This is a genomic window from Streptomyces sp. NPDC058000 (assembly GCF_042886435.1).
GTDB lineage: Bacteria > Actinomycetota > Actinomycetes > Streptomycetales > Streptomycetaceae > Streptomyces.
This window is the reverse complement of sequence record NZ_JBHVQS010000012.1, coordinates 1-55,169: the sequence shown is the minus strand read 5'-3', so window position 1 is coordinate 55,169 and position 55,169 is coordinate 1. Positions and strand designations below refer to the sequence as shown.

The 55,169-nt window shown below is 74.2% G+C and carries 50 protein-coding genes, 3 tRNA genes and 1 pseudogene; 26 read left to right on the top strand and 28 right to left on the bottom strand.

The genetic code is table 11. From position 1 onward, the window contains the following. Positions 1-2 precede the first annotated feature (2 nt). The 3 genes and pseudogenes from ACFVT2_RS15375 to ACFVT2_RS15365 all read right to left on the bottom strand — a co-directional run. Positions 3-905, bottom strand: a pseudogene (locus ACFVT2_RS15375) (chitinase); the annotation flags it as partial. A 292-nt stretch (positions 906-1,197) separates the two neighbouring features. Next, complete coding sequence (locus ACFVT2_RS15370) at positions 1,198-2,682, bottom strand: sensor histidine kinase (protein ID WP_390017212.1); 1,485 nt, start codon at positions 2,680-2,682, stop codon at positions 1,198-1,200. 34 nt (positions 2,683-2,716) lie between these two features. Next, positions 2,717-3,409, bottom strand: a complete 693-nt coding sequence (locus ACFVT2_RS15365; protein WP_390017210.1) for a response regulator transcription factor — start codon at positions 3,407-3,409, stop codon at positions 2,717-2,719. Between the two features lie 118 nt (positions 3,410-3,527). Between ACFVT2_RS15365 and ACFVT2_RS15360 the strand changes: the two genes are divergently transcribed. Then, entirely contained in the window at positions 3,528-4,085 is a 558-nt protein-coding gene (locus ACFVT2_RS15360) for a hypothetical protein (protein WP_390017207.1), read from the top strand. Between the two features lie 36 nt (positions 4,086-4,121). On the opposite strand, the gene ACFVT2_RS15355 is transcribed toward ACFVT2_RS15360, so the two are convergent. Then, complete coding sequence (locus ACFVT2_RS15355) at positions 4,122-4,982, bottom strand: spermidine synthase (protein WP_390017204.1); 861 nt, start codon at positions 4,980-4,982, stop codon at positions 4,122-4,124. A gap of 158 nt (positions 4,983-5,140) precedes the next feature. Next, on the bottom strand, positions 5,141-5,449 hold the full coding sequence (locus ACFVT2_RS15350; RefSeq protein ID WP_390017202.1) for a chaplin: 309 nt from the start codon (positions 5,447-5,449) through the stop codon (positions 5,141-5,143). Between the two features lie 219 nt (positions 5,450-5,668). Here ACFVT2_RS15350 and ACFVT2_RS15345 point away from each other — a divergent pair, with 219 nt between their 5' ends. The 4 genes from ACFVT2_RS15345 (at position 5,669) to ACFVT2_RS15330 (ending at position 10,740) form a co-directional block, all read left to right on the top strand. Further along, positions 5,669-6,682 (top strand): hypothetical protein, encoded by a 1,014-nt coding sequence (locus ACFVT2_RS15345; protein WP_390017200.1) that lies wholly within the window; start codon positions 5,669-5,671, stop codon positions 6,680-6,682. A gap of 62 nt (positions 6,683-6,744) precedes the next feature. After that, on the top strand, positions 6,745-7,917 hold the full coding sequence (locus ACFVT2_RS15340) for a glycosyltransferase family 4 protein (protein WP_390017198.1): 1,173 nt from the start codon (positions 6,745-6,747) through the stop codon (positions 7,915-7,917). Then, complete coding sequence (locus ACFVT2_RS15335) at positions 7,914-9,365, top strand: sugar transferase (RefSeq protein ID WP_390017196.1); 1,452 nt, start codon at positions 7,914-7,916, stop codon at positions 9,363-9,365. Before ACFVT2_RS15340 ends, ACFVT2_RS15335 begins: the two co-directional genes overlap by 4 nt. 133 nt (positions 9,366-9,498) lie before the next feature. Then, positions 9,499-10,740, top strand: coding sequence for a glycosyltransferase (locus ACFVT2_RS15330; protein ID WP_390017194.1), 1,242 nt, complete (start codon positions 9,499-9,501; stop codon positions 10,738-10,740). 122 nt (positions 10,741-10,862) lie between these two features. Here ACFVT2_RS15330 and ACFVT2_RS15325 read toward each other — a convergent pair whose 3' ends face one another. Then, positions 10,863-11,345: a hypothetical protein gene (locus ACFVT2_RS15325; protein WP_390017191.1), complete on the bottom strand. Its 483-nt coding sequence runs from the start codon at positions 11,343-11,345 to the stop codon at positions 10,863-10,865. Between the two features lie 216 nt (positions 11,346-11,561). On the opposite strand from ACFVT2_RS15325, the gene ACFVT2_RS15320 reads away from it, so the two are divergent. Then, on the top strand, positions 11,562-13,004 hold the full coding sequence (locus ACFVT2_RS15320) for a tetratricopeptide repeat protein (RefSeq protein WP_390017189.1): 1,443 nt from the start codon (positions 11,562-11,564) through the stop codon (positions 13,002-13,004). Positions 13,005-13,040: 36 nt separating this feature from the next. Here ACFVT2_RS15320 and ACFVT2_RS15315 read toward each other — a convergent pair whose 3' ends face one another. Then, a complete protein-coding gene (locus ACFVT2_RS15315; protein ID WP_390017187.1) occupies positions 13,041-13,640 on the bottom strand; it encodes a histidine phosphatase family protein in 600 nt (199 codons plus the stop codon). Between the two features lie 185 nt (positions 13,641-13,825). Here ACFVT2_RS15315 and ACFVT2_RS15310 point away from each other — a divergent pair, with 185 nt between their 5' ends. The 6 genes from ACFVT2_RS15310 (at position 13,826) to ACFVT2_RS15285 (ending at position 19,712) form a co-directional block, all read left to right on the top strand. Further along, a complete protein-coding gene (locus ACFVT2_RS15310) occupies positions 13,826-15,088 on the top strand; it encodes a hypothetical protein (protein WP_390017185.1) in 1,263 nt (420 codons plus the stop codon). Further along, a complete protein-coding gene (locus ACFVT2_RS15305; RefSeq protein WP_390017182.1) occupies positions 15,079-16,626 on the top strand; it encodes a hypothetical protein in 1,548 nt (515 codons plus the stop codon). The genes ACFVT2_RS15310 and ACFVT2_RS15305 overlap by 10 nt, the downstream gene beginning before the upstream one ends. Positions 16,627-16,675: 49 nt before the next feature. Further along, positions 16,676-18,034: an AAA domain-containing protein gene (locus ACFVT2_RS15300; protein ID WP_390017179.1), complete on the top strand. Its 1,359-nt coding sequence runs from the start codon at positions 16,676-16,678 to the stop codon at positions 18,032-18,034. 140 nt (positions 18,035-18,174) lie between these two features. Next, positions 18,175-18,558, top strand: a complete 384-nt coding sequence (locus ACFVT2_RS15295; protein WP_390017176.1) for a hypothetical protein — start codon at positions 18,175-18,177, stop codon at positions 18,556-18,558. A 250-nt stretch (positions 18,559-18,808) separates the two neighbouring features. Continuing rightward, on the top strand, positions 18,809-19,582 hold the full coding sequence (locus ACFVT2_RS15290; protein WP_390017174.1) for a bifunctional DNA primase/polymerase: 774 nt from the start codon (positions 18,809-18,811) through the stop codon (positions 19,580-19,582). 56 nt (positions 19,583-19,638) lie between these two features. Beyond that, positions 19,639-19,712, top strand: a tRNA-Lys gene (locus tag ACFVT2_RS15285). Between the two features lie 109 nt (positions 19,713-19,821). On the opposite strand, the gene ACFVT2_RS15280 is transcribed toward ACFVT2_RS15285, so the two are convergent. Further along, positions 19,822-21,027, bottom strand: a complete 1,206-nt coding sequence (locus ACFVT2_RS15280; RefSeq protein WP_390017171.1) for a M6 family metalloprotease domain-containing protein — start codon at positions 21,025-21,027, stop codon at positions 19,822-19,824. 402 nt (positions 21,028-21,429) lie between these two features. Between ACFVT2_RS15280 and ACFVT2_RS15275 the strand changes: the two genes are divergently transcribed. Then, a complete protein-coding gene (locus ACFVT2_RS15275) occupies positions 21,430-23,256 on the top strand; it encodes a putative bifunctional diguanylate cyclase/phosphodiesterase (protein ID WP_390017168.1) in 1,827 nt (608 codons plus the stop codon). A 27-nt stretch (positions 23,257-23,283) separates the two neighbouring features. Here ACFVT2_RS15275 and ACFVT2_RS15270 read toward each other — a convergent pair whose 3' ends face one another. The 3 genes from ACFVT2_RS15270 to ACFVT2_RS15260 all read right to left on the bottom strand — a co-directional run bounded on the left by ACFVT2_RS15270 (position 23,284) and on the right by ACFVT2_RS15260 (position 26,338). Further along, positions 23,284-24,414 carry an LLM class flavin-dependent oxidoreductase gene (locus tag ACFVT2_RS15270; protein WP_390017165.1) on the bottom strand — a complete coding sequence of 377 codons (1,131 nt, stop codon included), beginning with the start codon at positions 24,412-24,414 and terminating at the stop codon, positions 23,284-23,286. A gap of 234 nt (positions 24,415-24,648) precedes the next feature. Then, positions 24,649-25,374, bottom strand: coding sequence for a decarboxylase (locus ACFVT2_RS15265; protein ID WP_390017162.1), 726 nt, complete (start codon positions 25,372-25,374; stop codon positions 24,649-24,651). Positions 25,375-25,429: 55 nt separating this feature from the next. Beyond that, a complete protein-coding gene (locus ACFVT2_RS15260; RefSeq protein ID WP_390017159.1) occupies positions 25,430-26,338 on the bottom strand; it encodes a decarboxylase in 909 nt (302 codons plus the stop codon). A 208-nt stretch (positions 26,339-26,546) separates the two neighbouring features. Here ACFVT2_RS15260 and ACFVT2_RS15255 point away from each other — a divergent pair, with 208 nt between their 5' ends. Together ACFVT2_RS15255 and ACFVT2_RS15250 are read left to right on the top strand one after the other, a co-directional pair. Next, entirely contained in the window at positions 26,547-27,521 is a 975-nt protein-coding gene (locus ACFVT2_RS15255) for a D-2-hydroxyacid dehydrogenase (RefSeq protein ID WP_390017156.1), read from the top strand. A gap of 84 nt (positions 27,522-27,605) precedes the next feature. Continuing rightward, positions 27,606-29,030, top strand: a complete 1,425-nt coding sequence (locus tag ACFVT2_RS15250; protein WP_390017153.1) for an amidase — start codon at positions 27,606-27,608, stop codon at positions 29,028-29,030. 132 nt (positions 29,031-29,162) lie between these two features. Here the strand turns inward: ACFVT2_RS15250 and ACFVT2_RS15245 are convergent, their stop codons facing one another. Further along, positions 29,163-29,663, bottom strand: a complete 501-nt coding sequence (locus tag ACFVT2_RS15245) for a DUF3830 family protein (RefSeq protein ID WP_390017150.1) — start codon at positions 29,661-29,663, stop codon at positions 29,163-29,165. A 263-nt stretch (positions 29,664-29,926) separates the two neighbouring features. On the opposite strand from ACFVT2_RS15245, the gene ehuB reads away from it, so the two are divergent. From ehuB to ACFVT2_RS15215, 6 genes are all read left to right on the top strand, one after another. Next, positions 29,927-30,751 (top strand): ectoine/hydroxyectoine ABC transporter substrate-binding protein EhuB, encoded by an 825-nt coding sequence (gene ehuB / locus ACFVT2_RS15240; protein ID WP_390017147.1) that lies wholly within the window; start codon positions 29,927-29,929, stop codon positions 30,749-30,751. Then, a complete protein-coding gene (gene ehuC / locus ACFVT2_RS15235) occupies positions 30,748-31,494 on the top strand; it encodes an ectoine/hydroxyectoine ABC transporter permease subunit EhuC (protein ID WP_390017144.1) in 747 nt (248 codons plus the stop codon). Before ehuB ends, ehuC begins: the two co-directional genes overlap by 4 nt. After that, on the top strand, positions 31,491-32,141 hold the full coding sequence (gene ehuD, locus ACFVT2_RS15230) for an ectoine/hydroxyectoine ABC transporter permease subunit EhuD (protein ID WP_390017141.1): 651 nt from the start codon (positions 31,491-31,493) through the stop codon (positions 32,139-32,141). Before ehuC ends, ehuD begins: the two co-directional genes overlap by 4 nt. Beyond that, positions 32,131-32,958, top strand: a complete 828-nt coding sequence (gene ehuA, locus ACFVT2_RS15225) for an ectoine/hydroxyectoine ABC transporter ATP-binding protein EhuA (protein ID WP_390017138.1) — start codon at positions 32,131-32,133, stop codon at positions 32,956-32,958. The genes ehuD and ehuA overlap by 11 nt, the downstream gene beginning before the upstream one ends. 572 nt (positions 32,959-33,530) lie before the next feature. Beyond that, complete coding sequence (locus ACFVT2_RS15220; RefSeq protein ID WP_390017135.1) at positions 33,531-34,289, top strand: IclR family transcriptional regulator; 759 nt, start codon at positions 33,531-33,533, stop codon at positions 34,287-34,289. A 161-nt stretch (positions 34,290-34,450) separates the two neighbouring features. Then, a tRNA-Lys gene (locus tag ACFVT2_RS15215) sits at positions 34,451-34,524 on the top strand. A gap of 110 nt (positions 34,525-34,634) precedes the next feature. Here ACFVT2_RS15215 and ACFVT2_RS15210 read toward each other — a convergent pair. Both ACFVT2_RS15210 and ACFVT2_RS15205 read right to left on the bottom strand, forming a co-directional pair. Further along, positions 34,635-36,578, bottom strand: a complete 1,944-nt coding sequence (locus ACFVT2_RS15210) for an AMP-binding protein (protein ID WP_390017132.1) — start codon at positions 36,576-36,578, stop codon at positions 34,635-34,637. Between the two features lie 177 nt (positions 36,579-36,755). Beyond that, positions 36,756-37,169, bottom strand: coding sequence for a transposase family protein (locus tag ACFVT2_RS15205; protein WP_390017129.1), 414 nt, complete (start codon positions 37,167-37,169; stop codon positions 36,756-36,758). Here ACFVT2_RS15205 and ACFVT2_RS15200 point away from each other — a divergent pair. Then, the gene (locus ACFVT2_RS15200; RefSeq protein ID WP_390017126.1) at positions 37,160-37,819 is read left to right on the top strand and encodes an MSMEG_1061 family FMN-dependent PPOX-type flavoprotein; all 660 of its coding nucleotides are present in this window, start codon (positions 37,160-37,162) and stop codon (positions 37,817-37,819) included. The genes ACFVT2_RS15205 and ACFVT2_RS15200 overlap by 10 nt on opposite strands. Positions 37,820-38,137: 318 nt before the next feature. On the opposite strand, the gene ACFVT2_RS15195 is transcribed toward ACFVT2_RS15200, so the two are convergent. Continuing rightward, entirely contained in the window at positions 38,138-38,731 is a 594-nt protein-coding gene (locus tag ACFVT2_RS15195) for a lytic polysaccharide monooxygenase (protein WP_390017123.1), read from the bottom strand. Positions 38,732-39,057: 326 nt separating this feature from the next. Between ACFVT2_RS15195 and ACFVT2_RS15190 the strand changes: the two genes are divergently transcribed. Then, the gene (locus ACFVT2_RS15190; RefSeq protein WP_390017121.1) at positions 39,058-39,585 is read left to right on the top strand and encodes a DinB family protein; all 528 of its coding nucleotides are present in this window, start codon (positions 39,058-39,060) and stop codon (positions 39,583-39,585) included. Between the two features lie 307 nt (positions 39,586-39,892). Here the strand turns inward: ACFVT2_RS15190 and ACFVT2_RS15185 are convergent, their stop codons facing one another. Both ACFVT2_RS15185 and ACFVT2_RS15180 read right to left on the bottom strand, forming a co-directional pair. After that, the gene (locus ACFVT2_RS15185; RefSeq protein ID WP_390017118.1) at positions 39,893-41,224 is read right to left on the bottom strand and encodes a hypothetical protein; all 1,332 of its coding nucleotides are present in this window, start codon (positions 41,222-41,224) and stop codon (positions 39,893-39,895) included. Further along, complete coding sequence (locus ACFVT2_RS15180; RefSeq protein ID WP_390017115.1) at positions 41,224-41,643, bottom strand: SsgA family sporulation/cell division regulator; 420 nt, start codon at positions 41,641-41,643, stop codon at positions 41,224-41,226. The genes ACFVT2_RS15185 and ACFVT2_RS15180 overlap by 1 nt, the downstream gene beginning before the upstream one ends. 607 nt (positions 41,644-42,250) lie before the next feature. On the opposite strand from ACFVT2_RS15180, the gene ACFVT2_RS15175 reads away from it, so the two are divergent. Then, a tRNA-Lys gene (locus ACFVT2_RS15175) sits at positions 42,251-42,324 on the top strand. Between the two features lie 34 nt (positions 42,325-42,358). On the opposite strand, the gene ACFVT2_RS15170 is transcribed toward ACFVT2_RS15175, so the two are convergent. The 10 genes from ACFVT2_RS15170 to ACFVT2_RS15125 form a co-directional block, all read right to left on the bottom strand. After that, on the bottom strand, positions 42,359-42,844 hold the full coding sequence (locus ACFVT2_RS15170; RefSeq protein ID WP_390017112.1) for a hypothetical protein: 486 nt from the start codon (positions 42,842-42,844) through the stop codon (positions 42,359-42,361). Beyond that, on the bottom strand, positions 42,828-43,244 hold the full coding sequence (locus tag ACFVT2_RS15165) for a hypothetical protein (RefSeq protein ID WP_390017110.1): 417 nt from the start codon (positions 43,242-43,244) through the stop codon (positions 42,828-42,830). The genes ACFVT2_RS15170 and ACFVT2_RS15165 overlap by 17 nt, the downstream gene beginning before the upstream one ends. 191 nt (positions 43,245-43,435) lie before the next feature. After that, positions 43,436-44,215 (bottom strand): HAD-IIA family hydrolase, encoded by a 780-nt coding sequence (locus ACFVT2_RS15160; RefSeq protein ID WP_390017107.1) that lies wholly within the window; start codon positions 44,213-44,215, stop codon positions 43,436-43,438. A gap of 125 nt (positions 44,216-44,340) precedes the next feature. Then, entirely contained in the window at positions 44,341-45,405 is a 1,065-nt protein-coding gene (locus ACFVT2_RS15155; protein WP_390017104.1) for a 2-aminoethylphosphonate ABC transporter substrate-binding protein, read from the bottom strand. Between the two features lie 58 nt (positions 45,406-45,463). After that, positions 45,464-46,261 (bottom strand): ABC transporter permease, encoded by a 798-nt coding sequence (locus ACFVT2_RS15150; protein ID WP_390017102.1) that lies wholly within the window; start codon positions 46,259-46,261, stop codon positions 45,464-45,466. Further along, on the bottom strand, positions 46,248-47,312 hold the full coding sequence (locus tag ACFVT2_RS15145; protein WP_390017099.1) for a 2-aminoethylphosphonate ABC transporter permease subunit: 1,065 nt from the start codon (positions 47,310-47,312) through the stop codon (positions 46,248-46,250). Before ACFVT2_RS15145 ends, ACFVT2_RS15150 begins: the two co-directional genes overlap by 14 nt. Beyond that, the gene (locus ACFVT2_RS15140; protein WP_390017097.1) at positions 47,305-48,504 is read right to left on the bottom strand and encodes an ABC transporter ATP-binding protein; all 1,200 of its coding nucleotides are present in this window, start codon (positions 48,502-48,504) and stop codon (positions 47,305-47,307) included. The genes ACFVT2_RS15145 and ACFVT2_RS15140 overlap by 8 nt, the downstream gene beginning before the upstream one ends. Before the next feature lies 1 nt (position 48,505). After that, complete coding sequence (locus ACFVT2_RS15135; RefSeq protein ID WP_390017095.1) at positions 48,506-49,264, bottom strand: phosphonatase-like hydrolase; 759 nt, start codon at positions 49,262-49,264, stop codon at positions 48,506-48,508. Further along, positions 49,258-50,379: a TIGR03364 family FAD-dependent oxidoreductase gene (locus ACFVT2_RS15130; protein ID WP_390017093.1), complete on the bottom strand. Its 1,122-nt coding sequence runs from the start codon at positions 50,377-50,379 to the stop codon at positions 49,258-49,260. Before ACFVT2_RS15130 ends, ACFVT2_RS15135 begins: the two co-directional genes overlap by 7 nt. A 139-nt stretch (positions 50,380-50,518) precedes the next feature. After that, on the bottom strand, positions 50,519-51,289 hold the full coding sequence (locus ACFVT2_RS15125; protein WP_390017469.1) for a GntR family transcriptional regulator: 771 nt from the start codon (positions 51,287-51,289) through the stop codon (positions 50,519-50,521). A gap of 303 nt (positions 51,290-51,592) precedes the next feature. On the opposite strand from ACFVT2_RS15125, the gene ACFVT2_RS15120 reads away from it, so the two are divergent. Continuing rightward, positions 51,593-52,378, top strand: a complete 786-nt coding sequence (locus tag ACFVT2_RS15120) for a DUF4232 domain-containing protein (protein WP_390017090.1) — start codon at positions 51,593-51,595, stop codon at positions 52,376-52,378. Positions 52,379-52,509: 131 nt separating this feature from the next. Here the strand turns inward: ACFVT2_RS15120 and ACFVT2_RS15115 are convergent, their stop codons facing one another. Beyond that, positions 52,510-53,673, bottom strand: coding sequence for an ROK family protein (locus ACFVT2_RS15115; protein WP_390017467.1), 1,164 nt, complete (start codon positions 53,671-53,673; stop codon positions 52,510-52,512). Between the two features lie 191 nt (positions 53,674-53,864). Here ACFVT2_RS15115 and ACFVT2_RS15110 point away from each other — a divergent pair, with 191 nt between their 5' ends. Continuing rightward, positions 53,865-55,037, top strand: coding sequence for a Gfo/Idh/MocA family oxidoreductase (locus ACFVT2_RS15110; RefSeq protein ID WP_390017087.1), 1,173 nt, complete (start codon positions 53,865-53,867; stop codon positions 55,035-55,037). Positions 55,038-55,169: the final 132 nt, after the last annotated feature.

Sequence of the window (55,169 nt, the reverse complement as noted above, 5' to 3'; positions counted from 1 at the left end):
GGTCAGCCGGTGTAGGCGCCGAACGCCTTGGTGAAGGCCAGCGGGGCCTGGTCGATGGAACTGCACGTCGGCTCGGCGGAGTTGGACGATCCACCGGGGCAGGGCTGGTCGCGGGTGGCGGACCACATGGACAGCCAGGCCAGGTGCTTGCTCTGGGCGAACTTCACCAGGGTGGTGGCGTCGGCGGGCTTGAAGACCTCGCCCTGGACGTCGTTGACGCCGATCATCGAGGTGACCGCCACGGTCTTCCAGGCGTCCGCGTCGCTACGGCCGAGGGCCTTCTTGACCTGGGCCTGGGTGGCGGTGGCGGCCTGGGTGGCGTAGGTGCCCATGGCGCCGTTGTAGGAGGAGCCGTAGTCCATCGCCATGATGTTGACGGCGGAGACCTGCACGCCGTTCTGCCGGGCGTTGCTCAGCAGGTTGACGCCGTCCGGGGTGAGGCCCTCGGGCATCACCGGCAGGGTGAAGGAGACGTCGAGGCCCGGGTGCTGCTTCTGGAGTTGGGCGATGGCCTGGGCGCGGCGGGTGTTGGCGGCCGCGTCGGGCAGCGCGCCGCCCTCGATGTCGAAGTCCACCTTGGTGAGCTTGAACTGGTCGATGGCCTTGCCGTAGGCGGCGGCCAGTTCGGACGCGGAGGAGCACGCGGCGGCCAGTTCGGTGCCGTTGGCGCCGCCGAAGGAGACCCGGACGTCGCCGCCGGCCTTGCGCAGCGCCGGTATCTGCTTGGCCACCGCGTCGCTCCCGAGGTCGCCGGAGCCGCCCCACTTGGGGACGCAGCCGCCGCCGGAGGTGAGGAAGGCGAGGGTGAAGTGCTTCACCCCGGTCTTCTGCGCGGTGCCGGTCAGGTCGTAGGCGGGGGTGAGGGAGGTGTCGACGTACGGGGTGAAGCCGGCCTTGGCGGCGGTGGGGGCGGCCTGCGGGGCCTTGGTGGCCATCGCTGAGCCGGCGACGGCGAACCCGCCGCCGACCGCCAGCGCGCCGGCCGCCGCCGCGCCGATCAGCTTGCTCGTCCGGCTCATCCGGCGCCGGTGTGCCGAGGAACTCATCTCGTGCCTGCCTGTCGTCACATGGGGGGGGGGAGTGCACCCGTGGGGGAAGGTGCGCCCCGCACGCTAGTGGCAGCGAAACGGACAAATGCCGGGTTCGGTACGGCGGTTGGCGGAATTATGGCCGCCTTAAGGAAGCGGAAGGGGGCGGTTAAGAGCCCGCGCCCCGGCCCGGGGACCGGCCGCCCGGCGCGGCGCCGCGGACGGCCCGCCGGCCCCGGGTGCCGAACACCCGACCGCCGATGCGGCGACGCAGCCGGTGGCCGCGCCGGGCGCCGGGGTGGGCGCGCCGCCCGTCCAGGGCCAGCCAGACCCGGACCTCGGTGCCGCCCAGTACGGAACGGCCGATCCGGACGTCACCGCCGGTGGACTCCGCCAGCCGGCGGACGATGTCCAGGCCGAGGCCGGTCGAACCTCCCCCGGCTACCGCCGGGTGGTGCCCCCTGCCCCCACCCGACCAGCCGCGACGCAGCGCGGCGGCCGGGTCGGCGATGCCCGGCCCGGCGTCCGAGACCAGCACGATCACCGCGTCGTCGGCGTTGTGCACGTCGACGGCGAAGGCGGTGCCCTCGGGGGTGTGGCGGAAGACGTTGCCGAGCATGGCGTCCAGGGCCGCGGCGAGGTCGGGGCGGGCGACCGGCACCCGCACCGGGCGGTCCGCGCCGGCGACCCGTACGGTGCGGCCCTCGTCCTCGGCCAGCGCCGACCAGAAGTCCATCCGGTCGTGGATCACTTCGGCCGCGTCGCAGCCGGCGACCGAGGCGGCGGCCTGTGCGGTGTGTTCCCGCTGGGCGCGGGCGGTGCGGATGACCTGGTCGACCTCGCGTTCCAGTTGCTCGACGGCGGCCCGGGTCTGCTCGGCGGCCGGACCGTCGCCGAGCGAGGCGGCGTTGAGCCGGAGCACGGTCAGCGGGGTACGCAGCCGGTGCGAGAGGTCGGCGGCCAGCTCGCGTTCGTTGGCGAGGAGCTGGACGACCTGGTCGGCCATGGCGTTGAAGGCGCTGGCCGCCGAGCGCAGTTCCTTGGGGCCGTCCTCCCGCACCCGGACGCCGAGGTCGCCCCGGCCCAGGTCGTGGGCGGCGGCGGACAGCCGCTCGGCGGGGCGCACCATCCGGGTGCCGAGCCGGTCGGCGACCGCGACCGAGCCGATGACCAGTGCCAGGCCGACGCCGGCCAGCACCGCCCAGGAGGTGGCCACCCCGTTGGTGAGCGCGTCATCGGGGACGTACACCTCGACGACCGCGATCCCGGAGGCGACCGCGGTGGGCTGGAGCAACGACGTGCCGCCGGGGACCTGGGCGATGGAGGCCCGGCCGAGCCGGACCGCGGCGGCGACGTCGGCGGGGGCGGCCCGGCGGGCGCCGATCTCGGCCGGGCCGCCGTCCTTGCCGCCCTCCGGGACGTGGATGCCGATCCGGCCGCCGGGGCCGGTTTCGGCGCTGGCCAGGGCCCGTTCCAGTTGGGTGGGGTCGGTGGTGATGGCGAGGACCGGGCCGAGGGCGGCGGCCTGCCGCTCGGCATTGGAGTAGGCGCGGTCGGAGGCCATCTCCTTGACCACCAGCCCCAGCGGTACCGCGAACGCGACCACGACCATCGTGGTGACCGCCAGGGCCACCTTGACCAGGGCCCACCTCACGGCGTCTCCCCGGCCGCCGCTCCGCGCGGGGCGCTCACCGTGGCGGCTCCAGCTTCACGCCGACGCCGCGCAGGGTGTGCAGGTACCGGGGCCGGGCCGCGGTCTCGCCCAGTTTGCGGCGCAGCCAGGACAGGTGGACGTCGATGGTCTGGTCGTCCCCGTAGGACTGCTGCCAGACCTCGGCGAGGAGTTCCCTGCGGGGCACGACCACGCCGGGGCGCTGGGCGAGGAAGGCCAGCAGGTCGAACTCGCGGCGGGTGAGGTCGAGCGCGGTGCCGTCGAGCGCGGCCCGGCGGCGCAGCGGGTCGATGGACAGCCCGCCGACCAGGATCACTCGTGAGGGCGGTTCTGCGCCGGGTGCCGCGCCCCGGGCCCGGCGCAACACGGCCGCCATCCGGGCCGAGAGGTGCTCGACCGAGAACGGTTTGGTGAGGTAGTCGTCCGCGCCGTCGTTCAGCAACCGGACGATCTCGGCCTCGTCGTCCCGCGCGGTCGCGATGATCACCGGGACGTCGGTGATGCCGCGCAGCATCTTCAGCGCCTCGCCGCCGTCCAGGTCGGGCAGACCGAGGTCGAGGACGACCAGGTCGAAGCCGACCTGAGCCACCTCGCGCAGCGCTTCCAGGGCGGTCCCGACGCTGCGCACCGCGTGGCCGGCCTCGGTCAGATGCCGGATGAGCGCGGAACGTACGAACTGGTCGTCCTCGACCACGAGCACTCGTGCCATGGGCGGCACCGTACGCCATACGGACGAGTTTCCTTACGCGCGGTTGACAACCGGACGGCCCGGCGGCCGGCGCCGGACGGGCTGCGACCGCTGCGGCGGGTGGGGCAAGATGAGCCAGATGCAACGAGGTCTGGTTCATGCGGCGGCCTGGACGCTGGCGACCGGCGCCGCGGTCACCCTGTCGTGGTTCGGCGTGCACACCGTGCTCTCCGGCACGGTCTACGACGCACCGCGGGCGCTGCCCCTGTCCGACCAGGTGGCCGCCTCGGCCCTGCCGCAGGTCTCCTCCACCCACCGGCCGAAACCGTCCGCCTCGGCCTCCGCGAGCCCGTCCTCCTCCCCCGCCGACGACCGGCCGGCGCGGACCACCGCCCCGTCCCGCACCGCCGGCGACCTCGCGCCGGCCGCCTCGGCCAGCCCGGGCGGCAGCACGTCACCGGCCACCGGCGGCCGGGTCCGCAGCTTCGCCACGTCCGGCGGCCGGGTGGTGCTCTCCCTGGGCTCCGACTCCGCCGAACTGGTGTCGGCGACCCCCAACGCGGGCTGGGAGATGCAGGTGTGGAGGCAGGACCAGTGGCTCCGGGTCGACTTCACCGGCGGTGGCGCGCACACCTCGGTGATCTGTACCTGGAACGGCCACCCGCCGACCGTGGAGACCAGCAACCACGCGACGTAGCAAGGGAGTTGACGTTGGCCGGGCCGTGGGCGCCCTTCAGGTGAAGACGCCGGCGGGCGGGGCCGGTGAGGCGACCGCGGTGGCGTCGGTGACCGGGGCGGCGCCGCCGGTGAAGTCCAGGAGCGCCCGGCCGTGTTCGACCCGGCCGGCGTGCGGGTCACCGGCCGCCCGCCGGGTCAGTTCGGCGACCGGCAGGGCCCGGTCGGCGGCGAGCAGCACGGCGTTGCCGAACCGCTTGCCGCGCAGCACGGCCGGCTCGGCGGTCAGCGCCAACTCGGGGAAGACGGTGTGGACGGTGGCGATCTGGCCGCGCAGGAACGCCAGCGGCGGCCCGTCGGCGAGGTTGGCCGCGTAGCAGCCGCCGGGCCGCAGCGCCCGGCGCACCTCCGCCACGAATTCGACGCTGGTCAGATGCGCGGGCGTGCGGGCCCCGGCGAAGACGTCGGCGATGACCAGGTCCGCCCAGCCGTCCGGGATCCGGGCCAGCCCGGCGCGGGCGTCCGCACCGCGGACCCGGATCCGCCAGGTGTTCTCCAACGGCAGCTGGTCGCGGACGAGTTGGACCAGCGGGGTGTCGATCTCCACGACCTGCTGGGTGGACCGCGGCCGGGTCGCGGCGACGTACCGCGCCAGGGTCAGGGCGCCGCCGCCGAGGTGGACGACGCGCAGCGGCGCGCCGGGCGGGGCCACCAGGTCGACGATGTGGCCGAGCCGCCGCTGGTAGGAGAACTCCAGGTACGACGGGTCGTCGAGGTCGACGTGGGACTGCGGGGCGCCGTCGATCAGCAGCGTCCAGCCGCGCGGTCGGTCCCGGTCGGGGCGCAGTTCCGCGACGCCGCCGCCGACCGTCCCGGTCACGGGTTCCGGGCCGCCGCGCCCGCGTCTGCTTCTCGCCATGCCTCCAGTATGGCGTGCCGCCGCGGGACGGTATCCGCTGGTCAGGGCCGGTGCGAGAAAGGAGGCGGCGGACCGCCCAGCGGCTTGGGGCCGTGGGCAGTCCGCCTGGTGTGCCGTGATCCGAGCCGGTCCGCATGTCCCTGGGGACCGGCGTGGGGTCACTTGTTGAGGCAGAAGTTCCCGAATGCCGGGTTCAGCAGCGCGAACAGGTTGACGCTGTTGCCGCACACGTTGATCGGGATGTTGATCGGCACCTGGATGACGTTGCCGCTGAGGACACCCGGCGAGTGCGCGGCGAAGCCGACCGCCTTGGCACCGGTCCGACCGTGGTGCCGGCCCTCGTCGAAACGACCGTGATGGCCCTTGCGGCCGTGGTGCCCGCCGTCGGCGGAGGCGAGACCCGCGCCACCCAGTACCAGCGTCGAGGTGACCGCAGCCACCGCCGCGGTCTTGGCGAACCGCTTCATTCCGTTCTCCTCTCAGTTTACGAATGGGGCATCGGACACAACGAACAATATGGACTGGGGATGCGGGTGCTACCACTTAAGCGGATTCATTAGCCTGTCTGGCTGGTATTCGTCTGATCGGAAACCAGGAAGACACCGCGGCGCGCCTGCCACGATTTCCGGCATGATTTCTGCCAGAGTGCTCTCCTGTTTGACTGATTTGCAGCCGGAGAGGACGTCATGCCGAAGTCGATGGACCGCACCGGGCGCGGCGCCGTATGCGCGCTCGCGGCCCTGGCTTTGTCGGCCACGCTGACTTCGGCAGTAGCCGCCCCGGCCCCCCGGGATTCCTCCCGAATTCCGTTCGCCGAGCGCTTCCACGTCACCGGGCGCGGCGGCCTCGCACGGGTCGCCCATTCCTTGGTGACCTGCCGTCCGGCGGCGCGCCGGGCGGCCCCGACCGACCCGTCCTGCCCCGCGCCCCGCCGGACCGGCCGCGCCCGGCTGCGGCTGCCGGCCGGGTCCCGGGTGCGCTACGCCCGGCTGTACTGGGGCGGTGACCTGCGGTCCGGAGGGCCCGCGGCGGCCCGGGACGCCGGGCAGGTGCTGCTCGCCGGGCCCCGCGGCCGGTACGAGGAGGTGCGCGCGGACAGCCCGATCGGGCGCCGTACCACCGCCCGGACCGACGACTATCAGGCGTCCGCGGACGTCACCGCGGTGGTGCGGCGCGGCGGGCCGGGTGCGTACGCGGTGGCCCGGCCGGCCCCCGAGCGCGGGCGGGCGCGGGGCGACTGGGTGATGGTCGTCGCCTACGAGAACCCCAAGGAGCCACTGCGGCGGATGGCGCTGTGGGACGGCTTCGAGCCGCTGGGCGGGCACCGCCGGGCGTTCGCGGTGCACCTGACCGGGCTGCGCATTCCGGCGCGGGCGCACGGGCGGGCCGGGATCGTGGCCTACCACGGAACGCACGAAAAGCAGCACACAATCTCTGCCCGGGCCGGTCGGATTACCCCGGTCGCGCTTCACGATTCCACCGATCAGACGAACGGAGCGGTGCACTCGACCGGCCCGAATTCTGATCGGCAAACGCGCCGGGCACCCGTTTACCGCACCACTCGTGGTTTTGATTCCGAGGTCTTCGACCTGACGCCGGCGCTCCGGTCCGGAGGCGATCGGCTGGCATTCCGCTTCACCACCCGAAAGGCGGGATTTCTGCTCGGCGCGCTCTTCGTCCAGGCCGATCTGCGGCACTGAACGGCGGGCACCGGCAATTCTCGCGGAGTTCTGACAGCTCGGTAATCAGGGGAGCAGTGCGCGTGCTGCCACAAGACCTGCCGTCCCAGGACCGCCTCACGGTCCTCCATGTGTCCCAGCCGGTCGACGGCGGGATCGCCCGGGTCGTCGCCGACCTGGTGCGGTCCCAGGTGGCGGCCGGACTACGGGTGGTGGTGGCCGCGCCGCCCGGCGGCACCCTGCACGTCGAGGCCGCCGTCGCGGGCGCCGAAGTGGTGCTCTGGTCCGCCCGCGGCGCCCTCGGGACGACGCTGTCCGGGCGCCGGCGACTGACCCGGCTGGTCCGGCGCGCCGGCCCCCACCTCGTGCACGCCCACGGGCCCCGGGCCGGGTACACCGCCCGGATGGCCCTGCGCGGCCGGATCCCGACCGTCCACCAGCCGCACTGCTGGCCGTTCGAGGCGGTCGGCGGGTTGGCGGCGCGGATCTGGGAGCGGTACGCGGCGCGTTGGACGGACCGGGTGCTGTGCGTGAGCGAGGCGCAGCGGCGGCGCGGGGCGACCGCGGGGGTGACGGGCCGGTGGGTGGTGATCCCCAACGGCGTGGACCTGCGGCGGTTCTCGCCCACCGACGACGACGCCCGGGCCGCGGCGCGCGAGGCCCTGCCCGCGCTGCGCGGCACGGTGCCGGCCGGGGCGCCGCTGGTGGTGTGCGTGGCCCGGTTGTGTCCGCAGAAGGGCCAGTCGACGCTGTTGCGGGCCTGGCCCGAGGTGGCCGCGGCGGTCCCGGGCGCCCGCCTGGTGCTGGTCGGGGACGGGCCGGACCGGGCGGCGCTGCGGCGGGCCGCACCGCCCGGGGTGCTCTTCGCCGGCGCCGCCGACAGCGCCGCCCCCTGGTACCGGGCGGCGGACCTGGTGGTGGTGCCGTCGCGGTGGGAGGGGATGGCGCTGGTCCCCCTGGAGGCGATGGCCTGCGGCCGGCCGGTGGTGCTCAGCGACGTCGGCGGGGCCCGGGAGTGCCTGCCGGCCGACGCCGCCGACGACTGCCTGGTGCCGCCGGGCGACCCGGCCGCGCTGGCCCGGACCGTCACCGCCCTGCTGGCCGACCCCGACCGGCGGACGGCACTCGGCGCACGGCTGGCGGACCACGTACGGATGGCCCATGACGTGCAGCGGACGGCGGGTGCGGTGCTGAACCTCTACCGGGAACTGCTCGCCGTACCGCCCGTCCTGACCGCGGCGCGGGCCGGGCGATGACCGCCGAGCGCGCGGACGCTCCCGCGGTCGACGCCGAGAGGTGCGCCCGGCCGCCGGCCGGGATGCTGCCCCAGCCCGCCGTCCCGGTCCGGCCGCCCCGCCGCCCCGCGCCCGACCCGGCGTCACCGGCCCGGTCCGGCCGGACCGTGCCGCGGCGGGCCGTCCCCGCCCTGCTGGCGACGGCCGACGCGCTGGCCACCGCCGGCGCGGTCCTCCTCGTAGGAGCGGACCCGGCGCTGCTCGCCGGTCTGGTGCCGGTCGTGCTGCTGCTCAACTCCCGGGCCGGGCTCTACCGTCCGGGCCCCGCCCCGGCCGCGCTGGACGAGCTGGCGCCGCTGCTGGGCCGGGCCGCCGCCGGCTGGTGCGCGGCGGCCGCGGCGCTGGCCGCGCTGCGCCCCGGGCTCGCGCTGGGCCCGGTCGCGCTCCCGGCCGCGGTGGCCGCGCAGGCGGCGCTGGCCGGCGCCGGCCGGGCCGTGGTGTACCGGGTCCGGCGCGCCGCCGCCCGGCGCCGCCCGCGGTCGGCGCTGCTGGTCGGCCCGGAGTCGGCCGCCCGGCAACTGGCCGCGGCGCTGCTGGCGCACCCGGAGTACGGGCTGCGCCCGGTGGGCGTGGTGGCGACCGGGCCGATCGGGCCCGAGGGCGCCCCGGCCGGCGCGGGCCCCGCGCTGCTCCGCTCCTCGGAGGCGGTCACCCGCGCGGTCATCCGGCACACCGTCCGCGACGCGGTGTTCCTGCTGCCGCCGGAGAGCGACCCGTACGCCGCGGCGCTGCTCCGCCGGTTCCTCGGGCAGGGCGCGGCCGTCTGGCTGGCCGGGGCCGCCGCGGGGCACGACGGGCGGCCGGCGGGGTCGGGCACCGGCCACCTGTGGGGGTTCGCCTGCCGGCCGTTGGAGACCGCGCGGCCCCGGTCCGGCGGGCCGGTCAAACGGGCACTGGACCTCGTCCTGGCGTCGGTGGCACTGCTGTTGGCGGCGCCGCTGCTGCTCGGCTGCGCCCTGGCCGTGCGGCTGGTGGACGGGCCCGGGGTGTTCTGCCGGCCGGAACGCGTCGGCAAGGACGGTCGGCGGTTCGCCCTGCTGCGGTTCCGCACCGCGCGCCCCGGTGCCCGGCCCGGCCGCCTCGGGCGATGGCTGCGGCGCACCTCGCTGGACGGGCTGCCGCAGCTGTGGAACGTGCTGCGCGGCGAGCTGAGCCTGGTCGGGCCGCGCCCCGAACGCCCCGCCCGGGCCGCGGAGTTCGCCCGCCGGCACCCCGGCTACGCGGCCCGGCTCCGGATGCCGCCCGGCCTCACCGGCCTGGCGCAGGTGCACGGGCTGCGCGACGGCGCCCGCGCCGAGGACCGGGCCCGCTTCGACAACCTCTACATCGACGGCTGGTCGCCGGGACAGGACCTGCGGATCCTGCTGCGGGCCGCGGCCCGGTCGCCGTTCCGGCGGGCGGGCCGGTGACCCCGGGCGCCGCGGTGCCGGCCGCCCCGACCGGCCGCCCCCCGCGTCCGCCGCACCGCCGCGCACTGCCCCCCGACGAGGCCGACCCGGCCGCTGACCAGGCCACCCTGGCCGCTACCCCTGGAGGGATCCGGTGAAAGTCCTGCACGTCATCACCGGCCTCGAAGTGGGCGGCGCCGCGCAGCAGCTGCGGCTGCTGCTGCGCCGGCTGCCCGCCCACTGCGAGGTCGTCACCCTGACCAACCCCGGCCCACTCGCCGAGGCCATCGAGGCGGACGGCACCCCCGTCACCCACCTCGGCATGACCGGCACCCGGGACCTGTCCGCGCTCCCCCGCCTGGCCGGCCTGATCCGCACCGTCGGCCCCGACCTCGTCCACACCCACCTCTACCGGGCCTGCGTCTACGGCCGGATCGCCGCCCGGCTGGCCGGCGTCCGGGCGGTCGTCGCCACCGAGCACTCGCTGGGCGACGCGGTCATCGAGGGCCGCCGGCTGACCCGCGGCGTCCGCACCCTGTACCGGGCCACCGAACGGCTGGGCTCGGCGACCGTCGCGGTCTCGGACACCGTCGCCGCCCGGCTGCGCCGCTGGGGTGTCCCCGAGCGGCGGATCCACGTGGTGCCCAACGGCATCGAGGCCCACCGCTTCGCCTACGACCCGGCCGCCCGGGCCACGATCCGGGCCCGGCTCGGCCTGCCGCCCGACGCGTTCGTGGTCGGCGGCGCCGGCCGGCTGGTGCCCGGCAAACGGTTCGACGTCCTGGTCCGGGCGGTGACCCAGCTGCCCGGCGTCCACCTGCTGCTGGCCGGGGACGGGCCGGAACGGGAACTGCTGCGACGGATGGCCGGGCAGTTCGGCTCCGCCGACCGGATCCACCTGCTCGGCGCCCGCGGCAGTGCGGACGGGCCGACGGCCGGTGACGAACCGGACATCCCCGGTCTGCTGTCGGCCATCGACGTCTTCGTGTCGCCGTCCCCCGACGAAGCGTTCGGACTGGCCACCCTGGAGGCCCTGGCCTCCGGACTGCACGTCCTCCACGGCAGCTGCCCGGTCGTCGACGAACTCCCCGACGACCAGGCCCCCGGCGCCCGCCGCTTCGGCCACGGCGTACACGAACTCGCCGCCGCGCTGAGGGAGTTGCGGCGCACCGGAGTGGTCCGGTTGCCGGTGCCCCCAGTAGTGCGGCGCTACGACATCGACCGCAGCGCCCAGGAGTTGATGGCCGTCTACGAGGAGGCCCGCGTCGCGTCGCGGCGGACCCGTCCGGCGACGGCACCCACCGGCCCCCCGCCCCAGGGCCTGCCCCCGGGCGTCTCCCTGCCCGACCCGTCCCCGGCGCCGGTACCCGACGGGCATTCGCTCTCCCAGCGCTGACGGGCCGGCGGGCCGGCCGGTCCGGACACGGCGGAGGGGCGGCACCACGGCCGCCCCTCACCGGCCCCGCCGCCCCACCGGCGGACCGGACCTCTCACCTCACCCGCGCCGACACCGCCGCCTCACTGGCAGCGGTCGACCGCCTCGATCGTGCGGGCCGCCTCCCCCAGCGCGGCCCGCAGCACCACCGGGTCGGTGGCATCGCCGTACGCCCCCTCCGGCGGCACCAGCCAGCCGGTGCCCTGCACCGGCGGCTCCGGCACCGCCCCGCCGTCCGACCCGCCGAAGGAGACCCCGCGCGCGGAGGTCTGGGTACAGGCACTGCCCGGTACGTCCCAGCCGTCGGCGGTCCCCGGCGGGACCAGGAAGCCGAGGGTGTCGCAGGCGCCGTCGTGCAGGACCGGGCCGACGCCGTCCCGCAGCCGCAGGATGTCCACCGCCTCCAGGCCCTGCCGGGCCGGCACCGTGACCAGGTCACAGGGCTGGGCGGCGGCCACCGGGGCGGTATGCCCCTCGTGGCCCACGGCCCGACCCGCGGACTCCTTGCCGCCCCTGCTGACGCCGGTCTCCCACACGGAGAACCCCTCCTCCTGCACGCGCCACACCCTTTACACCGTCTTCAACGGAGGATCGCGTCAACAGCTACGGCGGCGGAACGCTGCAAAGGATGGCACTTCATGGCGGATCGCGGGTGAGATATTCCGGTTTGTTGCCAAACGCAGGGTGGCGGACCCGTCACAGCCGGTACCGTCGACCCGCCGCACCGCCAGGACGCGGCACGGTCACACGATGGCACGGAGTAGGGCACGGAGAGGTCCGCCATGGCGTCGCAAGCTCAGCGTTCAGCGTCGTCCCGCACCGTATCCGCCCGTCCGAACACCGCCTTCCGACAGCTGCGCGGCCGGCTGTCACCCGGCGAGTTCGCGGCGGCGGTCCGACGGTCCGCCCGTGAGATCGGCGAGCAGGTCTCGTGCGACGCCCGCTATGTGGGCCGCGTCGAGTCCGGGGAGATCCGGTGCCCGAACTACGCCTACGAACGGGTGTTCCGGCACATGTTCCCGGGGCTGACGCTGCCCGACATGGGGTTCGCGCCGCGGGAGACGGTACGCGGACGGGGGGCGCGTACGTCGGCAACGAGCGCCGCGGCCCTGGCGACCGACCCCGACCACCGCGATACCCGTATCCAGAACTGCGAGGAGAGCGACGTGCTACGTCGCGCGTTCATCACCGGCGGCCCGGCGGCCGCCCTGGGCCTGGCCGGCTTCTGCCCGGCCGGCCCCCCGGCACAGGCACCGGCCCCGCCGGACGGCTCCGCCGCGTCCGTGCCCGGACCCCGTACCGCCCCCGGCGCCCGGGCCGGCGCCGCCGAGGCCACCGCCGTCGAGGAAGCCGTCCGCCGGATCCGCCTGCTGGACGACCGGCACGGCGCCGACGGCCTGTACCACCGCGCCGCCCAACCACTGCGCGCCGCCTACGAACTGCTGGACGCCGGCACCCAACGCCGCGCGGTCTACGACCGGCTGCACGCCGGAGCGGGCGAACTCGCCATCTCCGTGGGCTGGTTGGCGCACGACTCGGGCCGCTTCGACGACGCCCGCTCGCACTACGCGGAGGCGCTGTCCACCGCCCGGGTCTGCGGCGACGCCGCCCTGGAGGCGCACGCGTTCTGCAACACCGCCTTCCTGGCCCGCGACACCGGCCGGCCGCGCGAGGCGGTACGGGCCGCGCAGGCCGCCCAACAGGCCGCCAAGCGGCTCGGCTCACCGCGGCTGCGGTCGCTGCTGGCGCTGCGCGAGGCCGGCGGCTGGGCGGGCCTCGGCGACCGTACCGGCTGCACGCAGGCGCTGACCCGGGCCGAGCGGCTGTTCGCGGCCGGGCCCGGGGAGCGTGATCCGGAGTGGATGACCTTCTACGGGGAGGCCGAATTCGCGGGCCTCACGGCGCAGTGCTGGGCGGCACTGGGCGAACGGGGGCGCGCGGCGGAGCACGCACGCCGGGCGGTGGCACTGCAGGATCCTCACTTCACCCGCAACATCGCCCTGTTCACCACGGAGTTGGCGGGCAACCTCGCGGCGAGCGGCGCCGCCGAAGAGGCCGCCACGGCCGCTCTCCAGGCGCTCACCCTGCTGGCGCGGGTCCGCTCCGCCCGGATCCGGGCGATGCTGGACGACGCCGCCCGGGCGCTCGGCCCCTACCGCAGCTGCGGCCCGGTCGCCGACTTCCTGGCGCACTACCGGACGGCCGGCGAACCCGTGGGGCGGTAGCCGACCCGGGCCGCCCCCCGCCGAGGGCGGCGGCGCTCAGTCGAGGTCGAGGTGCCCGGTGTCGTTCCAGCTCACCACGGCCGGTTCGTCGTAGGCCCAGCCGAGCACCGACAGGGACGTCGGCGCCAGCCGGAGGCGCGCCGCGAAGGAGATGTCCAGGCCCAGCCAGCGTGCCCCCAGGACCCGCAGGATGTGGCCGTGCGCGAAGACCAGCACATCGCGGTCGGCCGAGCGCACCAGGTCGACGACCTCGTCGGCCCGGGCGGAGACCTCCGCGAGCGTCTCGCCCGCCGGCACCCCGTCCCGCCAGATCAGCCAGTCCGGCCGGTCGGCCTTGATCTGCGCCGGGGTGAGCCCCTCGTAGGCGCCGTAGTCGATCTCCAGGAGTGCGTCCCACTCCTGGGCGCGCGTCCCGAAGCCGGCCAGTTCGCAGGTCTCCTTGGCGCGCACCAGGGGGCTGGTGCGGACCTCGACGTCCGGCAGGCCGTCCCAGGGGGCGCGGTGCAGCCGCTCGCCCAGGAGCTTGGCGCCGCGCCGCCCCTCGTCCAGCAGGGGGATGTCGGTCCGTCCGGTGTGCCGGCCGGAGACGGACCACTCCGTCTGCCCGTGCCTGGCCAGGAGAATGCGCGGTGCCATGGGTCGTACCTCTCGCCGGATTCCCGGCTTGTCGTCGTGCTTCGCTGGGCGCGGGCGGCGCTGACCGCGGCCCTTCCATCATCGCGCACCCGGCGGGAACCCGGCCGGCGGCCCCGGCAAGGGGGCGCCGGCCGCAGTGCGTGGCGCTCGCCGCCGTAGTGGAGCCGGTGCCGGCACCGGGCGTGATGGATGCGAGACTTCGGCGGGTGAACGTTTCCCGCGAAAGCCCACCGAGCCTGCGGCAGCGTTTGACCGAGCTGCGCGGACCGGGGGTGCGCCCCCGGTCGCTGGATGCCCGCGCCCTCGCCGCGCTCGCCGCCAATCCCGGCTGCCGACGCCGGGCGCTGCTGGACGGCGCGGGCGTCGACAAGGGCGCGCTGGCCCGCGCGCTGGGCTCGCCCGCCGCGTACGGCCAGTCCCAGTTCGCCCTGGTCCGCGGCAACTCCTTCGAGGCCCGGGTGAAGGCCGACGGCGGCATCGAACTGCTGCGGCTGGTGTGCGAGCGGCTGGCGCCGGGCACCGCGGTGCCCGAGGACGACGCGGTCGCCCGGCCCGATCTGTCCGCGGCCGGGCCCGAGGGCCGGGCGGCGCGCACCGCGCTGGCGCTGCGCGAGGCGACCGCGGCCGGCGGCTGGGCGCTGCTGGACCACCCGCTGCTGGCGATGGATGTCGCCGGCTCACCGGCCTACGTGGAGCCGGACGCCGTGGTCGTGCATCCGGACGGCAGCTGGACGGTCGTCGAGATCAAGTCCTTCCCGATGATCGACGGGTCCGCGGACGCCGCCAAGGTCGGTGCCGCGGCCCGCCAGGCGGCGGTCTACGTCCTCGCACTGGAGGCGGTGGCCGAGCACACCGCGGCGCACACCGGCCGCCCCGTCCGGGTCCGCGAGCGGGCGCTGCTGGTCTGCCCCAAGGACTTCTCCAACCTCCCGACCGCCGCCACCGTCGACGTCCGTAAGCAACTCGCCACCACCCGGCGCCAGTTGGCCCGCCTCACCCGCGTCGAGGAGATCGCCGACACGCTCCCGGCGGGGACCACCTTCGACCTCGGGCTGACCGACGACGGCCGGACCGCGACCCGCCCGTCCGACGAGCTGACCGAGGCGGTGGAAGCGGTCTCCGCGGCCTACGCCCCGGAGTGCCTGGCCGCCTGCGAACTGGCCTTCCACTGCCGCAAGCGGTCCCGCCAGGACGGTGCGGTGGAGTCCCTGGGCCGCGGCGCACGGGGCGAACTGGGCGGGCTGCGGACCATCGAGGAGGCGCTGGCGGCGGCCGCCGGCGCGCCCGGCGCGGACCCCGACGACCCGGCCGTCCAGGCCCTCCGCGCGGCCGCCGCACTGCGCGCCGCGGCCCTCGCCGGCACCCCCGGTGCACGCACCGGCTCCACCGGAGCGGCTGACGCCGCGCCCCCACCGGCCCCCCGGCACGGGGAGGACACATGTCACTGATCGAGACGCTGGCCCGGATGGAGGCGGTGGCCGCCGGGCGCGCCCAGCCGCTGACCACGGTCCGCCACCGCCACCTCGCCACCGACCCGCTGATCCTGGTCCCGCTCACCACCGCCGGTGAGGCCGGTGCCCCGCTGGGCGCCCTGGTCGGCACGGACCGGGAGAAGCCGCTGCTGCTGACGGTCCCTCAGCCGAGGGACCGCGACCTGCGGTTCGCCTTCCTCGCCGACCTGGCCGAGGCGGTGCTGCCCTACGTGGACGGCTTCGCCGACGACGTCGAGTTCGAGGAGCGCAAGGAGACCGACGCGGAGACCGGCAAGAAGGTCCCGGTGCAAGTCGAACTGTGTACCGACGCACCCCAGTTGATCGTGCCCAGCGCCGCCGGTATCGAGTACGTCCGCCTGCTGGGCCGCTCGATGCGGTTCCGGCGGACGGCCGAGCAGGAACCGGAGACGCCCTACCCCGCGCCGCCGCACGTCCCGCTGCTGGGCCGCTGGTTCACGCACTTCGGCGAGCGGGCCCGGGTGCCGGGCGCTTCCCTGCTGCTCTCCATGACGGGCCTGCTGACCCGCCACTGGGCGAGTGGCCAGAGCGTCCTGGAGGACCAGCACCTGGGTGCGCTGCTCGCCTGGATCGCCCCGCCGCCCGGGGTACCGGCCCAGCGGGCCGCCGAGTTCGCCGAGGCGGCCCGCGACACGGACGGGCAGCTGCACTGCCCGCCGGCCGGACCGGCCACCGACCCGGCGTTCGACAACCGGCTGCTGGCCCCCGCGATGGCCCGCTACGACGCCGGAGCACCCGGCGCCGACGAGGAGGTCCGCGCCCTCGTCGAGAGCCAACTGCGGCCCACCTGGGACGCCGTCTGGCAGGGCATCGACCTGCTCCGCGGCCTCCCCGAGGGCGCCCGGGTCACCGACCGCTGGAAGCGCGACCGCTGGTCGTACACCGCCCACCGCGACCGGATCCGCGCCGGGGAGCCACCGCAGCCCAAGCAGGACGACGCGATCACCGCCGCCCGGAAGCTCGCCGCCCGGGAGGGCGCGCAGGCCCAACTGGACGCCCAGGAAGCCCTGGACGACCCCCTGGTGATGGCCGCCCGACGGCTCGCCGGCGAGGCGTTGCAGGGCACGGTCACCGACGTCGAGATGGCGCTCTCCGAGGGCAAGCGGCCGATGCCGCGCCCCCTGGTGACGCTGCGCACCGAGGACCGTCCCCCGTTGGCCGAGGGCGCCAAGCTCTACCGCGCGTTCCCCGACGGGCGCACCCAGACCGCCGAGTTCGTGGCGTACGCCGCCGGTGAGGAGGGCGCCCCGGTGGTCCGGCTCACCGGTGGCATGGGCCGCGGCCGCACCCCCGAGCCGGGCTCGGTACCGGAGCCCGGCGACGCCCTGTGCTGGACGCTCTTCGAGCACGCCCCGCGCGGCGGCCCCGCCCTCCCGGAGCCGGAGGACACGCCGTGGACGCACGGCGGTCCCCCGGCCGGCCCCGGCGACGCGGCGCCCGCCGCCGATCCGGTCACCCCCGAGGACTTCCTGTGATCCGCGTCCACCGCCCCACGCCCGCCAACTCCCCGGAAAGCGCCCCGGCATGACGCCCCCTCAGTCCCTGCCCGTACCGCCGCCCGTGGACCCCGCCGCGGCGGCGGCCCAGGCGACCGACGCGATCCTGAACGACACGCTGCACAGCACCCGCCGCGGCGTGGTCGTCGACTCCCCGCCGGGCGCCGGGAAGTCCACGCTGGTCGTCCGCGCCGCCCGCGAACTGGCCGCCGCCGGCCGCCGCCTGATGATCGTCGCGCAGACCAACGCCCAGGTCGACGACCTCGTCCTGCGCCTCGCCGCGAAGGACCCCGACCTCCCCGTGGGCCGCCTCCACAGCAGCGAACCCGGCGCCTTCGACCCCGCCCTCGCGGACCTGCCCGCCGTCCGCACCTCCGCCAAGATCGCCGACCTGGCCGCCCTGGACGTGGTCGTCTCCACCGCCGCCAAGTGGGCCTACACCAAGGTCGAGGACCCCTGGCGGCACGCCATCGTGGACGAGGCGTACCAGATGCGCTCCGACGCCCTGCTGAGCGTCGCCGGCCTCTTCGAACGGGCGCTCTTCGTCGGCGACCCGGGCCAACTCGACCCGTTCAGCGTGGTCGGCGCCGACCAGTGGGCCGGCCTCGCCTACGACCCCTCCGCCAGCGCCGTCTCCACCCTCCTCGCCCACAACCCCGACCTGCCGCAGCACCGCCTGCCCGTCTCCTGGCGGCTCCCGGCCTCCGCCGCGCCCCTGGTGTCCGGCGCGTTCTACCCGTACACCCCGTTCCGCAGCGGCACCGGCCCCGGCGACCGGCGGCTGGCCTTCGGCGTACGGGGCGACGGCTCGGCCGTGGACCGCGTCCTGGACGAGGCCGCGGAGTCCGGCTGGGGCCTGCTGGAGCTGCCCGCCCGGCACACCCCCCGCACGGACCCGGAGGCGGTCCACGCCCTCGCCCGGGTCGTCCGCCGGCTGCTGGACCGGGGCGGGGCCGCCACCAGCGAGCACAGCGACGACCCGGAGCCGCTGACGGCCGCCCGGATCGCGGTCGGCACCGCCCACCGCGACCAGGCGGCGGCGGTCCGCGCCGCCCTCGCCGAGCTGGGCGTCACCGGCGTCACGGTGGACACCGCCAACCGCCTCCAGGGCCGCGAGTTCGACGTCACCGTCGTCCTCCACCCGCTCTCCGGCCGCCCCGACGCGACCGCCTTCCACCTGGAGACCGGCCGCCTGTGCGTGCTCGCCTCCCGGCACCGGCACGCCTGCATCGTGGTCTGCCGCGCCGGCGTCACCGAACTCCTCGACGAACACCCCGCCACGGACCCCGTCCAGCTGGGCGTCACCGTGAAGTTCCCGGACGGCTGGGAAGCCAACCACGCCGTACTCGCCCACCTGTCGGAACACCGCGTCCCGCTGCGGGGGTAGTCGACGGTCCCGCGCCGCTCCTGCGGTGGCCCGGGGCCGCATCGCGGGAGCCCCCCAGCGGCGCCCCGTCGGCACCCCCGTCGGCCCCCTTGCGCGGGGCGGGACAATGGAATGCGGCACACAACCATGGAGGTAGGTACATGTCCGAGCCGCAGCCGGCTCCCGATCCACGCGGTACGGCACCCGCCCCCCGCCGCATGAAGCCCGCGCAGTTGCTGTTCGAGCCCCCCGAGGCCACCGCCGACCCCGAGCACTTCTTCGGGTTGGAGTCGATGGAGGACCCCGGCGCCCTGCTCGGCCGCGCGACCGAGCTGACCCTCGCGTTCCGCGCGGCGGCCGACCGCGCGACGGAGTTCCAGGCGATGGCCGCCGCGCAGCTGACCGACCCCCGCCGCTTCGACCGGCTGCCGCTGGCGGAGGTCGCCGAGCGGGCCGACTGGACCGAGGACTACGCGCAGAAGATGGTCGAGTTCGGCCGGAGCCTGATGCGCAGCGGCAGCACCGTCCCGCCCGACATCGACTGACCGGCGCTCGCGCGGGCGTCCGGCGCGTCCGGCGCACCCACGGGGACCGTCAGCGCAGCGGTCCGGCCCACGGCCCCGGCCACCACCTCACAGGAACCACACCCACCGCAGGCCCCCCTCTCGGCTCATGGTCCAAGATCATGAGCCGCTGGCATATGCGGGGAGGGGAAGATACTCCCCACCGCCCCGCCCTGTCCCGTTTTCCGCCAATCAGCTCTGCCGGGACGCGCCGGATCGGTAGACCTGTCCCATGAGCGACTGGCTGCCTGAGACCCCCCGGAACCTGGCCTTCCCCACCACGGCGTACGTCACGCTCGCCGGGGCCGACTGGCTCGCCTCCGCCAGCCCGCATCCGGAGGGCATGCACATGCTGTGGGCGGAGCACCCCGCGGCGCCCAGCGTCCTGCCGTGCGGCGGGGTCTTCGACGTGATCAACGCCCCGGCGCTCTTCGGACGGCGCATGGTGGACCGCCTGTGGTCGGCCGGTCCGGGGTCGGGGCCGGTGGCCACGCACCGCGGCCGGATCCTGCTGTTCGCGACTCCCGGTACCGCCCAGCGCCTGCCCGCGCTGCTGGCCTGGGAGGAGTGGGGCAGCGCCGTACCGCCCCTGATGTGCCACGGCAGCGGGGACGCGGTGACGGTGCCGCCGCTGCACCCCCGTCCCCGTACGGCCGGCGCGGGGACGGCACGGGCCGTACGGGCGCAGGGGCGCACGGGCGACCGGCGGGAGCCGGCGGACGGCCCCGGGTACGTCGAGTCCGGCGCCGGACTCGGCTACGGCTGGACGGCGTCGGGGGCCGGGCATCCGGGCGACCGCGCCGACCCGGGCGACCCGGCAACGCCCACCGGGTCGCGCTGGCTGGTGGCGCCGGACGTCCGCGCCCCCTGGCTACCGGGGCCCGACATCCTGCTGTGGGCCTGCGTACGGGCCGCCCGCAGCGTGCTCGGCGCGGACCGGGAAACCGCCCGCGCACACCACGAACCCGCTGCTCAGGGGGTGGATGCCGCACTGACGGGGGGCTGAGGAGAATCGATTTTTGCCCTCCCCGGCCAGGATGCTAGTGTTTCCTCCGTCAGCAGGCGCCGCTAGCTCAGTTGGTTAGAGCAGCTGACTCTTAATCAGCGGGTCCGGGGTTCGAGTCCCTGGCGGCGCACAGACAGTCGAAGGCCCCCACTCCGGTGGGGGCCTTCGGCGTGCGTGGGGGCCTTCGGCGTGCGTGGGGGCCTTCGGCGTGCGTGGGGGCCTTCGGCCGCGGGGCGGGCTCACGAGGTACTGCGGGTGACCTTGACCGCCCATTCACCGTCGGTGGACCGGCCCTGCACCTGGATGCGGACGCCGTCCTCGGTGTCGTTGAGGCTCTCCCCGACGCCGAGCGGCGCGTCGGCGAGCGGCGGGTAGACGGAGGTGCCCCAGCAGGCGGAGGTGCCAGGGTGGCCGTCGAGCACCTGGACGGGGCCCGCGCCGGAGGCGGTGGCGCTGCGGACCCGGTAGACGAGGACACCCTCGGTGCAGATGGAGCGGTCGTTGCCCTCGGCGCCGCGGGCCTCCATGGCGAGGGCGCTGTCCGGGCCGGTGCGGACCACCAGGAGGCGGGGGCGGCGGTGGTCGCCGGGGTCCTCGGGGGCGGAGAGGGTGCGCAGCGAGTGCATCCGGGGGTGGTCCAGGCCGACGCAGTCGACCTGGCCGTCGGTGATCCAGCCCAGGCGCCACTTGTGCCAGGCGAAGGGGTCGGGGGCCAGCCCGAACTGGCTGCCCATGAGGTCCCAGTCGCCCACGTAGGTGTCCCAGTCGCCGTGGCCGTTCTCGGGGCGGTGGTAGAGGTCCGGCAGGTCGAAGACGTGGCCGGTTTCGTGGGCGAGGACGTTGCGGTCGGGCGGGCTGTGCTCGAAGACGGTGACGAAGCGGCGGAGCTCGACGCCGTCGGCGTGCATCGGTTGATCGAGGTTGACGACCTTGGTGGCGTCCGAGTCGACGCCGGGGGCGGTGGGGTCGGCGACGAGGTAGACCAGGTCGTAGCGGCTGAAGTCGATGACGGGGTCGGCGGCGGCGACCGCGTCGCGGAGGTAGGCGGAGCGGCGCCCGGATTCCCAGTCGCGTTGTATGCCGTACCAGGTGGCGGGGTGCGGCATGCGGACCCAGCGGGGGTGGATGTGGGCGCGGAGGTGGAACTTGCCGTAGGAGGCGCGCTCGAAGAAGCGGGCGGTGCTGGGGAAGTAGTCGCCGGACAGTCGCCGGGGGGTCGCGGTGGGGCGGGCGCCCGGGAAGGAGAGGTAGATCATCACCGCGTCGAGGCGGTGGGCCGGGCGGGGGTAGGCGCCGTTCCAGTTGTCGACGCCCTCGGAGTGGTGGGCGTCGGTGCGTCCCAGGGCGCAGGAGAGGGCCGCTTCGGAGGCGGTGGCCGGGCCGGCCACGATGGAGGTCGCGATGAGCGCGCTCAAGGAGGTGACGACGGCTGCGACGCGCCGCATGCGACGGCGGTCCACCCCGTGGGGTGTCTGGGCGCGCGGCACGTAGACCTCCAGGGATGGATTCGGGACACCCACTTACCCTGAGGTGATTTCATGCTCTTCGTCTCGTTATGGCAGCCCGTATGAGTGACCGTCGCGCCTCCCCCGCCCCGTAACGGAAAGTCACAAGCGACCAAAGGGGCAATAGGGGCGAACAGAGCCGGGCAGAATTGGCTGAACTTCCGTCATGCGTGCGGATGGTCACGGCTTCGTCGCTGGATCGGCCCTCGTGCCAGCCTCTATGATCGCCACACTTTCCAGCGCGAGGACCCCCTCCGTCACGAGACAAGTGCCATGCGGGAGCGAGCAGTGAGCGGACACCCCGACAGCACGGGCCGCACGCCCGGAGCGACACTGGCCTCGGTGACGGAGCGTGATGGTTCGACCAACGAATCCGCTGCCCGGCCCGCTCCTCCGGCCTGCGACGCCTCGGCGCGGTGCGACGGCACCGCCGCCTCGCTCGGCGACTACCGCGCCGCCTTCCGCACCGCGAGCCTGCCGATGGCCGTCCTCGACCGCGACGGGCTGGTGCTCGCCGCCAACCCCGCACTGGGCGAGCTGGTGGGCACCGACCCGGACGACCTGGTCGCCGCCACCGCCGCCGATCTCACCGACCTGGGCGCCGACCCGCGGGTGTGGGCCGCGTACCGGGAGGTGCTGGGCGGCCGCAGCGACCGGTTGTGCTGCACCCGGCGGCTGAAACGGTCCGACGGGAGCTCCGTGTGGGTGGAGGTGACCGTCGAGCCGGTCACCGAGGGGCCGCTGGGCGGCGCGGAACGGGTGCTGCTGTCGATCGCGGACATCAGCGACCGGCACGATCTGCTGGCCCGGCTGCGGCACCTTCAGATGCACGATCCGGTGACCCGGCTGCCCAATCGCACGCTGTTCTTCGAGCGGCTCTCCTCGGCGCTGGAGGCGGCCGCGTTCGAGCGGTCCGGCACCGGTCGGATCGGGCTGTGCTACCTGGACCTGGACGGCTTCAAGGCGGTCAACGACACCCTGGGGCACCGGGTCGGCGACCGGCTGCTCAGCGCCGTGGCACAGCGGCTGACGCGCTGTGCGGAGAGCGCCGCGGAGCGCGGGCCGGGCCGTGGCGGGCATCTGGTGGCGCGGCTGGGCGGCGACGAGTTCGCGCTGCTGGTCGAGGACTCCACCGGCACCGAGCAGGTGGCCGAGCTGGCGCAGTGCGTCCTGGACGCGCTCCAGCGGCCGTTCGACCTCGCCGGGCAGCGGCTGTCGGTGTCGGCGAGCATCGGTGTGGTGGAGCGGACCGCGAGCGGCACCACCGCGACCGGGCTGATGCAGGCCGCGGACACCACGCTGTACTGGGCGAAGGAGGACGGCAAGGCCCGCTGGACGCTCTTCGACCCGGAGCGCAACGCGCACCGGATGACCCGGCAGGCGCTGTCCAGCACGCTGCGGCCGGCGGTGGACCGCGGCGAGTTCACTCTGGAGTACCAGCCGCTGGTGGGGCTGGGGGACGGCCGGGCGCAGGGCGTGGAGGCGCTGGTGCGGTGGCGGCATCCGCAGTTCGGAGTGCTGTCGCCGAATCGGTTCATCGCGCTGGCCGAGGAGAACGGCGCGATCGTCGAACTGGGCCGCTGGGTGCTGGAGCGGGCCTGCTATCAGGCGCGGGCCTGGCAACTGGCGCACCCCGGGGGCCAGCCGCTGTTCGTCAGTGTGAATGTGGCCGTGCGTCAGGTGTGGGACTCCGATCTGGTCGCGGACGTCGCCGGGATCCTGGCGGAGACCGGGCTGCCGCCGCAGCTGCTCCAGCTGGAGCTGACCGAGTCCGCGGTGATGGGGTCGGCGGGCCGGCCGCTCCAGGCCCTCCAGGCCCTCAGCGACATGGGCGTACGGATCGCCATCGACGACTTCGGCACCGGGTACTCCAACCTCGCCTACCTCAGCCGGCTGCCGGTGTCCGTGCTGAAGCTGGACGGATCCTTCGTCCACGGCTTCCGCTCGCAGGAGCACCCCAACCCGGCGGACGAGATGATCGTGGAGGCGCTGGTCGCGCTGGCGCACCGGCTCGGGCTCACGGTGACCGCGGAGTGCGTGGAGAGCGCCGAGCAGGCCGAGCGGCTCCGCCGGATCGGTTGTGACACCGGTCAGGGCTGGCTCTACTCCCGGCCGGTGGCCCCGGACCGGGTGGAGGCGCTGTTGGACGCGGGGCGCGCCTGCGGCTGAGCCGCGCGCCCCGCGCCGCGCCGTGCGTCAGCCCTGCGGGAGGCCGTACGCGTCGGCTATGAGGTCGTAGGAGCGGCGGCGGACCTCGCCGGTGTGGGCGTTGGCAGTGATCATCAGCTCGTCGGCGCCGGTGCGCTTGGCGAGGTCGTCGAGGCCCTGGCGGACGGCGTCGGGGGTGCCGTGGACGACGTTCCCCAGCCAGTTGTCGACGAAGTCCTGCTCGACGTCGCTGAAGTGGTGGGCGGCGGCCTCTTCGGGGCTGGGGACGAGGCCGGGGCGGCCGGTGCGCAGCCGGATCATGGCGAGTGCGCCGGTGCGGACCTGACGGCGGGCCTCCTGCTCGTCCTCGGCGGCCAGCGCGGAGACGCCGATCAGGGCGTAGGGCTCGGCGAGGACCTCGGAGGGGCGGAACGAGGCGCGGTAGAGGTCGAGTGCGGGGACGGTGTTGGCCGCGGAGAAGTGGTGGGCGAAGGCGAACGGCAGGCCGAGCGTGCCGGCCAGGCGGGCGCTGAAGCCGGAGGAGCCGAGCAGCCACAGGGGCGGGCGGTGCGGGGACTGGACGCCGCCGGGGGCGGTGGCCTGGACGGGGCCGGGGACGGCGTGGATCCGGGCGTAGGGGTGGCCGTCGGGGAAGGAGTCGTCGAGGAAGCGGGTCAACTCGGCGAGCTGCTGCGGGAACTGGTCGGCCCCCTCGTGCAGCCGCTCGGTGCGGCGGAGGGCGGCGGCGGTGGCGCCGTCGGTGCCGGGGGCGCGGCCCAGGCCCAGGTCGACGCGGCGGGGGGCCATCGCCTCCAGGGTGCCGAACTGCTCGGCTATGACCAGGGGGGCGTGGTTGGGCAGCATGACGCCGCCGGAGCCGAGCCGGATGCGGTCGGTGTGGGCGGCGATGTGGGCGAGGAGCACCGCGGGCGAGGAGGACGCGACGCCGGGCATGGAGTGGTGCTCGGCGACCCAGTAGCGGTGGAAGCCGCGGCGCTCGGCGGTGCGGGCGAGTTCGACGGCGGTGCGGACCGCGGCGGTGGCGGTACTGCCGGCGCCGACCGTCACCAGGTCGAGCACGGACAGGGGGACGGGCGCGGTGCCCAGGGCCGTGCCCCGGATCCCGTCGCCCCCGGGCTCGCCGTCGGTGCCCGGGGTCTGCTGGTCTTCGCCGCTCACGGTGCGGGTCCTCCTCGCGTCGTGCGATCTGACGTCGGTGGTCTGGTCTGCGAGGAGGGTAACCGGAGCAGTTCTCCGGTTATTCCCGGGAGGGGGTGGTGATTCCGGCCAGGTACCGGCCGGATCGCGATGACGCCCGCTTCCCGGCCACCGCCCGACGGTTTCCGGCCGCGACCCGACGGCCGCCGGTCGCGGCCGGATGGCTGCCGGTCGCGGCCGGATGGCGGCGGGGCGCTACCCGCGGGCCGTACGGGAGAAGAGCGCGCCCAGTTCCGGGCAGAGCAGCGGGCGGTCGAGCAGTCGCAGGCCCTCCCAGACCGTCACCTGATTGGCGGTGAGGACCGGTTTGCCGAGCGCGGCTTCGAGGGCGGGCAGGTGGGCGGCGGTGTGCAGGGCGGTGTCGGGCAGCAGGACGGCCTCGGCGTCCGGGTGGTCGCCGAGACGGGCCAGGGCCAGCACCTCGTCGCGGCCCCAGGTGCCGACCTCGGCGGCGGTGATGATGCCGCTGCCGCGGGTGGCGACGACCTCGGCGCCGGCGGCCTTGAGGAACGCGCGGAAGCGCTCGGCGACATCGGCGGGATAGGTGGCCGCGATCGCGACCCGGTGGACGTCGAGGGCCTGGACGGCGTGCGCGAAGGCGAAGGAGGTACTGGAGGCGGGCAGCCCGGCGGTGGCCGACAGCTCCCGCACCTGTTGGTGGGCGCCTTCCCAGCCGTAGACGAAGCTGGCGCTCGTACAGGCCCAGACGACGGCCTCGGCGCCGCGGTCCCGCAGCGCGCCGACGCCGGCCGCGAGCCGGGCCGCGGAGCCCATCTCCAGCAGGGCGTCGACCCGGTGGGCGTCCTCGCCGATGTCGGTGTGGACGAGTGGCAGGCGGACCGTGCCGCCCAGGAGCGCTTCGAGCCGGGGGTAGTCGTCCTCGGCGGAGTGGCCGGGGTAGAGGAAGCCGACCGATGCCATGCAGGTCTCCCTTGCGGGTGGTGGGTGCGGTGCGCGGTGGTACGGCGGACCGGGCTCAGAGCGGGGGCTGAGGGCCGGGATCCTCGGGGAGGTACGGGGGCGGTTCGGGGCCGTCGCCGGGCTCCGCTTCGGGCGGTGCCGGCGGTCCGGCGAAGGCCGCCTCGGGGGTGGGCGGGGGGACGCTCCGCGGCGGTGGCTGAGTGCCGGTCATGGCGGCCGGGCCGCTCCGCGCCACCGGGTCGAGCAGCGCCTGGTACGCCCCGACGGCCTGGATGCCGATGGCGCGCAGCGCGGCCCACATGGTCACCTGGTTGGCGGAGAGCACGGGCATCCGCAGCTCGGCCTCCAGTTGGGGGATGACGTCGTAGGTGGGGAGGTTGGTGCAGCTGATGAAGAGGGCGTCGGCGGCACCGACGACGGCTGCGCGGGCCATGTCGACGACGTCGCGGTAGGGGACCTTCCAGATGTGCCGGGTGAGTCCGAGGTAGGCGCGGCCGGTGACCGTGATGCCGGCCTCGCCCAGGTATTCCTCCAGGGAATCGGTGACCGATTTGGTGTAGGGGGTGACGACGGCGATGCGCCGGGCCCCGATCTCATGGAGCGCCGCGACCGCGGCACCCGAGGTGGTGAGGGCGGGTACCTCCCCCGCCTGGGCCATCGCCGCGCACATCGCGCGTTCGCCCGCCATGCCGCCGACGAAACTGCCGGACGTACAGGCATAGGCGATGACCTGGGGCGATACCGCGCACAGCGCCTGGACGGCGGCGTGCAGGGTCTCGTGCTCGCTGACCAGACGGGCCAGGTCGAGGCTGACCTCGACGGGCACGAAGGGAGTTCGGGTGAGGTGGAGGGACACGTCGTCGGGGACCCAGCGCCACAGCTCGCGGTCGAGCGCGAAGTCGAAGGGGGCGACGACGCCCACGCCGAGCTGCGGCTGTGGGCCACCCAGGAAAGAGACGTCCATGAAGGCCCCTAGAAGGCACGAAGGGCTGGTATGGCCCGGCCAGTGGCCGGAGAAGATGGTGCAGCCGGACAAGCCGGGGACGTCGGGACAGAGCCGTTGTTGACACGGTAGATACGACTTCTTAGCGTGGTCAATCCTCGCATCTCAGGCATCTGTCGGCGCCCTGTTCCGCGATACGGGGCACACGCTTCAGAACGGTTTCTGACCTATGTCCGATAGCACCGGCAGCACCCTTCTCGTACTGGGTTCCGACCCGCTCCCCCGGTTGGACCGGCTGGCCGGCCGGGCCGACGTCGTCTTCGCCGACGAGGAGACGCTGGCCGGCCTACTCCCCACCGCCGACGTGCTGTTGGCCTGGGACTTCACCTCCGACGCGATCCGCGAGAGCTGGCCGGAGAGCGGCCCGCGCCCCCGGTGGGTGCACACCGCGAGCGCCGGCGTGGACCGGCTGCTGTGCCCGGCGCTGATCGCCGACGACACCGTCGTCACCAACGCCCGCGGGGTCTTCGAGCAGCCGATCGCCGAGTACGTCGCCGGGCTGGTGATCGCCATGGCCAAGGACTTCTACGGAAGTTGGGAGCTGCAACGGCAGCGGCGCTGGCAGCACCGGGAGACGCTGCGGCTGGCCGGGACCCGCGCGGTGGTGGTGGGTTCGGGGCCGATCGGCCGGGCCATCGGCACCACCCTGCTGGCACTGGGTGTCGAGGTCGATCTGGTCGGCCGCCGGGAGCGGACCGGTGATCCGGAGTTCGGCCGGGTGCACGGCGCGGGGGCCTTGAACGCGCTGCTGCCGCACGCCGATTGGGTGGTCTGCGCGGCGCCGCTGACGGCCCAGACCCAGGGGATGTTCGGGGCCGCGGCGTTCGCGCTGATGCCGCGCCGGGCCCGCTTCGTCAACGTCGCACGCGGGCCGCTGGTCGACGAGGAAGCGCTGGTCGCGGCGTTGCGGGAGTGGCGGATCGCGGCGGCGGCGCTGGACGTCTTCCAGCACGAGCCGCTGGGCACGGACAGCCCCCTGTGGGACGTGCCGCACTTGATCGTCTCGCCGCACATGAGCGGCGACACCCTGGGCTGGCGGGACGTGCTCGCCGCGCAGTTCCAGGACAACTTCGACCGGTGGGCGGCCGGGGAGCCGCTGCTCAACGTCGTCGACAAACACCTCGGATACGTACCGGTGCAGTGACCGCGCGGGCCGTCCGGGCCCGACCCGCGGCGGTCCGCGCCCCGCCCGCCGTCCCGCTCGGGGCGGCCGACGCTCGGAGGACGCATGACCAACGGACCGACCCGCCTCGCCGACCTGTCCGCCACCCGTCTGACGGCCGGCTACGCCGCCGGCGAGTTCTCCCCCGTGGAGGCGACCCGGGAGGTGCTGGAGCGCGCCGAGACCGCCCAGGCCGCGGTCAACGCCTTCACCCGGATCGATGCCGACCAGGCGCTGGCGCAGGCGGCGGAGTCGGCGGAGCGCTGGCGGCGCGGTGCGCCGGCCGGACCGGTGGACGGGGTGCCGGTCACCGTCAAGGACCTGCTGCTGACCCGGGGGGCGCCGACGCTGCGCGGGTCCCGGACGGTTCGGGCCGAGGGTGCGACGTGGGACGAGGACGCGCCGGCGGTGGCCCGGTTGCGGGAGTCCGGGGCGGTGTTCGTCGGCAAGACCACCACCCCGGAGTTCGGCTGGAAGGGTGTCACCGACAGTCCGCGGCACGGGGTGACGGGCAATCCGTACGACCCGGGGCGCACCTCGGGCGGCTCCAGCGGGGGCAGCGCGGCGGCGGTGGCGTTGGGGGCCGGGCCGCTGAGTCTGGGGACGGACGGCGGGGGGTCGGTGCGGATCCCGGCGTCGTTCTGCGGGGTCTTCGGTCTGAAGGCGACCTACGGGCGGGTGCCGCTGTATCCGGCGAGCCCGTTCGGGACGCTGGCGCACGTGGGGCCGATGGCCCGGGACGCGGCGGACGCGGCGCTGGTGATGGACGTGATCTGCGGCCCGGACTGGCGGGACTGGTCGCAGTCGGCGCCGGAGCCGGGGTCGTTCCGGGCGGCGCTGGCCGGGAAGGTGGCGGGGCTGCGGGTGGCCTACAGCCCGTCGCTGGGCTGGGACGTGCCGGTCGCGCCCGAGCTGGCGGCGGCGGTCCGCCGGGCGGTGGACACGCTGGCCGGGCTCGGCGCGGACGTCGAGGAGATCGACCCGGGGGTGGCGGATCCCGTGGAGGCGTTCCACACGCTGTGGTTCAGCGGCGCGGCCCGGGTGGTGCAGCCGCTGGGGGCGGCCGACCGGGAGTTGCTGGACCCGGGGCTGCGGGAGGTCTGCGAGCAGGGCGCCCGCTACAGCGCGCTGGACTATCTGGCGGCGGTCGACGTGCGGATGGCGCTGGGTCGGGCGATGGGGCGTTTCCACAGCGTCTACGACCTGCTGGTGACGCCGACCGAGCCGCTCACCGCCTTCGCGGCCGGCGTGGAAGTACCGCCTGGTTCCGGCCACACCCGCTGGACGGGCTGGACGCCGTTCACCTATCCGTTCAACCTCACCCAGCAGCCGGCCGCGACCGTGCCGTGCGGGGTGGACGGCGACGGGTTGCCGATCGGGGTGCAACTGGTCGGTGCGCGGCACGCGGATGCGCTGGTGCTGCGCGCCGCGCACGCCCTCTACGAGGCGGGGGCGGCGGAGATCCCGGCACCGCGGCTTGTCCGGCCCTGACCCACCGGACGGACCCTGGGGCGGGGGCGAACACTTCCCCTAGGGGATGCCGGCGCCCCCTGCGGGGCCACAACGTGGCGGTGGCGGAGGGTATTCCGGCATCCCGGGGGCGGGAGGAGTGGGCGGTGGCTTTCAGGCCCGGCGGAAGGTGAGGGTCTCTCCCAGGGCGCCGGCCCGCCACAGGTCCTGGCAGGCGTCGGCCATCCGGTCCAGGCGGTCGACGACCGCGCCCCAGACGATGCCCGGCACCCAGCCCGCGTCACCGTTGATCAACAGGTTGTTGCGCTCGTAGAAGAGCGCGAGGTCGACGACGGTGGCGCGGCCGCGGTGCTTGGCCGCGCTCTCGTAGCCGTAGGAGGCGGTGCCCAACTGGGTGTCGCTGAAGGTGAAGTAGCACAGGTCGCCGGGGATCGGGGTGATCGTCGGGTTCTCCAGCGGCGGCTCCTCGGGCGCGAACGGCGGGACCAGTGCGTAGATCTCGTTGCGGGCGTACTTGGCGTGGTAGACGTCGCCGCCGAGCGGGAGCGCGTCCCAGATGGCGGCGCACGTGAGTGGAGCGCGATCGTCGAGCAACTTGGCCGTGCAGCTGACGCCGCGCTTGTCCAGGGAGACTTCGATGAAGCGATCGGTCATATCCCGAGCGTAGGGGGCATTACCGGCGTACGGAACATCTCCCGTGCCGGTGTGAAGGGCCGGAAACCATCGGCATAGGTGTGAACGGTTCGGGTAGCCGCGCGCCCATGGCTCCTCCACAGAGCACGGCCTCAGACAATCAAGGTCCTCATGACCCTCCAGGACAGCACACCCGGGGACACGACATAACAGGACAACGGACCAGCGGCATCCGCCGCCGGTCGCTGCTCGCGGGGGTAGCGGCGCTCGGTGCAGCGGGTGCGATGGGTGCGGCGAGCGGTTGCAGCCGGGTTCCGACCGCGGACGTGGCGGGCGGCGGTCAGCTGCTGGACCGGCTCCGCAAGAAGGGCTCGGTCACCCTGGGCGTGGCCGGCGAGCAGCCGTACGGCTACATCGGCACCGACGGCAAGATGACCGGTTCGGCGCCCACCATCGCCCGAGTGATCTTCAAACGGCTCGGCGTGCCGCGCGTCGAGCCGTTCCCGACCGACTTCGGCTCGCTGATCGTCGGGCTGAACTCCCAGCAGTTCGACGTGGTCGCGGCCGGGATGTACATCAATCCCGACCGCTGCGCGCAGGTCGTCTTCGCCGATCCCGAGTACCAGATGCTGGACGCCTTCATCGTCCGCAAGGGCAATCCGCTGAAGCTGCGCTCCTACAAGGACATCGCGCGGACCGGGGCGCGGATGGCCACCGGCGTCGGCTACGCCGAGATCGGTTACGCCAAGGAAGCCGGGATCACGAAAATCACCACGCTGCCGGACCAGTTGGCGGGACTGCTGGCGGTCGAGCAGGGGCGGGTGGACGTCTTCGTCGGGACCGCGGTGACGGTGCGCAACGTCGTTGCGCAGTCGCGGACCACCCAGGCGGAGGCGACGCCCGAGGTCACCCCGTACGTGAAGGGGAAGCCGGTGATCGACGTCGGTGGCTTCGCGTTCCGGACCCCCGAGACCAACCTCCGTGACGCGTTCAACCGCGAACTCCACAAGATGAAGCGGTCCGGGGAACTCCTGGACCTCATGCGGCCCTTCGGCTTCACCGCGCAGCAGATGACGAAGATCACCGCCAAGGAGAAGTGCCGGCCATGACTGACATCACCTGGGGTCTGTGGGAACTCCTCCTCAAAGGCGTCTGGATCACCGTCCAGCTGACCGTCTACAGCGCGGCCCTGGCCGCCGTCGTGGCCTTCGGCATCGGTCTCGCGCGCACCCACCGGCGGTGGATCGTGCGTTTCCTGTCCGGGGCCTATTTCGAGATCTTCCGCGGGACCTCCGCGCTGATCCTGATGTTCTGGATGTTCTTCGTGCTACCGATGGGGTTCGGCTGGCAGTTGGTCCCGATGTGGGCCGCGGTGCTGACGCTGGGCCTGACCTACGGCGCGTACGGTTCCGAGGTCGTCCGGGGCGCGATCGCCGCGGTACCGCCGGGCCAGCGCGAGGCCGGGATCGCGCTCAGCTTCTCGCCCGGCCAGCAGCTGCGGAAGGTCGTCCTGCCGCAGGCGTGGCCGGGCATGGTCCCGCCCTTCAACAACCTGCTGATCGAGCTGCTCAAGGGCACCGCGCTGGTGTCGATCCTGGGCGTCGGCGACATCGCCTTCGGCGCCTCCCTGGTGCGCAACGCCACCGCGCAGAGCGCCCCCGTCTACACGATCATCCTGGTGATGTACTTCGTCCTGGCGTTCACCCTGACCCGCGGGATGCGCGCGGTGGAACGGCACGCCAAGGCGGGCGTCGGGCAGGCGCCGGCCAAGCGGTCGCGGCTGCGGCTCCGGCCCGCCACCGGCCCGGCGGTCACCGGTACCGCAGCTCCCGCGGAAGGTGAGGCCCGATGAAGTTCGACTGGTCCGCGGTCGGCGACTTCCTGCCGACGTTCTGGAAGGGCGTGCTGGTCACCCTCCAGGCCCTGGTCCTGGGTTCCCTGATCGCCTTCGCGCTCGGCCTGGTCTGGGCGCTGGCGCAGCGCTCGTCCCTGAAGGTGGTGCGCTGGCCGGTGACCGCGGTCACCGAGTTCGTGCGCAACACCCCGCTGCTGGTGCAGCTGTTCTTCCTCTTCTACGTGATGCCCGAGTGGGGCCTCACGCTCAGCGCCCTGGCCACCGGCGTGATCGGGCTGGGCCTGCACTACTCGACGTACACCGCCGAGGTCTACCGCTCCGGTATCGACGGCGTCCCGGCGGGCCAGTGGGAGGCGGCCATCGCGCTGAGCCTGCCGCGCCACCGCACCTGGACGGCGGTGATCCTGCCGCAGGCGATCCGCCGCGTGGCCCCCGCCCTCGGCAACTACGTGATCGCGATGCTGAAGGACTCGCCGATGCTCTTCGCCATCGGCGTGCTGGAGATGCTCGGCGAGGCCCGGCAGTTCTCCTCCCAGACCTTCCAGACGGTCGAGCCGTACACGGTCGTCGGGGTCGCCTTCATCGCCATCGCCTACCCCGCCTCTCTTCTCCTGCGAGCCCTGGAGCGCCGCCTTGTCCGCTGACCGCAGCACCCCGAACACCCCGCCCACCACCGGCGACGACGCGCCCTCCGAGGAGACCGAGCTGATCCGCTTCGACGCGGTCACCAAGCGGTTCGGTGCACACACCGTCCTCGACTCGCTCGACATGAAGGTCTACTCCGGCAAGCACGTCACCCTGATCGGCCCGTCCGGCTCCGGCAAGACCACCATCCTGCGGCTGATGATGACGCTGCTGAAGCCGGACGAGGGCACCATCAAGCTGGGTGACCGGTACCTGACCCACGAGGAGAAGGGCGGCAAGCTCGTCCCGGCGAGCGACCACTACAGCCGCGAGATCCGCAAGAACATCGGGATGGTCTTCCAGCAGTTCAACCTCTTCCCCAACATGAAGGTGCTGCGGAACATCACCGAGGCCCCGGTGCACGTCCTGGGGCTGGACAAGGACGCGGCCGAGGAGCGCGCCCGCGAGCTCCTCGAACTCGTCGGCCTCACCGCCCACCTCGACAAGTACCCCACCCAGCTCTCCGGCGGCCAGCAGCAGCGGGTCGCCATCGCCCGGGCGCTGGCCATGCGCCCGCAGGTCCTGCTGCTGGACGAGGTCACCTCGGCCCTCGACCCGGAGCTGGTGGCCGGCGTCCTGGACCTGCTGCGGGACATCGCGCACTCCACGGACATCACCATGCTCTGCGTCACGCACGAGATGAACTTCGCCCGGGACATCTCCGACTGCGTGATGATGTTCGACGCCGGGCGGGTCATCGAGTTCGGTCCGCCGGAGCAGATCTTCACGGACCCGGAGCACGAGCGGACCCGGGAGTTCCTGAGCGCGGTGCTGTAGGCGGCGCGATGGGCGGTGCCCCTGTGGGCGCCGCCCTGGGGCGTGTGGGAGTGCGGCACGTGGTGCGCGCTCCGGCACGCCCCGCCTCGCCGCCCGTTTCCCCGGCGACCGAGGTCCGCTGCCCGGCATTCCACGAGTTTTGAGACATCCGCGCCCACTGCGATAGAAGTGAAAGATGAGGCGTACGGATACCCGACGGGAAGAAGATCACTAGACGGAAGAGTGAGGTGCCTGAGCCTCAGGCGAAAACCCGACACTCCGTCAACTTCGCACGTCACCACCGGCCGTCAACCCCGGCCGTCAGCGGGCCGTCCGCCCCGCTCCCGCCCGCCATTGCCGCCGGTCCGCGCGGGATCCGACGATCCGTTCATGACCAGGGCATATGCCAGAGTGCAGGGCGCCTGCACAGACGCGTGAACCGACCCGGTTTTCAGTCAAGACCCCCTCCATCCGGGCTCGTTGACCGCTATCGTGATACGAGCCCGTTGTCCGGAAGCGGCCCGCGTTCCACGGGGTCGTGACCGTCCACAACGGCCACGACGCAAGCGGTACCAACCTCTTAGGGGGACACCGTGGCGCTGAAGCCCGAGCCGACCGCGCCGTTCCATTCGGTGCAGTACGCCCTCCGCGTACTCGAAACGATCTCCCGGCACGCCAACGGCGTGACCGACGCGCAGATCGCCCGCGAGACCGGACTGCCGGCAGCCCACCTCACCCAACTGCTGTCGATGCTGCGCCGGGAAGGCTACGCGCAACAGCTCGCCGACGGCGCGTATGTCGTCGGCGAGTCGCTGCTCCTGCTCGGCTCCGGCTCCGACCGCAGCCGCGCCCTGCGCGACAAGCTCCAGCGCACGCTGGACCAGCTACGCGATTCGGTCGGGGCGGCGGTCTACATCAGCAGGTACATCGACGGCGAGGTGAAGATCCTCCACTACGCCGACGGCCCACTGGCGCCCAAGGTCAACGAGTGGGCCGAGTTCCGCCGCACGGCACACGCCAGCGCGGTCGGCAAGTGCCTGCTGGCCCAGCTCGACCACGACGGCCGGATGGACCACCTCTCGCGCCACAAGACCGCCCGGCTCACCTCCCGGACGATCACCAACGAGAAGGTGCTGTTCCACAAGCTGGACAGCCAGCCGCCGACCGTCCCCGTCCTGGACCTCCAGGAATACGCGGTCGGCACGGTCTGCGCCGCCGTTCCGATCACCGCCGGCAAGACGGTCGGCTGCCTGGCCCTGTCCATGCCGCTGGAGCACGCCCACCGTCTGCGGCAGGCCGCCGACACCCTCAACCGCAAGGCCGCGCCGGTCCTCCTGTCGCTGGCGATCTGAGGTCGGAGCGTCGCCTGAGGTCGCAGGGGCCCGGGATCCCGGGCCCCTGCGGGCTTGAGCGCGAGGGTGGCCGGGAGCGCGCTCCCGGGGCGCCACGGGGGCGGCCCCGAGGGTGGTCATGAGCACCCTTCTCGACCAGGTAGTATTTCTTTCGTCAGCGCGCGCCGCTAGCTCAGTTGGTTAGAGCAGCTGACTCTTAATCAGCGGGTCCGGGGTTCGAGTCCCTGGCGGCGCACGTAGGAAGTGGGCGCTCCCGGTTTACCGGGGGCGCCCACTTCTTTTGCGTTCCGGACCGCGCGCCGCGCTCGGAGTGTGGGGCACGGGGCACGGTCAGTGAGGTGCCGGTCATCGATCGAGGAGATGCTCCCGATCATGGTCGCGGTACTGCGCCAGGAGGGCGGCACGGTCGTCGTCGGTGAAGCGGCGGTACCGCCACCGGGCGGCACGGTCCTCGCCGGCGGGCGAGCGGGGGGCCGGGGGCTCGACCGGTCGCCACCAGACCGGATCCGGGCAGCGGAAGCCGGCCCGCCGGAGGGCTACCCGGTGCACCTTGTTGGTCGCGGTGACCGGCAGCGCGGCAACGGTCCGCAGGAACCGGGGCGCCATCTTCGTACCGAGGTCGGGCTGGGCGGCGAGGAAGGCCGCGAAGTCGTCCGGGTCGAAGGCCGTACCGTCGGGCAGTGCGAGTGCCGCCATGACCTGGTCGCCGGCGACCGGGTCGGGCACGGCGTAGACGGCGACGCCGGTGGCCGGGACGTAGCGGGCGAGGATGTTCTCGATCATCGCGGCGGCCAGGTTCTCGCTGTCGACCCGCAGCCGGTCGTCCGCCCGTCCGGCGAAGTGGAAGAACCCTGCCGGGTCCCGGAAGAACAGGTCACCGGTCCAGTACCACCCCGCACCGGCGCGGCCCGACGCCCGGCCCCGGGTGCGGGCGGCGGTGGCCTCCGGGTTGCGCCAGTAGCCCTCGAAGGCGCTGCGTCCCCGGTTGACCAGCTCCCCTATGGCCTCGTCCCCGTTGAGCAGCCGGCCGGCCGGGTCGAGCCGGGCGCGCGGCAGTTCGTCGCCGGTGTCCGGGTCGACGACGGCGAGGTCGTCGCCGGGGGCGGGCCGGCCGACGGCGCCGGGCGGGGTGTCCGAGGTGCGCTGTAGTGCCGCGCCGCCTTCGGAGGAGCCGTACCCCTCGACCAGTCGCACGCCGAACCGGTCGACGAAGCGGGCGACGTCGACGGCGCCCGCCTCCGTCCCGAATCCGGTGCGCAGTGCGTGGTCGCGGTCGTCGGGGGCGGGTGGGGTGGCGAGGAGGTACTGCACGGCGCGGCCGACGTAGGTGAAGTAGGTGGCGCCGTAGCGGCGCACGTCGGGGAGGAAGGCGGAGGCCGAGAAGCGGCGGCGCAGGGCGACGGCCGCGCCGCCGGCGAGCGCCGGGGACCAGCCGGCGATCACCGCGTTGCCGTGGAACATCGGCATGCACAGGTAATGGACGTCCTCCTTCCGCACCCCGAAGTAGCGGACCAGGGAGTGGCCGGCGGCGGCCAGCCGGCCCTGGCTGCACAGGGCGGCCTTCGGCGCCCCGGTGGAGCCGGAGGTGAAATAGAGGAGCATGCGGGTGGCGGGACCCGGGGTGGGCCCCCGCCCCTCCCCGCCGGTACGGAGCGCGGAGCCGGTGACGTCCCCCGGCCGAACACCCTCGAACGGGGCGAGCAGCTCCTGGTAGGCGGGGTCGTCGGTGATCAGTACCCGCTCGGGCGGGAGCACCGGGCCGAGACCGGCGAGCAGCGGCAGGTGCGCCCGTTCGGTGATCAGCAGCGCGCAGTCGGTGTGGGCGATGTCGCGGGCCAGCTCCGGGCCGCGGCGGGTGGGGTTGATGCCGGCGACCGCGGCTCCGGCGAGTGCCGCCGCGCCGAGCCAGAGCGGGAACTCCGGGACGTTGTCGAGCAGCACCCCGATGTGCGGCTCCGCGCCGCGCGGCAGCAGCTCCCCCAGCAACGCGGCCCGCGCGGCGGCGGCGCCGGCCACCTGGTGGTGGGTGAGCGCCACCTCCTGATACTTGAGGGCGATGCGGTGGTCCGTCCACTGCGCCTGGACGAGCTCGGCGATGGTGCGGGGGGCGGAGGCGGGGGTGGAGCCGCGGCCGGGGGGCGGGGCGGGGGCAGGCGGCGGGGCGGGGACGGTGTGGCTGGCCGCCTTGTGGGCGGGTGCCTTGTGGGCAGGTGCCTTGCGACCGGGTGGGGTGTGCTCATGGGCGTCGCGGGCGAGCGGGCTGTCGCTGCGGGAGCTGTCGGCCACCATGACGGCGGAGCTTAACTGACGCTGCGTCAGTTTTGCAGGGTGCGGGGATGCGGAAGGGCGCGGAGAAGCATGAAGGGGCATGCCATGAGGGGGCGAGGGGCAACGGGCGAGGGGCAACGGGCTGCCCCGCGATTGACCTTGGGGCGTGTCGGCCTGCGGGTTCGGCCGGGTCGTGGTTCAGCAGGACTTGCTGCGAACGTGCACCGGCTCGGTGCTGGGTTTGTGCCGGGTGGGCCGCTCGGCGGCGCGGGCGGAGACCAGAGCGGCGATGGCGCGGTGCGTCTCGGCAACGCCCTCGGCCGCGGCATGGACGAACGCGTCATCCAGGGTCCGCAGCAGGATGCCGGGCCGGTCGGGGACGGCGAACCCACGGTCCGCCGGCAGCGGGCGGACCTCCTGGATCGCCCGGCCGATCGTGGAGGACCCCACCTCGTAGAGCACACCCAACGCCTCATGGGTGAGCCCAGTCCGCAGATGGACCAGTGTCGCCAGGAGCCGGTCGGTGAAGACCAGTTCGTACTTCGGCCCGGCTCCCGCCTCCCGCCGACGGTCGCCCTCACGTCGCTCATTAGGGTCGAGGCATGACGCCACCCCTTGCCGGCAGTGCCTTCGACTCGCTCCGCCTCGACGCCGTGCCCGACCAGGAGGCGCTGCGCCGGGCCTACGAACTCCCCAGCGACGCGGCCGTGCGCAAGCAGATGACCGAACTCACCGAACAGACCAGGTGGTTGATCGGATGCTCATCGCTGGTCCTGGTCGCCAGCGCGGACGCCGAGGGCAACTGTGACGTTTCCCCGCGCGGCGGTCCCGCCGGGTTCGTCGCCGTCTTAGACACGCGGACGGTGGCGATACCGGACGCGACCGGCAACAAGCGTCTGGACACCCTGCAGAACGTCGTCGCCACCGGACGGGCCGGGCTGCTGTTCGTCATCCCGGGGCGCACCACGACGCTCAGGGTGAACGGCCGGGCCTGCGTCTCCACCCGTCCGGAGCTGCTGTCGCAGCTGACCGCCGTGGGCAAGCCGCCGGCCAGTGCGCTGGTGCTGGGGATCGAGGAGGTCTACCCGCACTGCCCCAAGTCCCTCCTGCGCAGCGGGTCCTGGAAGCCGGAGCAGTGGCTGCCGACGGACGCCCAGCCGACCTCGGCCGAGGTGACGCTGGCCCAACTGCGGATGCCGGAGCTGACGATCGCCGACATCGAGCAGGCGGAGGCGGACTCGCTGAAGTACCGGTACGAGTAACGGGCCGACCAGCGATTGCTGAACCACCAGCCCGCCGAACCCCTAGACCAGCACGCCTCGGGCCTCTGATCGGAGCACTTCGCCCGGTGTCCCATCAACCCCTGGGTCTACCCCTTCCTCCATGCGAGACCAACCCGTGGCGTGACGCCGCCAACTGCCGCTGCCCGTAGCGTTCTTATACAACGAGACGGCGGCGGGAGCACGAAGGAGCCGCAGACGGTCCCGGGGTGGCGAGGGCCTCCCCGGAGGGAGGACGGGGAGGCCCGATGAAGACACCACACCTGCCGACGGGACGTGGCGGCAGCGCCAGGGTCAGGGTCAGGACAGGTCAACATCCGAGCAGGCGTAGAACGCGTTGCCCGTGTCAGCGATGTTCCATACGCCCAGGATGAGGTGGCGCCCGGACTTGAGGGTGGGGACGGTGCCCTGATGCTGCACCGTCTCCCCCGGGCGTGCGCCCCCCATCGGCACCGTCATGAACGGCTCGGGTTCGAGGTCGGCGCGGGTGAGCGGCTTGGTGGGGTCGTAGCCGTCCTTGGTGATGAAGTACTCGAAGTCCGCCGTCGCATGCCGTGCCGTGAGGCGCCAGGTGAAGGTGTAGCCCTGCCCCGGGGAGAGCTTGGTCGCCGGCCACTTGCCACCGCGCGGATCGTCCAGTTGCACGAAGTTGTCGTGCCCGCCGGAACAGATCTTGCCGTCAGCCGGCCCGGCGGCGGGGAATCCCGTGGGCGCCTCGACGCTCTGGGGCTCGTACTGAATAGCGCCACAGTCCTTGACGGTGCCGTTGGCGCAGAGCGCCTGACGGCTCGGCGGCGCGTCGCTGTAGCCGTGACTGGAGGCGCTGCCCGTCGCGAGAAAGGAGGCCCCGACGATACCGATGCCTATCACGGCGGCACTGAGCTTCTTACGCATGCTTCGCTCCTGAAGAACGCTGGGGGGAGGGGAGTTCTGCGAGTCGAGTGAAGTGCGGTGCTGCGCTTGGTCCAGACCAACTGGCAGATTAGTGAGGGGAATTGAACATGTCTAGACCATGACGCGATCATGTCCGCTCGACGACCACTCGACGTCCACTCGACTTCTGTGCGGCCTCCGTACGAAGTCCGTCGCGAAGTCCGTCACGAAGCCCGTCGCACCGTCAGCGGCCCTACGCCGCGTTTGCCTTCCGCTGAGGCGTGCATCGGTTGCGGCGTTCATCAGTTCCGACTGTGTCGGCCGGCGGCCGTGTGAGAGTGAGGGGCATGGATACGACACCGGATGGCCGCCCCGTCCCGCCCCCGCACGCCGGGGAACGCGAGGGCCTGGAGAGCTGGCTGGACTTCCACCGCGCCACACTGGAACTGAAGTGCGCGGGCCTAGATGACCGTCAGCTGCGGCTGGCCTCGGTGGCGCCGTCGTCGATGACGCTGCTGGGCCTGGTCCAGCACATGGCAGAGGTCGAACGCAACTGGTTCCAGCGGGTGTTCGCGGGTCGGGACGTGCCACCGGTGTACGAGGGGGGTTCGGGCGATGGCTTCACGCTCGTCCCGGGCCGCGGGATCGACGAAGCTCTGAGCCTCTGGCGCGCGGAGGTCGCACGGAGCAGGGACCTGATCGCCGGTTCGTCGCTGGAGGACGCCGGCAAGCTCTCGGAAAAGGAGGCCGGACACGTCGGTGGCCAGGGAGTCTCGCTGCGCTGGATCCTGGTCCACATGATCGAGGAGTACGCACGCCACAACGGTCACGCGGACCTCATCCGGGAGTGCATCGACGGCACAACGGGCGCCTGAGGCACCCCACATCGCGGCCAAGCCGGCTGGCGCTCCCGCCGGGTCGCACCACCCGGCGGGCCAGCGCCACCCGGCTGGCCTGGGCTACCCGACTGGCCTGAGCCGCCCGGCGGGCCTGGCCTGGCCCGCCCGGCGGGCTCGGGCTGCCCAACTGGCTCGGGCTGCCCAACTGGCTCGGGCCACCCGGCTGGCTCGGGCCACCCCATCTGGCTTGGGCTGCTCGGCTGGCCTGGCCCGCCCGGCTGGCTCGGGCTACCCAACTGGCTCGGCCTGCCCGGCTAGCTCGGGCTGACCGGGAGGTGGGGGGTCACGCTGCCTCTGGGAGGGGGCCCGGGGTGGGGGCGGCGGCGGTTTGGACGAGGGCGGTGTAGGTGCGGCGTAGGGCGATGAGGGATTCCTGGGCCTCGCGGTAGACGGCGGCGTCGGGGCCGCCACGGTGGGCGAGGGTGCGGACGGGGGCGCAGTGGCGGTCCATGGCGCTGAGCCAGGCGCGGTGTTGGGCCGGGAGGTGGCGGCGCAGGTGCTGGCGCCGGCCCTCGCCGAGGCGGCGCCCGCCGATGCCCAGGACGGCGTCGGCGGCCTGGAGGACCGGCGGCTCCAGGGCGCCCTGTTCGGCGAGCGCGCCGAGCACCGCCCGCTGCTGGTCGGTGGCCGGGGCGGACGCCAGTTCCGCGGCCTCGGAGTGGAGCTGGGCGCGCAGGGCGTGCTGGATGCGGACCAGGCGGCGCAGTGCCGTCGGCGTGGACGAGTCGTCGGGGGCGCGGCCGGCCAGGGTGTCGGCGAGGCGGAAGAGCCAGATGCCGTGCGCCTCCAGCCGGGTCGCGGCGAGCATCAGCCGGTCCAGGCGGCTGAGCGGCTGGCCCTCCGGAGCCCAGCGCACGATCGGGACCAGTTGTTCGGTGCGGGCCAGTTGGTCGATGGGGATGTGGCGGCGTGGTTTGCGTTCCGGGGCCCAGTTGTGGAGCGCAAGGGTGGGCAGGGCGACGAACTGGTCGTGGTCGATGCGGTGCGCGATGGCCGCCCAGAGTTCCAGGAACGCCTCGTTGGCGACCTCGCGGGCGGCCGGCGCCTGCGGGTCCAGGGCGCTCCAGCCGCAGGACACCGCGATGACCGCGACGCGCATCGCGGCGGCCTCCGCGTTGCGCGGCGAGAGGCGGGAGACGCGCTGTCGCAGGGCGGTCAACTCCTCGGCGTGGTCGGCGCGTTTGACGACGTCGAGGGCGGTCGCGCGGTCGGGTGCGACGGCCGCCTCGCGGGCCATGGCGTCCAGCCGGGTCCAGGTGCCGATCATGGATCGTACGGGGGGCCGCTCGGGGAGGAAGCCGTGCGTGCAGGGGTCGTGCGGGGCCGGCGCGCCGGAGGTGTCGCCGTCGGCGGGCGCGGCGTCGGCCGTTCCGGTGGGGTCGGCGCCGGCGCCGGCGGGGCCGCCCTGCGCCGGGATCCGGACGGCCGGGTCGGCACCGGTCCGGGCGGCGGGGATGCGGTGGGCGGCGGTCCGGCCGACCGCGCCGGGGGCGGCCGCGCCGGCCGGGTCCCGCGGGTCGGTGGTCGTGGCGGCTCCGGGGGCGCCCGTTTCGGGGGTCGCCGCGCGTATGGCGAGGCGAGCGTCGGGCGTCGTCGTCATGGGAGTAGGGGTCATCAGCACTTCCCCGCTAGCAGGCGGGCCAGGTGGGCGTCCATATCGAGATAGCGGTCCTCGTGGCCGGGCGGGACGATGGCCGCGGTCTGCTCCAGCCAGGCGGTGAGCTCCGTCGCGCGCACCGTCAGCTCGCAGACGTTGCCGTCGGTGGCGAGTTCGATGTGGACCCGGCGGGATGCGCCCGCCCGACAGGCGGGCCAGACCCGCACGTCACCCTGCCCGACCTCGCCGCACAGCCCGCCGAGCAGCAGATCGCGGGCGAACAGCCAGGTGGCGACCGTCTCGCCGCGACTGAGGAACGCGACCTCGACCTCGTAGGGGCGGTCACTGCGGTAGCCGAACCGGCCGGCCACCGGAACCGTTTCGTCCGGCCCGAGGAGGAGCTGCATCTCAAGGGTGCGCTTGGCTGTCGACACCACGACGATCAACCTTTCCAAAGAGGGGCGAGTCCCGGGGCCCCGGTTCGGGGCTCGCGTCCTAGCAGACGTTGGCTCGCGGGATGGGGTTGCAGGTGATGGCGGACTAGTGATGGACGCCATGGTCCGCGGGGGACGCGCGGGCGGGGGTTGCGGCCCGGCGCCCGGCCCGGCGGCGGGGTGACGTGCCGGGTGCCGTGGGCGGTGTGTCGCGGGACCGTCATGCCCGTTCTCCTCCAGGCCGGCTGCTCGTCGGGGCCGACGCCCGGGCATCGGCCCTGCCGCGCCCCGGCGCTGGCCTCAGCCTCTCAACGGGCAGGAGAAACCGCATGTTGACGGGGCAACTGATGCACTACGGCCACGAAGTCGATCTTCACAGACCAATCCGGGCGCCCGCTCGGGCGAAGGTCCCGATGTCGCGGGACTTTCGGCCCGGGGCGGGAGGGTCCCCGGTGGGGTACGGGGCGGGTGGGGTTGGTGCGGTCGACGGGCGGGGCCACGGCCAGGCGGGCGCGGGAGTGGCGGGGATCACACGAGGGGGAAGCGTGGGGGGCGCATTCCTGGGTACGGACCACCCCCGGAGTTCGTGTAGAGTTTTCTTCGTCAGCGCGCGCCGCTAGCTCAGTTGGTTAGAGCAGCTGACTCTTAATCAGCGGGTCCGGGGTTCGAGTCCCTGGCGGCGCACGTAAGACTGAGGCCCCTCGCATCGCGGGGGGCCTCAGTCGTGTTCCGTTGTGGCGCCGGGGGCCGCCGGGGCTCCGGTACGCGTCGTGGGCGCGGTGAGCGGGTGCGGTCGGGCAGGCGAACGGGCCGGGGGGCGGCCGACGGCGGCGGCGTCGCCGGTCGCGGGGAGCCGCGCCGGGCCACCGTCCGGGAGGTCGGGACGGCCGCCGCAGAACCAGCAGGCCAGCAGCAGGACGACCCAGGCGAGGCCCGCCAGGAGGCGGGGGGCGGCGGATGCGGGGCGTGCACCCGGCGGCCCCGTCCGCCCGGCGGCCACCGGGACGGTCGCGACGCCGGTGCCCATCGGGACGGCTACCTGCTCCGCGGCCACCAGGAGTGCCGCGTCCTCGGTGCCCGTCCAGTCATTCCCGCCGGGTGCTTGCTCGCCGTCCCTCGGGGCGGCCGGGTTCTCGGCGTCCGGTACGGCGGTGGCGTGCTCGGCGTCCCGCGGGGTGGCCGTTTCCTCAACGTTCGTCGGCACTGCCGCTCCCCTGGCGTTCGCGGCGGAGCCGGAGTCTGAGGCGGAGCAGTTGGCCGGCGATGACCAGGATGGCGCCGCCCGCCAGGACGAGGACGACGGCGGAAGTGCTGCTCAGTTCCCGGCGGGCGGTGACCCGGCGGGGCGTGCGGGGGACATGGGCGGTCAGGGCGGGCGCGGTGTGGGCGCGCGCCGAGCCGGCCGGGTGGGTGGCGCGGGTGGTGTCGGGGCCGGCGGGGTGCGGGCCGGTGGGTGCGGTGCGGTGCGGGCCGTGCGCGGCCGGGGCGGCGATGGTGGTCTGGGCGGTGCCGGGGCCGCGTCCGTCGTCGGTGGCGTACGCGGGTGCCGTCGTCACCGCGCATACCGCGACCGCGGCACAGAGTGCGAGCTGCGGTGAGCGCATGGTGTACCTCCGGATACTCCGAAGGTCCGCCGGTGCGCGGCCGGGCGCATCCGGGGCGGGGCCGGGCTGCGCCGTTCGGGTGGCCGGGAGCCTCCGCCGGCGGCTCCGGCGGCGGGGCTGCGACAGGGCTCCGGCGGTGGGGCTGCGGCGGTGGGGCCGGCCCGGGTGTGGGGCCGGCCCCGGGCCGGGGATCAGACCAGGTCGACCAGGTCCGCGATGGAGTCGACGACGCGGGAGGGGCGGAAGGGGTGGCGTTCGATGTCCTCGGGGCGGGTGAGGCCGGTGAGGACGAGGAAGGTCTCCATGCCCGCTTCCAGGCCGGCGACCACGTCGGTGTCCATCCGGTCGCCGATCATGGCGGAGCTCTCGGAGTGGGCGCCGATGGCGTTGAGCGCGTGGCGCATCATCAGCGGGTTGGGCTTGCCGACGAAGTACGGTTCGACGCCGGTGGCCTTGGTGATCAGGGCGGCGACGGAGCCGGTGGCGGGGAGGGCGCCCTGGGGCGAGGGGCCGGTCTCGTCGGGGTTGGTGGCGATGAAGCGGGCGCCGTTGTCGATCAGCCGGATGGCCTTGGTGAGGGCCTCGAAGCTGTAAGTCCGGGTCTCTCCGAGGACAACGTAATCGGGGGCGTGGTCGGTGAGGATGTAGCCGATGTCGTGCAGGGCGGTGGTCAGGCCGGCCTCGCCGATGACGTAGGCGGTGCCGCCGGGGCGCTGGTCGTCGAGGAACTGGGCGGTGGCCAGCGCCGAGGTCCAGATCGACTCCCACGGGACGTCCAGCCCGATGCGGTTGAGGCGGGCGTGCAGGTCGCGGGGGGTGTAGATGGAGTTGTTGGTCAGGACGAGGAAGGGCCGGCCCGATTCGCGCAGCCGCTTGATGAAGGCGTCCGCGCCGGGGACCGGGACGCCCTCGTGCATGAGGACGCCGTCCATGTCGGTGAGCCAGGACTCGATCGGCTTGCGCTCTGCCACTGCCACTCCTGCCGTGCGTGTTGACCAGGGCTGGCCGGATGGCCAGGGCGCCGGCCGGGCCCGAACGGGCGGCCGACGGCCCCAGCCTAAGTCAGCGGCGGCGCACCGGCCCTGGTCGGTGACGGTCAGCTTCCGGTTGCGGTCTTCCAGGCGCCGATGTAGGTGTCGAGGTTCTTGTCGACGTCGTTCCAGTCGGGCTGGAAGACGTCGACCCCCTTCATGATCGCGGCGAGGGCCGTGGCGTTGGGGTCGGTGGGCTTGATGTCCTTGCGGGAGGTGAAGCCGCCGCCGACGGCGGAGACCTCTTCCTGGACCGGCTTGCTGAGCAGGTAGTCGAGGAACTTCCGGGCGTTGGCGGCGTGCGGGGCGTCCTTGACCAGGCCGGCGGCGTAGGGGAGGGCGAAGGTGGTGGGGCGGGCGCCGGGCTTGGCGGCGGGGAAGAAGATGCCCTGGTGGGGCATGGACTTCATGTTGGCGTAGTTCATCTGGACGTCGCCGTTGGCGACCAGGAGTTCGCCCTTGTCGGTCTTGGGGGCGAGCTGGCCGGTGGAGGAGGACGGGCCGACGTTGTTGGCCTGGAGCTTCTTGAGGAAGTCCATGGCGGGGCCCTGTCCGCCGAAGTCGTGCAGGGCCTTGATGAGGACGGCGGTGCCGTCGCCGGCGACGCCGGGGGTGGAGTACTGGAGCCTGCCCGCGAACCGGTGGTCGGTGAGGTCCTGCCAGGTGGCCGGGGGCTCCTTGAGTTCCTTCTTGTTGTAGATGAAGCAGAAGTAGTTGTTGACGATGGAGACCCACTTGCCGTTGGGGTCCTTGTCGGCGGCGGCGACCTGTTCGGAGCCGTGTGGGCGGTAGATGTCGAGCAGGCCCTTGCCGTCGGCCTGCTGGATGAAGGGCGGCAGGGTGACGAGGACGTCCGCCTTGGTGTTGGCGCGTTCCCGGGCCAGGCGCTGGACGGCGGCGCCGGAGCCGGACTCGACGTAGTCGACCTTGATGCCGGTCTGCTTCTCGAAGTCCTTGAAGACCTTGTCGTAGAAGCCGTCGCCCTGTTCGCTCTTGAGGCCGTCGGCGCTGTAGACGGTGATCTCCTTGGCGTTGGGGTCGGCGGCCGGGGTGCCGCAGGCGGTGCCGGTGGCGGCGAGGACGAGGACGGCGGCGCCGGCGGTGAGGGGGCGGGGCAGGCGGCTGGACATGGCGGGTGCTCCTGGGGAACGGGTCGCGGGCGACGGGGAGTCGGGGGGTGGCGTGGGGTCAGCGGTAGGTGGCCCGGGTGCGGATGCGGGAGACGCCGAGGAGGACGAGGAGGGTGGTGGCCATGAGGGCCACCGCGAGGGCGGCGCCGGTGAAGAGGGCGCCGCGGTCGGTGGCGGCGAAGATCTGGACGGGCAGCGGCATCCAGTCCGGGGGGTAGAGCATCATCGTGGCGCTCAACTCGCCCATGGAGAGGGCGAAGCACAGGCCCGCGGCGGCGGTCAGGGACGGCAGGAGCAGGGGGAGCTTGACCCGCCGCAGGACGTAGCCGGGGCGGGCGCCGAGGCCGGCGGCGCTCTGCTCGTAGGCCGGGTCGAGGCGGGCCAGCGCGGCGGTCACGGACTGGTAGGCGAAGGCGGTGACCAGCACGGTGTGGGCGATGATCACGATCTGCGGGGTGCCGTTGAGGAGGAACGGGGGCTGGGAGAAGGCGACGAGGAGGGCGAGGCCGACGACGACGGAGGGGACGGCGACCGGCAGGAGGAAGAGCGCGTCGAGGACCCGGCGGGCGCGCCGGCCGAGCTTTTCGGCGGCCAGGGCGGCCCAGGTGCCGGCGGCCAGGGCGGCGACGCTGGCGGCGAGGGCGGTGAGCACGCTGGTGGTCAGGGCGGTGAGTGCGTCCCCCTTGGCGATGTCCTGATAGTGCGTCAGAGTCAGGCCGGAGGGGAGGGCTCCGCTCCAGCCGCCGGCGAACGAGGCGGCGACGATCACCAGCAGCGGGAGCGCGAAGACCGGGACGAAGAGGAGGAAGAACACCGCCCAGACGACCCGGCGGGCGGCTGCGCTATGCACGAGCACGGTCGGCACCTCCTGCGGCGAGGGCGGGGACGGGGGCGGCGGGGACGGGCCCGGCGGGGAGGTCTCCCGCGGGGGTGCGCCCGGCCGGGACGGTGCCCGCGGGGGCGTGGCCGGCGGGGGTCTTGCCGGCGGGGGCCCGGGGGGTCTTGCGGCGCTCGGCGGTGCCGCTCGTGCGGGACATCACCGCCCGGTACAGGGCGTAGAGGGCGACCGACAGCACGATGTTGATGACCGCGACGACGCAGGCGCCGGTGTAGTCGCCGTCGAGGATCGCCTTGGTGTAGACGAGCATCGGCAGGGTGACGACGTTCTTGGCGCCGGTGAACAGCACGATGCCGAACTCGTTCAGGCACATCACCAGGACCAGCGCGCCGCCGGCGGCGAGCGAGGGCAGCGCCTCCGGCAGGATCACCGTCCGCACGATCCGCCACGGCCGGGCGCCCAGCGATCCGGCGGCCTCCACCTGCGCGGTCTCCACCTGCGAGAACGCGGCGAGCAGCGGGCGCATCACGAACGGGGTGAAGTAGGTGACCTCGGCCAGCAGGACGCCCCAGGGGGTGTGCAGGAAGTCCAGTGGCCCGTGGGCGGCGCCGGTGACGTCCGTCCACAGGCCGTTGGCGATGCCGACGGTGCCGTAGAGGAACAGCAGGGCGAGGGTGATCAGGAAGGACGGGAAGGCCAGGAAGATGTCGATGAAGCGGGCCAGCGCCCTGCCGCCGGGGAACGGGACGAAGGCGATGACGAGGGAGAGCAGCAGGCCGAGGAGGAGCGCGCCGAGGGTGGCGCCGGCGGCGATCAGCACGGTGTGGGTGAGCGCGTCCCGGAAGGACGTGGCGGCGAGGACGGCGGCGTACGGGGCGGTGGACGGTCCGCCGCCGTCCTCGGGGGTGACGGACTGGCGGACCACCAGGGCGAGCGGGTAGAGGAACACCACCGCGAGGGCGGCGACCGGCGGCAGGGCCCACAGGGCGGCGGTCCGACGGTGGCGCCGCCCGGCTTCCGGCATGGCGCGGTCGGGCACGGCACGGTCGGGAACGGCACGGTCAGGCATGGCGCGGTCCGCCGTCCACGGCCACCGTCGGGGTGTCCGTCGGGGTGTCCGTCGGGGGCTCCGTCGGGATTCCCGTCTGGATGCCCGCCGGGATGAGGACCGCGTCCTCCGGGGCGAAGTGCAGGGCGAGTTCCGTGCCGAGCGGTGGGGTCTCGCGCAGTTCCCGCAGGTCGGCCAGGACGCGGTGGCCGTCGACCGTGAGGTACAGCCGGTGGGTGGCGCCGCGCCACTGGACCTCGGTGACGGTGCCGCGCAGGGTGTTGCCGTGCGGGTCGGGGCCGGCGCCGAGGCCGAGGAGGTGCGGGCGGACGCACAGCGTGGCGGTGGCGCCCGGGGTCGCGTCCCCGGTGGGGACGGCCAGCGGGCGGCCGGCGAACTCCACGCCGCCGTCGTGGCGCACGGTCACCGGCAGGAGGTTCGCGGTGCCGACGAACGACGCGGTGAACGCGGTGCGCGGGCTGCGGTAGAGCGCTTGCGGGGTGCCGCACTCGCGCAGCCGGGCCGACTCCAGTACGGCGATCCGGTCGGCGAGGGTCAGCGCTTCGACCTGGTCGTGGGTGACGTAGAGGATCGAGACGTCCGGCAACTCCCGGTGCAGGCGGGCGAGTTCGGTGAGCATGCCGGAGCGCAGCTGGGCGTCGAGCGCGGACAGCGGCTCGTCCAGCAGCAGCACGCCGGGGCGGATGGCGAGCGCCCGGGCGATGGCGACCCGCTGCTGCTGGCCGCCGGACAGCTCCCGGGGGTGCCGGTCGGCGTAGGCGGCCATACCGGTCATCTCCAGGGCTTCGGCGACCCGGCCGGGGATCTCGGCGCGCGGGACCTTCTGCGCCTTGAGGCCGAAGGCGACGTTCTCGGCGACCTTCATGTGCGGGAAGAGCGCGTACTGCTGGACGACCATGCCGATGCCGCGCTTGTAGGGCGGCAGGGCGGTCACGTCCCGGCCGCCGATCAGGACCCGCCCGGAGACCGGCCGGACGAAACCGGCGACCGCCCGCAGTGCGGTGGTCTTGCCGGAACCGGACGGTCCGAGCAGGGCCATCACCTCGCCCGGTTCGACGGTGAGGTCTAGGGAGTCCAGGACGGTGTGTTCGCCGCGCCGGCCGTGGGCGACGGTGACGCGGTCGAAGCGGATGCCGGAGGCGGGGCGCGGCGCGGCGGAGGGGGCGGCGGCCGCGGCGGAGGGGGCGGGCATCTCACACCACTCCCAGCAGGGCGGGCAGTTCGGCGACCGAGCCGAGGACGTGGGTGGCGCCGGCGGCCGACAGTTGCGCGGCGTCGTGGGCGCCGGTGAGCACCCCGGCGACCACCGCGGCGCCGCTGCGGCGCCCGGCGGTCATGTCGTAGGAGGTGTCGCCGGCCACCGCGAGCTGCGCCACGTCGTCGGCGGCGCCGGTGCGCAGCAGGGCGGCCAGCACCATGTCGGGGTACGGGCGGCCGCGGCCGCCGGCGTCGGCCGGGCAGAGGGTGAGCCGGACCAGGTCGCGCCAGCCGAGCGCGTCGAGGATGGCGTCCTGGGTGACCCGGGCGAATCCGGTGGTGAGGACGACGGTGCGGCCGGCGGCCTGGAGGGACTCGATCGCGGCGCGGGCGCCGGGGACAGGGGCGATCCGGCCGTCGTCGACCAGGGCGCCGTAGGCCGACTCGAAGGCGCGGTTGGCGCGCTGGGCGGCTTCCTCGGTGGCGTGGGGGTCGCCGTCGGCGGCGGCGAACAGGTGCCGGAAGACGGAGATCTTGGACTCGCCCATGGTGGCGCGGACGTAGGCGAGGTGCTCGGCGTGCCGGGGGCTGCCCGGCTCGACGCCCATGTGGCGGGCGGCGGTGTCGAAGGCCCGCTCCACCAGGCCGTCGTCGGCGACGGTGGTGCCGGCCATGTCGAGGACGACCAGCCGGACGTCCTCGGGGCGCTCGGGGTGCGCGGGGTGCGCGGGCGGGTTCGTCAACGGGCTCACCATCCCAGTTCGTTCGCGGTGGTTTCGGCGATGGCCGGGGAGCAGGTCATACCGCGTCCGCCGGGTCCGGTGACCAGCCAGACGCCGTCCCGGACCTGCTGGCGGTGGACGACCCGGCTGGTGTCGGTGCACTGGGCGTAGACGCCGGCCCAGCGGTGGCGGATGCGGGGCAGCGGGCGGCCCAGGATCGCCTCGACGACGCCGGTGAGGTGCTCGTAGGGCTCCTCGACGGTGTCGAAGGCGAACGGCGTCTCGTACTCGTGGGTGTCGCCGATGGTCAGGCCGCCGTCGGCGCGCTGGACCATCAGCAGCTGCATCTTGTGGGCGGCGGCGGTCGGGGTCTGCGCCTGGCCGGCGTTGAGGGCGTCCAGGGCGTCGCCGCGGTAGGCCGGGTAGTAGCGGAAGCTGTCGGCGTCGGCGACGGAGGTGGTCAGGGGTTCGCCGAGCGGGTCGGTCTGCATCATCTGGAGGCGCACCCGGCGCACCGGCAGGTCGGGGACGAGTTCCCGGACCAGACCGCCGAGCCAGGCGCCGGTGCACAGCACCACCGCGTCGCCGTGGTGGGTGGCGCCGTGGTCGTCGCGGACCGCGCGCTCGCCGACCACGTCGCGGACCTCGCGGCCGCCGAGGTAGGTGTACCGGCCGGACGCCGACAGGGCTTCCTTCAGGGCGCGTTGGGCGACCCGGGGTTCCACGGCGGCGTCCCGCTCGCACCACAGGGCGCCGGTGAAGTCGCCGCGCAGGGCGGGGTTGAGGGCGCGGGCCCGGCCCGCGTCGAGGAGCCGGTAGCCGCGGGCGGCGGCGTCCGGGCGGCGGGTGGCGGCCTCGGCGACCGCGTACTCGGCGTCGTTCCGGACGACGGTCAGGGAGCCGATGGCCCGGAACCCGATGCCGGGGACGCGGGCGCCGATGCCCTCCCAGAGTTCGCGGGCGCGCAGGGCGGTGTCCAGTTCCTCGCCGCCGGCGCGGCCGCTGACCCAGATCTGCCCGAAGTTGCGGACCGAGGCGCCGCGGGCCTCGGCCTCCCGCTCGATGTGCAGGACCTCGTGGCCCCGTTCGACTGCGTGCCAGGCGTGCAGGGTTCCCAGCACGCCGGCTCCGACGACTATGACTCGCATGCCCCAGACGGTCGCGGCGGCGGGTGGCCCGCGGGGGACGGGTCGGCGACGGGTCGGTTAACACGGGCTCAAACTTGGCCTAGACCCGTTACCTTCCCGTGACATAACGGGGTGTCCGGCGGGCCGCGGAAGGTCCCCGTCAGGACTCCCGCGCGCCCCCCAGGTGGGTGGTGAACGAGAACCGGTCGCCCCGGTAGAGCGAGCGCACCCGCTCCAGCGGGCGGCCCCCGGTGTCCCGGGACAGTCGGTGGATCAGCAGCATCGGCAGCGCACCGGGCGTCCCGATCAGCAGCGCCTCGCGCGGGGTGGCCAGCACCGTCTCCAGGCGTTCGTCGGCGTCCCCGAAGCCGATGCCGAGCCGCTCGTGGAGGTAGGCGTAGAACGACGAGTCCGGCTCGAAGTCGCTCGCCAGGTCCGGGACCCGGGCCACCGCGACGTAGGTGCTCTCCAGGCCGACCCGTTCGTCGTCGGCGAGCAGTACCCGTTCCATGTGCCACACCGCGTCGCCCGCGGCGAGCCCCAGGTCACGGGCGAGCGCCGGCGGGCTGGGGAAGCGGTCGAGCGAGACGAGGTGCCGGCCGGGGGTGCGGCCCTGGCGGCGGACGCCCTCGGTGTAGCTGGCGAGCGAGAGCGGCTGCGCCATCTTGGGGCCGGCGACGACCGTGCCGCGCCCCAGCCGGCGCAGCCGCCCCTCCAGCACCAGTTCCCGCAGGGCCTGGCGCAGCGTCTCGCGGGACACCTCGAAGCGCAGGGCCAGTTCGCGTTCGGCGGGCAGCGGTTCGCCCTCGCCCAACTCCGTCAGCAGGGCGGCGATTTCGACCTTCGCCGCGTAGTACTTGGGGATGCGTCCGTGCTCGGGGATGCCGGACCGGACGGGTGCGCCAGGATCCTGGCCGTACGGGAACTCCACCCGGCGATCTTCGCACCCGTGGCCGGCCGGGAGGACCGCCACCCCGGGCACCCCGGCACCGCCCCACCACTCCCGGCGCCTCGCGGACAGCACCCCGGGACCGTGGCAGGCGGCCGGATACCCGATCACCTCGCGATACAGCGGCCGCGGCCTGGCTCTTCGGGTCCTCGTGGGCGTCCTTCCCCTGCTCACGCCCGTGTTAGCCGGATGTTAGCGGCGCGGCAGCCTTGCGACAGTGGCCCCGAGCAAAGTGGGTGTCGTACCGAGGAAACGACGACACCCACTGCCCCCGGGGGACCCGAAATGCGCTCCAACACCGCTGCCCGTACCGCTCGTCGCCGCACTCTGCGCGTTGCCGCCGCGGCCCTGACCGCAGCCGCCGCGCTTTCCCTGACCGCCTGCTCCGGTTCGGACGCCGCCGGTTCGAAGGCCGCGGGCGGGACGGAGAGTGGTGTGAACGCCGCGGGCGTGGATGCTGCCGGTTCCTCCGGCTCCGGTTCTTCCGGCTCTGGTTCTTCCGGCTCTGGTTCTTCCGGTTCCTCCGCTGGCGCGCCGGGTTCGGGGGCCAAGGCGGGTTCGGGCGCCGAGGGCGGTACGAAGGCGGAGGCCGCGGGCAAGCAGTCGGGTGGTTCGCACGCCACCAGCGGTGGCGGGGCGGGTTCGGGTGTCGAGCGCTGCCACACCTCCGGTCTGAAGGCGTCGTTCGCCACCGGCGGCGACGCTGCCCCGGACCCGAATGCGGCCGGCGCGACGACCACCAGCGTCGTGCTGACCAACAAGGGCAGCCGCACCTGCAAGATCGGCGGGTTCCCGGGCGTGGACCTCACGTCCGAGAACGGCGGCGAGCGCTGGTCGCTGGCCCGCTCGTCGGCCAAGCACGGCTCGATCACCCTGGGCCCCGGCGACAGCACCGACTTCACCATCAACGTCGCCATGACCAAGGAAGACACCGGCTTCTACCAGCCCGCCTGGGCGGACATCACCCCGCCCAACGAGACCAAGTCGCTCACCATCAAGTGGCCCTGGGGCACGCTCGTCGACCAGCGCGCCGCCACCCACCCGGCCACCTTCGTCAACCCCATCGGCTGACCACCTCGACTGACCACCTCCGCGCTGCCCGGACATGAGCCAGGCCCGTCTCCGAGAACGCGGTGGCTTCGCAAGGGGTGAGGGCCGGTCCGGCAGGTCCGCGACGTCAGGCGGGGCGGGGCGGCGACGCCTCAGCGGAACAGTCCCGTCAGGACCAGTTCCGCGGCGCCGTCCGCGACGGTCCGGGACCCGCCGCGGGCCAGCGCCACCGGTACCGCCGCCGGTACCGCCGCCGGTACCGCCGCCGCGGGGCCGTCACCGGGTGCCGTCCCCGGCCGGCCGCGGAGGGCCGCATGGTCGGCGAGGACCCGGGCCACGCCGTCCCGGAACCGCTCCGGGTGCGCGAGGACGGTACGGCCGCCGAGCAGCACCCGGTCGATGTCCAGCAGTTCCACGAGGTTGGCCGCGGCCACGCCCAACACCCGGGCCGCCGATGGCAGATCGCCGCGGGCCACCGCCGCCAGGCACAGCGCCTCGACGCAGCCGCGCCGCCCGCAGTCGCACCGCGGTCCGTCCAACTGCACCACCTGGTGGCCGAATTCGCCGGCGCCGGTGTGCGGTCCGCGGTAGAGGGTGCCGCCGAGGACCAGCCCGGCGCCGAGCCCGGTCCCCAGGTGGAGATAGGCGAACGAGGCGCCGCCGGCCTCCTCCGGCGCACGACTGAGGCCGAGGGCCGCCGCGTTGGTGTCCTTGTCCAGGACGACCGGCAGGCCCAGGCGTTCCGCGAGCGCGTCCCGCAGGGGGAAGCCGGCCCACTTCGGGGCCCCGGTGACCTGGCGCAGCACGCCCGTCGCGTGGTCCAACGGGCCCGGGCAGGCCACCCCCGCGCCGAGCACCGGCGGCCCGCCCGCCGCGTCCCGTAGCGCCGCGACCTCGCGGGCGGCGGTGGCCAGTACCGTTCCGGCGTCGGCGCCGAAGTCCAGGGGCGCGCGGCGGACGGCGGCCGGCCGGCCGGTGAGATCGGCCAGGACGCAGGTGATCTCGTCGCGGTCCAGGTGGACGCCGACGGCGTGCCGGGCGCCGGGGACGAGCCGCAGTACGGTGCGCGGTTTGCCGCCGGTGGAGGCCCGGCGGCCCGCCTCGGCGGCCAGGCCGTCGGCCCGCAGCCGGGCGGTGATCTTGCTGACCGCCTGCGGGGTGAGTCCGGTCCGCTCGGCCAGTTCCAGACGGCTCACGCCCTCCTCCCCCGCCGCGCGCAGCAGGCCCAGCACCAGTGCGGCGTTGTGCCCGCGCAGGGCGAGGAGGTTGGCGCCGGGGGCGGCGGAGGCGCTCGGGGCGACGGGCGCGCCCGGCATGGCGGCCCCGGCCGGGCCGGCGGGAGCCGTGGGGCGGACCGGTGCCGTGGGGGCGGGGGCTGCCGCGGTGGGGGCCGGTGCGGCGGTGTGCCGGTGGTCGCCGGTGGCCGGGCGGGCGGGATCGTTGCTGCTCACCGTCCCATTCTCCGCACTGCTTGCACTTTGGCAACAGCGTTGCGAAAGTGGACGGCATGAGCGACCCCGAAGCACGCAGCGCCGCCACCGCGGCCGCACCCCGCACCGCCCCCCTCCGCGTCGGCCTGATCGGCTACGGCCTGGCGGGCTCGGTCTTCCACGCCCCGCTGATCGCCGCCACCGACGGGCTGCTGCTCGACACCGTCTCGACCCGCAGCCCCGAGCGGCAGGCCCAGGCCCGCGCCGAGCACCCGCAGGTCCGCACGGTGGCGAGCGCCGAGGAGGTGCTGGACCGGGCCGCCGCCGGCGCGCTCGACCTGATCGTGCTGGCGTCGCCGAACAAGACGCACGTACCGCTCGCCACCGCCGCCCTGGAGGCCGGTGCCGCGGTCGTGGTCGACAAACCGCTGGCCGCCACCGCCGCCGAGGCCGAGCAGCTCGCCGCGCTCGCCGACCGCCGCGGACTGCTGCTCTCGGTCTTCCAGAACCGCCGCTGGGACAACGACTTCCGCACCGTGCGCCAGCTGCTCGCGGACGGCGCACTGGGCGAGGTACGGCGCTTCGAGTCCCGCTTCGAACGCTGGCGGCCGCAGCCCAAGGGCGGCTGGCGCGAGTCCGGCGACCCGGCAGAGCTGGGCGGACTCCTCTACGACCTGGGCAGCCACCTCGTCGACCAGGCACTGACCCTCTTCGGCCCGGCGGTCTCGGTCTACGCCGAGGCCGACGTCCGCCGCCCGGGCGCCGAGGCCGACGACGACACCTTCCTCGCCGTCACCCACGCAGGCGGCGTCCGCTCCCACCTGTGGGTGAGCGCCACCGCCGCACAACTCGGGCCGCGCTTCCGGGTGTTGGGCAGCCGCGCGGGCTACGTGAAGTACGGCCTGGACCCGCAGGAGGCCGCACTGCGCGCCGGCCGGCGGCCGGGCACCGACGGCGACGCCTGGGGCGTGGAGCCCGAGTCCGCCTGGGGCCGGCTCGGCGCCGTGGGGACACCCCCAGCGACAGCCGGCGGAGAGTCCCCGCAGACCGGCGCCGGACAACCGGTTCCCACCCTGCCGGGCGCCTACCCCGCCTACTACGCGGCGATCGCCCGAGCACTACGCGAGGGCGGGGCACCGCCGGTGACCGCCACCGAGGCCGCGGCGGCACTGCGCGTCCTGGAGGCCGCGAGGCGCTCCGCTACGGAGGGGCGGGTCGTGGGGCTGGACCGGTCCGCTGCGCTTGGCTAGCCCCGTACGTTGTCGGCCGTTGCGCCTGGCGGCGCGGGGCCTCGTACGTTGCCGCTGCGCGGGGCTGTTCGGCCGCGGTGCCGGGGCTGTGGGGTGGGGGTGTGCCGGACTGCTTCGCTTTACGTCCGGCAC

Coding starts and splice junctions, on each gene's coding strand:
- ACFVT2_RS15250 (WP_390017153.1), top strand. CDS start 27,606: ATGACCAACGGACCGACCCGCCTCGCCGACCTGTCCGCCACCCGTCTG.
- ACFVT2_RS15310 (WP_390017185.1), top strand. CDS start 13,826: ATGGATGCGAGACTTCGGCGGGTGAACGTTTCCCGCGAAAGCCCACCG.
- ACFVT2_RS15255 (WP_390017156.1), top strand. CDS start 26,547: ATGTCCGATAGCACCGGCAGCACCCTTCTCGTACTGGGTTCCGACCCG.
- ACFVT2_RS15140 (WP_390017097.1), bottom strand. CDS start 48,504: ATGCCCGCCCCCTCCGCCGCGGCCGCCGCCCCCTCCGCCGCGCCGCGC.
- ehuB (WP_390017147.1), top strand. CDS start 29,927: ATGGGTGCGGCGAGCGGTTGCAGCCGGGTTCCGACCGCGGACGTGGCG.
- ACFVT2_RS15320 (WP_390017189.1), top strand. CDS start 11,562: ATGGCGTCGCAAGCTCAGCGTTCAGCGTCGTCCCGCACCGTATCCGCC.
- ACFVT2_RS15245 (WP_390017150.1), bottom strand. CDS start 29,663: ATGACCGATCGCTTCATCGAAGTCTCCCTGGACAAGCGCGGCGTCAGC.
- ACFVT2_RS15365 (WP_390017210.1), bottom strand. CDS start 3,409: ATGGCACGAGTGCTCGTGGTCGAGGACGACCAGTTCGTACGTTCCGCG.
- ACFVT2_RS15165 (WP_390017110.1), bottom strand. CDS start 43,244: ATGCGCTCACCGCAGCTCGCACTCTGTGCCGCGGTCGCGGTATGCGCG.
- ACFVT2_RS15190 (WP_390017121.1), top strand. CDS start 39,058: ATGGATACGACACCGGATGGCCGCCCCGTCCCGCCCCCGCACGCCGGG.
- ACFVT2_RS15135 (WP_390017095.1), bottom strand. CDS start 49,264: ATGGTGAGCCCGTTGACGAACCCGCCCGCGCACCCCGCGCACCCCGAG.
- ACFVT2_RS15260 (WP_390017159.1), bottom strand. CDS start 26,338: ATGGACGTCTCTTTCCTGGGTGGCCCACAGCCGCAGCTCGGCGTGGGC.
- ACFVT2_RS15185 (WP_390017118.1), bottom strand. CDS start 41,224: ATGACCCCTACTCCCATGACGACGACGCCCGACGCTCGCCTCGCCATA.
- ACFVT2_RS15345 (WP_390017200.1), top strand. CDS start 5,669: ATGCCGAAGTCGATGGACCGCACCGGGCGCGGCGCCGTATGCGCGCTC.
- ACFVT2_RS15210 (WP_390017132.1), bottom strand. CDS start 36,578: ATGGTGGCCGACAGCTCCCGCAGCGACAGCCCGCTCGCCCGCGACGCC.
- ACFVT2_RS15305 (WP_390017182.1), top strand. CDS start 15,079: ATGTCACTGATCGAGACGCTGGCCCGGATGGAGGCGGTGGCCGCCGGG.
- ACFVT2_RS15195 (WP_390017123.1), bottom strand. CDS start 38,731: ATGCGTAAGAAGCTCAGTGCCGCCGTGATAGGCATCGGTATCGTCGGG.
- ACFVT2_RS15280 (WP_390017171.1), bottom strand. CDS start 21,027: ATGCGGCGCGTCGCAGCCGTCGTCACCTCCTTGAGCGCGCTCATCGCG.
- ACFVT2_RS15115 (WP_390017467.1), bottom strand. CDS start 53,673: ATGCCGGGCGCGCCCGTCGCCCCGAGCGCCTCCGCCGCCCCCGGCGCC.
- ACFVT2_RS15315 (WP_390017187.1), bottom strand. CDS start 13,640: ATGGCACCGCGCATTCTCCTGGCCAGGCACGGGCAGACGGAGTGGTCC.
- ACFVT2_RS15335 (WP_390017196.1), top strand. CDS start 7,914: ATGACCGCCGAGCGCGCGGACGCTCCCGCGGTCGACGCCGAGAGGTGC.
- ACFVT2_RS15350 (WP_390017202.1), bottom strand. CDS start 5,449: ATGAAGCGGTTCGCCAAGACCGCGGCGGTGGCTGCGGTCACCTCGACG.
- ACFVT2_RS15120 (WP_390017090.1), top strand. CDS start 51,593: ATGCGCTCCAACACCGCTGCCCGTACCGCTCGTCGCCGCACTCTGCGC.
- ACFVT2_RS15300 (WP_390017179.1), top strand. CDS start 16,676: ATGACGCCCCCTCAGTCCCTGCCCGTACCGCCGCCCGTGGACCCCGCC.
- ACFVT2_RS15155 (WP_390017104.1), bottom strand. CDS start 45,405: ATGTCCAGCCGCCTGCCCCGCCCCCTCACCGCCGGCGCCGCCGTCCTC.
- ACFVT2_RS15295 (WP_390017176.1), top strand. CDS start 18,175: ATGTCCGAGCCGCAGCCGGCTCCCGATCCACGCGGTACGGCACCCGCC.
- ehuC (WP_390017144.1), top strand. CDS start 30,748: ATGACTGACATCACCTGGGGTCTGTGGGAACTCCTCCTCAAAGGCGTC.
- ACFVT2_RS15355 (WP_390017204.1), bottom strand. CDS start 4,982: ATGGCGAGAAGCAGACGCGGGCGCGGCGGCCCGGAACCCGTGACCGGG.
- ehuD (WP_390017141.1), top strand. CDS start 31,491: ATGAAGTTCGACTGGTCCGCGGTCGGCGACTTCCTGCCGACGTTCTGG.
- ACFVT2_RS15290 (WP_390017174.1), top strand. CDS start 18,809: ATGAGCGACTGGCTGCCTGAGACCCCCCGGAACCTGGCCTTCCCCACC.
- ACFVT2_RS15110 (WP_390017087.1), top strand. CDS start 53,865: ATGAGCGACCCCGAAGCACGCAGCGCCGCCACCGCGGCCGCACCCCGC.
- ACFVT2_RS15130 (WP_390017093.1), bottom strand. CDS start 50,379: ATGCGAGTCATAGTCGTCGGAGCCGGCGTGCTGGGAACCCTGCACGCC.
- ACFVT2_RS15145 (WP_390017099.1), bottom strand. CDS start 47,312: ATGCCTGACCGTGCCGTTCCCGACCGTGCCGTGCCCGACCGCGCCATG.
- ACFVT2_RS15200 (WP_390017126.1), top strand. CDS start 37,160: ATGACGCCACCCCTTGCCGGCAGTGCCTTCGACTCGCTCCGCCTCGAC.
- ACFVT2_RS15360 (WP_390017207.1), top strand. CDS start 3,528: ATGCAACGAGGTCTGGTTCATGCGGCGGCCTGGACGCTGGCGACCGGC.
- ACFVT2_RS15265 (WP_390017162.1), bottom strand. CDS start 25,374: ATGGCATCGGTCGGCTTCCTCTACCCCGGCCACTCCGCCGAGGACGAC.